The organism is Chryseobacterium sp. DZ-32 (genome assembly GCF_059587025.1).
The window spans coordinates 57672-115342 of the sequence record NZ_JCAIOM010000016.1 but is presented as its reverse complement, the minus strand read 5'-3'; the positions used below and the strand labels follow the sequence as shown (position 1 = coordinate 115342).

The window sequence follows — 57671 nt, the reverse complement described above, 5'->3', positions numbered from 1 at the left end:
TTTTAGCAATAGCATTTATCGGAATGGGAAGTTTTGCAATGGCACAACAAACAACCCCTCAGGACAAACAGGCAAGAGCTGCTGAAATGAAGCAGAGAATGGAGCAAAAACAACAGGAACATTTAGACCAGATGCAAAAAGACCTTAATCTTAATGCTTCTCAGGTAGCTCAGATAAAGGTACTCCAGGATAAAAGAAAAGCGGAAATGAAGGCAGAGTTTGACAAACATAAGGCAGACAGACAAGCTAAGATGCAGGAAATGCACGCCAAAAGAGCACAAATGGATGCTGATATGAAAAAAATCCTTACTCCTGATCAATATGATAAATGGCAGGCTGACAGAAAAGCTAAAGCAGAGAAAATGAAGATGGCTATGAAAGAAAGAAGAATGATGAAAAAGCCGATGAATACAGGAACTGCTGAAGTAAAATAACAGTTTGTAATTTTAGTTTTTTAATGTTTTAAGGGTGGATGTTTTTCCATCCTTTTTGTATTAATTTTCTTTAAAACTTTTGATTTCGGGCTTTTATTCCCTATTTTTGACTATAAATTTAATACGTATGGTTAGCGAAAAAATTGCAAAATTAATTAACGAACAAATTGCCCACGAACAATACGCCGCTCAATATTATCTTTCAATGTCTGCATGGTTTTCAGGAAAAGATCTTGATGGAATTGCCAACTATTTCAGAGTACAGAGCAAAGAAGAATTGATGCATGCAGATAAAATGTTTGATTATCTGAATGATGTAGGAGGAGAAATTATCATTGGAGAAATTCCAAAACCTCCACATGAGTTCGAAAACGCAACGGATATTTTTGAGAAAGCATTAGCGCATGAGAAAGTCGTAACTAAAAGTATTTTCAATATTGTAAAAAATGCAAACGACGAGGGAGATTTCGCAACAACTTCATTCCTGCAGTGGTTTATCAACGAACAGGTAGAAGAAGAAGCGAGTGCTTCTCAATACGTAACAAAAATCAAAATGGTATGCGATAATCCATCTGCATTATACCTTTTTGATCAGGAATTGGCACAGAGAGTATTTACTCCTGATACAACTGCTTAAGATTGAAAATTTTTCAAAATATAAAACCGTTATCCTTAAGAATAGCGGTTTTTTTGTTATGATAAAAGAATTATTTCCTATACGGCCGCCTTTGAATTCTGACAGCAGAAATAAAAACCACCGCTCCCAATACAAAACTTAGAAATAAAGAGTTGGCAATATTTTCAGCGGGCCCAAAATGGTGGTCATCCGGGGTAACGGGCGGGTCTAAGCAATCAACGATATTGTAAGTGACCACTGTCGTAAATAACATGATAATCAGGCTTATAAAAAAGGAGTTCAAGTATATTCTCATGGTTGGTTAGTTGTAAAACAAAATATAATCAAAGACTGTATGATTGTACTCGTCTTAGAATAAAAATACTAAAACCTTTTTATATTTGAAAAATTTTTGTGAAAAATTGTTACAGTAATGTTTTGTAAATCTTTAGATTACAGATAAATGATCTGAATTTTGAGTACTTTTTTGCCCAGACGTTCAAGAATATTTTTATATCCTTCTACCTGCGCTTCATCTTTCGCTTTGGGTTCACCGGTTTTGAAATCTACAATTATATAACCTTCTTCACCCTTTAAAATACGGTCTGGCCTGAAAATATGGCTTTCTCCTCTTTCAGAGATCATGATATCTTTTTCGTTGATTACTTCCCATTTTTCATCAAAAAATTCTGCATACGTTCTGACAATTTCCTGTAATGTAATCTGAATTTCATTTTTTTCCTCCAGTGTAATCTGTCCTTCCAAAGCATAACCATCCAATACCTTCGCTATATCCTTTTCCGTATTGATCTTCGATAAAAGTTCATGCACAAAAAGCCCGATTCTTACCTTTTCATTTCGTACCTGATAATTTTTAGACGGCGTAGCTATTTTGATGGATGTACTTTTTTCATTAACATTCTTCAGGTTCTGGATATTCTGGGTTTTAAAAGAAGAGCTTTTATCTTTAGAATATTTCTTCAGCATTTCAGGATTCACCGGGTAAACATCAAACTCGTCAGCCTGTTCAGGATTTTTTGTCTGAAGGAATTCCAGAAGCTCAAGATTATTAGAGGTCTTATTTGCCTTTTGCAGATAGAAAAACAGCTGTTCAACAGGTCTGGTGGTAGCCACGTATTGCAGACATAATCTGTCGATCAGGTTTTTATAAGAATTCTTTGTGTTGAAAAACAGAATTTCATCATCATAAGCTTCCAGGTTTTTACTAAACTGATTGATGTTGACCGATTTTAAAGCTTCATTCTCGTTTGTGTCAAACCAGTTGGTAAATTCACTGTCCCGGTTTTTGTTTATCATTGGGATAAAAACAATCGGGAACTCCAGTCCTTTAGACTTGTGGATTGTCATAATCTGGACAGCGTCGATATTTTCCGAAGCCTGAATAGTGTATGAAGAAGCTTCTTCATCCCAGTATTTCAGAAACTCTTTGGTACTGGCACCTGCGTTCTGCGTAAAGTTGAAAAGCATTTCCAGGAAGTTCAGTAAAAAGTCTGTTTCTTTATTTTCAACAGAAAATTCGTTGATATAATATTCGATAAAATTATAAAGATTGAATCTCGGAAAGTTATCCTGTTTAAGCTGCAGCGAATATTTTTGCTGGATAAACTGCAGAATTTCTTCATGCCCTTCAATATCCAGAATTTCTTTCATTCCTAAAGTGAAATCCGGCATATCAATTTTTCCGAGTGTATTCAGATGGTACATCATCATAATCAGACAATGTTTATTCTTAGGATTGAGTTCCCAGCGAAGAAATTCAATAACAGCCTTTAACGTATTGGAAAGTTCCAATGTAAGGCCTTTATCAGAAATTGTTTTAATATTGGTTTCTTCTCCTTTGTAGCTAACTTTTAAAGCTCCCAGTTTCTGAGAATAACTGAAAATATCAAAATTTCCACGGCAAAGAATGGTGATGTCAGAAAACTTGAAACCATTATCCAGACACTCCTGGATATCTTTCCGCATCCTTTCTGAGGTATCATTGTAAAATTCTTCATTCGTAAGATTTTCGATCAGATTTACCTTTACGCGCCCATCCATTTTGGATTTTGGATTTTGCTCAGCATCTGCCCCGAAAATATTCTGATGTTCTTCCAGCAATCCTTCAGAATGAAAACGGTACAGTTCATTGTTGAATTGTACAATGTTTCTGGCACTTCTCCAGTTATCCTTTAATACCAGAAGATCAGCTTCTTTAGGTGAAAATTCTTTTTTGTTGATGATATCCAGCATTAGTTTGCTTTCCCCACCACGAAACCTGTAAATACTTTGCTTGGGATCGCCCACCAATGTAAATGACGTGTATTCTGTAGAAACACTGTGATCTCTCAGCGGAACAAAATTCTGCCACTGTAGTTCTGACGTATCCTGAAACTCATCAAAGAAATAATGCTGAAACTGTGAACCTACTTTTTCATAAATAAAAGCAGAAGGTTCATTTCTAAGATTTTCATTGATCAGAATATTAAATTTAGAAAGAAGAACAAGATCATTTTCTTCTTCAATTTTCTGAAGCTCATCCTGAATATCTTTGTTTACCTTTAAAGGAAGAAGAGCAGACAAAACTTTCTCTTTCTTTTGAGTTTCAATATACAGAATGATAAGTTTCATTCGGTTGTCGAGAAGCTGATCCAGGATTTCGAAAATTTCAGATTCTTTATGTTTCGATTTTGAAGACGCTCCCTTTCTATAATTATTGATAACAGATTCTTCCTGCGTAGTAGGGAAAGGAAAACCAGTTCTTTTCTGTTGATAAAAATCAATAACCTTTGTAAAGAATCCTCCGATTCCATTTTTACCCTGAGCAAAATCTTCAATATCAATATTTCTTGATCTGAATAATTCAATAGAGCTCGCAGCCAGCGCTGCGGACTGTTTTTTATTGAGAACAATCTCTTTACGAAGCGTATTCTTGATATTCTCATAACTGGCATCGTCAAAGCTTTTATTGCTTTTCAGATGCTCGTAGTGAATATCCTTTACAAATTCCTTAGCCGAATCATAAAGATTTTTATTAAGATTGATCCTTTCATTGTTTTCAAGGCTGTAGTCTACATAATCCATGAAAGAATTGGAAATAGTCTCATTCTCACCAATCTGATCCAGCATCTTATCAACGGCTTCTATCAGAAACGGTTCAGCTTCAATTTCAAGGTTAAAATTTTTAGCCAGTCCCAATTCATAGGAAAAACTTCTTACCAGCCTTGAGTTAAAACGGTCAATCGTTCCGATATTCAGTGTGGAATAATTGTGGAGAACATAGTCCAGCATTTTTTTTGAACGCTGATGAAGGTCATCAATGGTAATTTGCAGACCCTGTTCTTCAAATGCTTTCTGGATGTTTTTCAGATCCGTATTCTCTGCATAATCTTTAGCTGAAAAATTTCCCAGCCACGATAAAATTCTTTCCTTCATCTCATTCGCTGCTTTATTGGTGAAAGTAAGCGCGAGAATATTCCTGATCGACTGCTGTTGATTAGGATAACGGAGACAGATCATCAGAAGCCTTTGTACCAGGGCATAGGTTTTCCCGGATCCGGCAGAAGCATTGATGACTGTGTAAGAATTTTGCATTGTTAAAAGAGAATTGAGACTGCAAGTTAGCTAAAATTTAAAAGAAACTTTAACAATTTAATTACGCTATTTAACAGTTTACAAGGCAAAAATCAAAAAGAAATATTAAAACGCGTTAACTGTGGTTAAACTTATGGGATACATTAAAAATAATTTTAGCTTTGCTTTATAAAAAATAGCCCGTGAAACTTAAACTATTCTTTTTCTTATCCTTTATTTTTTTTATCCATACCCATGCCCAAAGTTATATATTTGGTAAAATTATTTCCGAAAACGGTACTGAAATGCAGGATGTGAATGTTGTCAATATCAGAACTGATGAGATTGTAGTTTCCAACAGGGATGGTCATTTTATGATTTCGGGGAGGCAGGGAGATGAGCTTCGTTTTATAAAGGCTGGTTATGAACGTATCACCAAAATAGTTTCCCAGGAAAACACACAATCTCCGATGAATATAAGTATGGTTCGCCAGACTATTCAGATTCCTGAAGTGGAAGTGAAACAGGGGCTAACCGGAAACCTTAAAATTGATTCAAAACTTTATAATAAACCTCAAAAGGTTGAAAAACTGCTCAAAGATATGGATCGGTATATGGCTCAGAAATCAGATCCCAGAATACTGGCTGCAAAACCCGGGGAATTTGTACAGCCGAAAGGGCAAGGGTTTTCTATTGGGAAAGTGAAGGACAAATGGGATGATGTAGATTTAATGAAATACATCAGAGCAAGCCTTGGTGACGATTATTTTACCAATCTTAAAATTGAGAAACCTCTGATAGAACATTTTATTTATTATGTTTTTGCAGGCGGTTTTGAAAGGAAAAAAATCCTGAAATACGGATTCTGCAGTGATGCAGACCTGAACAGGTTTCAGCGTTTTGTCCTGACAAGAATTTCATCTTATCGTGCTCCGCAAACTCAAAGATAATATGGAAATAAAATATATCAGAAGAGTTTTATTATTAGTGCTTTTTTGTACCGCTTCAGGATTGTGGGGACAGCAAAAAATATCAGGAAAGGTAATAACAGGCGATGACCTTGATTTAGCTCCTGTACTCGTTGTTAATATTTCAGGGAACAGAAGCGTATTGAGTGATATGTCCGGAAAATTTGAAATCGAAGCTAAAGAAAATGATGAGATCAGATTTGTAAAAGAAGGATATTACCGTGTTGATAAAAAATTGACCAAAGAAGAGATCAATACTCCTTTCAATATTATTCTGAAGAAGATGGAAATTCAGATTCCTGAGGTCAGGATTAAGTACCGGCCTACCGGAAATCTGGCAAAAGATAATCAGCATTATAATGAATCCAGAAAGCTTCAGGCCTTAAAATCAGATATGGATGATTATATGAGAAGTCCGCTGAATGAGCCTTTACCTGATAATGCCACATCAAAAACTTTTACCGGTCATGATTTCAATGCAGGGCAGGTCAATCTGTTTGGCGTATTTAATGCTGTAAAGAAACTGGCACAGCCTAAGGTTACCAAAGCCAATTACAATGAAACTCAGGATTTCCTCAGGAGGGTTAAGAATGAAGTAAATCTGAGGTTCCTTAAAAAGTACGGAATGGATGAAGAACAGATTGATGCATTTCTTCTGTATGCCGATAAAACCCGTTCATTGGCGAAAAGATACCGTAAAGATTTTAGTATCACTGTCATTGAATATGAACTTAAAATTGCTTTCGGGGAATACAGTAAGACAAACAAATTAGAAGGAGTTAAAGAATAATATATAAAAATCAGAAGTTGGGTTATTTTACTGAAAATATTGAAACATCCGGACAGAGAAAGTTTTTTCTTTTCCTGATGCTTCTGTGCAGTACTTTTATTTTTTCTCAGCAGAAAGTGACAGGGCGAATCGTAGATGACAATGGAGAGAATTTAAGTAAAGTAATTGTTATCAATATGTCTACTGATAAAAAAGTATATTCTGATTCTGAAGGTATATTTTCTATTGATGCCAATCCTAATGATGAATTAAGATTTGTAAAAGAAGATTTCAGAAGAGTTTCCAGAAAAGTTCTTACCAATGATATCAATTTGCCACTCTTTATTACTCTTTATCAGATTCCGAAGGATGTAGGAGAGGTCAAAATTGTGAAAAAACTCACCGGAGATCTGGAAACAGATTCCCGGATTGTTGCTAAAGTAGATAAAGGAGAGCAGGTGAGAGATGCCGTCGGTCTTCCGCAGCCGGTCGGAAAAATGAGAGAAAAACCGGCAGAAGTAAAAAGTGTACTTTTACCTATACTTTTGGGAAACCTGAATGTTCAGGGCGTATATGATCTGATAAGCGGGAAAGCCAGAAGACAGAAAAGACAATACAGATATGACGATCTTCAGGAACATATCGTCTGGGTTCGGGATAGAATAGAGGATGAATATTTTATCAAAGCCGGAATTCCTGGTGACAGAATTTCAGAATTTATTCAATTTTCATTTTTAGCAAAACCTCAGGTACGAACCTATGTAAAAGCAAGAAATCTTTCGGGGGTTATGCTGAGACTGGAAGAGACAGTTCCTCTTTTTCTGGAGAGAGTAAATCAGGATCAAAAGTAATTTAAATGTTAATAAATTCTTAAAATATTGGAATAGAAATTGATACCATTTTGGTAACACAAATTCACACATTTTATGAATAAAAACATTTTTGCAGTAGCTATTGCAGCATTAGGTTTTGTAGTGGGTCTCAGTTTTTTGGGAAATGCTATTAAAAACAGGAATAAATCTGAAAATACCATTTCCGTGACAGGATTAGGAACCAAACAGTTTACATCAGATCTGATCACCTGGTCCGGAAGCTTTTCCAAAAATAATGTGGATCTCAAATCTGCCTACGATGAACTGGCAACAGACAGAAAAGTAATTAATGACTATTTGCTTTCAAAAGGGATACAACAGAAAGAGATCGTATTTTCTTCCGTAGATATTCAGAAACAGTTCAGAAGCTATAATGATTCAAACGGAAACTATGTACAAGGGGAATTCTCCGGTTATAATCTCACCCAAAAAGTTTCTATTGAAAGTAAAGAAGTGGGAAAAATAGAAAACCTCTCCAGAAATATTACCGAAATTATCAACCGTGGCATTGAATTCACTTCTTCTTCACCAGCGTATTTCTACACCAAGCTGGCTACAGTAAAACAGGAAATGATTGCCAGTGCTACAAAAGATGCTAAAGAACGTGCTGAAAAAATTGCAGAAAATTCTGGAAGCAGTCTTGGAAATCTGAAGAAAGCAACAATGGGAGTGATTCAGATTACGGCACCCAACTCCAATGAAGATTATTCTTATGGCGGAACTTTCAATACTTCATCCAAAGAAAAAGAAGCCAGTATTACCATCAAGCTCGAATACGAAGTAAATTAATATAGAAAAACGCCGGAAGACTATTCCGGCGTTTTATATTTTAAGCATAAATAATGTTATGAATTTCTTTTTTGGCTTCCTCTACATTTTCGGGAGTATAATTGGCAAGCAGCCATAAGTTTAAAGATTTTTTTCCTTCGCCATAGCTCGGCTGAACATGAGTAGTGTCAATCAGACTGAAATTATTTCTCTGATAAAAAGAATACCGTCTTGAAGCATCTTCGCTCAATTCTGCAGGTTCAATTTCCAGAACAATACTTGGATAATTTTCTGATAAATGATTCATTATATGAGATCCCAGTTTTTTACTTCTGAATGCTTCAAACACTTCAAAATGCTCTACAAAAACAAAAGAACTCAACTTCCACAGGATGAGGTAGCCAATAGCTTCCGATTCGTGGATAACAGACATGAATTCCACATAAGGATTTGAAAATAAACTTTCAAACTGATCTTTATCTCTTTGTTCATCTACAGGAAAAGTGGTAGTATAAGAAGTATAGATTTCCTGAACTCTAGGATCTTCTGCGGAAGTAATCGGTAAAAATTCCATAATTTATAAATCAAAGACACTTGGTCTTCTGGTGATGAAAATATCTTTAATCCAAAGGGTGAATGCCAGTCCCAGATAGATCAGAAAGAAAAATCCAGCTGTAGCGAAAGTAGAATAGATGAAGAAAACTCTCAATTTAGAAACAGGAATTCCCAGCTTGGCTCCCATTCTGGTCAGTACACCAAACCATTCTCTTTCCATTTTATGACGAATATTACTCAGCATTTCCAGATTGTTATTTAAAAGTTTGAATCTATTACTCAAAGTTAAGGAATTTTTTTGACAAAGATTTTGATCGACAAAACTGCCCGGATAAGGTTATTCTTTTAAAAGTTTATAGCCGATGGTGCAGGCTAAACAGTTTTTCGGTTCACAATAGGTTTTATAATGATAAATAAGGCTTTGACTTTCCAACGCATTGGTGACCTTTAATCCATGTTTTTTCCAGCTCGTAATGATGGTGTTTTTCTCTCCGGAAACTGTCTTGTAAAGCGCAATAATTTCATCTGCAATGTCTTCCTTATGATATCTGTGATAAGCATATTGTAAAGGAAGTATGGAATTCAGAATGAGAAGATCAACAAAATCTTGGCTCAGTGTTTTAGGCTGTACTTTGGAAATACTCCCGAAATTAAAATGAAAATCCCAATATTCAGAAGCTTTTACGGAGCTGAAAATAGTGTACAGCTGTTCTGCACTTCTTGCTTCCATGATTTTTGAAAATAAATTCTGCTGCCTGTACAGGCCAGCCAATTGTGACAACCGGATTGTTGGAAAATTAGGTGGTCTCAGTCTTAAAAACTTAGGATGAAATTTTAAATCAGAAATGGAAAATTTTGCCTTAATAAAATCGAATTCTTTTTTCCATATTTTCATCTGCCCGTCCTGTGGTTTGTCAAGCCATCCTGAAATTCCGAATAATAAGGCTTCAAGCTGAAGAGGATTCTGACGTATTTTATTGATAATACTGTAATCTATACTTTCCGCAATCTGCCGGAAAATAGAAGCATTTACTTTTAAACCGAATGAGTAGGCAAAACTGTGAAATAAAACGGCTTCAAAATTATTTTTATATTGATGTAAGCTCTGTTCAAGCTCTGAAGATTTCTCATCCAGTTTTTTCAGGATGCTTTCTTCATGAAAATTGACGGGTAATTTTTTCGGATCAAAAATTTTTTCACAGGCAATAAATTCCTCTCCATCAACCAGTTTTTCATATTTCGAGATGATATTTTCATCAATGTAACTATGCAATTCCAATGTTGGAACTTGCTTTACTGTAAGTTCACGAATTTCTATGTCGTGCTGGAATACCACATGAAGAATAATATTCCGGTAATTGGGATCCTGGGAATGATTGTGGAAAATCCAGTCTGAAGAGCGTACATGCAGTTCTATATTTCCTGCGAGAAGTAAGCCGTTGATTTTGATTTTAGCATCAATAAAATCAGGGCCAGCATTTTTATTCCATTTTCCAAAATGGATGATCTCAACGGAATTTCCTTCAATATCCTTGAAGTCAAAATTTTTGAAAACCTTATAGTTCCAAAGATATTGAAGTAGTTTTTCCGTCATAAGTGTGACGTAAATATAATAGAAATATTATACTTTCGTCAGCTCCTTATTAAAATTTTCTATGGTTGTTCTATACATTTTCTCATAGATAGGAAGAATGTTTTTCAAATCGAATTTTATTGCCTGATCTTTCGCATTTTGCTTCATTTTGGCTAAAAGTTCATCATTGCTCAACAATTTGATGGTATAGTTGCTCATAGCTTCTACATTTCCGATTTCAGCCAGATATCCGGTTTCCCCCTGAATATTCACCTCAGGAATTCCTCCTGCATTGGAACTGATAACCGGAGTATACGCAGCCATAGCTTCCAAAGCTGCAAGACCGAAACTTTCCTGCTCGGAAGGCAGGAGAAATACATCTGAAAGTTGTAAGATTTTATACAAATCATTTACCTTTCCTAAAAGGCGGATTTTGGAAATAAGCTCAGGATTTTCTTCAAGGAACTGATTTACTTTTTCCATATCAGGGCCTTCACCAATGATAATCAGCTTGGATTTCACTTTTCTTTCCACATTCTTAAAGATCTGCAGTACTTCGTCTACACGTTTTACAGGACGAAGGTTAGACACGTGGATCAGGATTTTTTCATCCGGATTGGCAAACTGGGTTCTCTGGCACTCAGAACAGTCATCAAATTCGGAATTATCAATAAAATTGGTAATCACCTGAATTTCTTTTTTGATATTGAAAAACTGAAGGGTATCTTTTTTCAGACTTTCAGAAACTGAAGTAATAGCATCAGACTGATTGATCGAAAATTCTACTGCGTGTTTATAACTTGGGTGCTGCCCTACAAGGGTAATATCTGTACCGTGTAATGTAGTGACCAACGGAATATCATTATTGTCTTCCTTGAGCATTTGTTTTGCCGTAAAAGCGGCATATGCGTAAGGAATGGCATAATGTGCGTGAAGAAGATCCAGTTTGTAAAGATTAACAACCCTATAAATCATAGAGCTTAACGCAATATCATAAGGCTGATACTGGAAAAGCGGATACGTCTGAACATTGACCCTGTGAAAGAAAATATTCGGGTTGGTGATATCTAATCTTGCAGGAAGTGCAGAACTGATGAAATGTACTTCATAGCCTTTGTTGGCCAAAGACATTCCTAATTCTGTTGCTACAATTCCGCTTCCTCCATAGGTGGGATAGCAAAGTATGCCTATTTTCATTAGATTATTATTGTTTTAATTTTGTATTATTTGGTTTTTGTTGAGGTTGCCATAGGAAGTTCTATACCCATTCCCGGTTTTAACTTGTCGTTAACCAGTACAGGAAGTTTTCCCCAGATTTTTGTTTTTCCGGTTAAAGCATCAGCTGCAGCATTCATCGAATCATCATTGTTTTCATAAGAAACAAGAACGGTTGAAACTTTTGAAATATCAATATCCTTTAAGGCATAAGCACTTCCGAAAACATTCAATATAACATTTTGATTTTTGGTAAGATCAGAAAGTACTTTTTTAGAGTCTGCTGAGATTTTATATGGCTTATAAGCTGTTGAATTATCCTTATGGAAACCTACGATAACTGTAGAACCAGCTGGAATTGTATTAATTTCTCCTGCTTTTTTAATGATAACATTGTTACCCAATCTGTTGGCAAAAGTCTGGTAAGGAGCTTCTTCAAGAGGAACATAATAAATCTGTTTCCCTGTAAGTGGCAGTAATTTCTTTTCGTCTTTTAATAAAGTCAGGGCATTGGAATAAAGATTCTGTACCAATTGGGTGTGAGAATCATTATTTAAATCCTTATTGATGTTTTCAGGGTTTTTAGGATTGTATTGGGTAAGACCAAGAAAATATTTTGTCAGCAAGATCTTCTTAACACTTTCTTCCACTCTGGATTGTGGAATTTCTCCTTTATCAATAGCTTTCTGGATTAGTTTTTTACCTTCAGAAACACCTTGAGAGAAAAGCATAATGTCATTTCCCGCTTTAAAGGCCATGGCATCCAGTTCGCCCGGCTGGTATTTATTCGCTACAGCGCCCATATTTAATGCATCTGTAATGATTAAACCTTTATAGCCCAGTTTATCTTTCAGTACTCCTGTAATAATGTTTTTAGAAACAGAGGCCGGAATTCCTTTTTCTGATTCTAAGCTTGGAACATATAAATGAGCAACCATTACACCGCCAATTCCTTTATTCATCAGTGCCTTGAAAGGAGCAAGTTCCACAGCGTCAAGTCTTTCAATACCATGAGGAACTACCGGAAGATCAAGGTGAGAGTCTGTACTGGTATCTCCGTGTCCCGGGAAGTGTTTTATAGCCGCTAAAATATTATTATCCTGAAGACCGTTGGAGTAGGATAGGGCTGATGTGATGACATTATTCACATCAGATCCGAAACTTCTGTTTCCTATAATCGGATTATCAGGATTGGTGTTGACATCTACTACAGGCGCGAAATCCCAGTTGATCCCCATTCTTTTGCAATCCTCTGCAATTTTTGCGGCCATCTGATACACAAGATTTTTATCCTGGATAGCGCCTAATGTCATGGCCCATGGAAATTTGTGGGCAGTAGCAATTCGCTGATAGAGCCCCCATTCTGCATCCATCCCGATCATCAAAGGAACTTTAGACTTTTGCTGAAATTCATTCACCAGGTTAATTTCTCTTGCTGCATCATCCTGCATTAAAATCAGACCGCCTATTTTATCATTCGTAACGATATTTCTTACCTGGCTGATATAATCTTCCCCTCTGTTGGTATACAATGCCACAATAAAAAGCTGTCCCAGTTTTTCATCCTGAGAAAGATTTTTATAAGTAATATCAACCCATTGCTGAGCTTTTTTCAGATCCTCCTTAGAAGCATTTTTTGGCTGATACTGGGCTTTCACCTTAGGGCTTATCAAGGCAGCAATAAAGAGTGAAGTATATAATAATTTCTTCATGACTTTTTGAATAAGAACAAAAATACAATTAAAAAAGTGAGGAAAACAAAGTTTTTGAAATTTTTGGTATATGATTTGAATACGCAATATAAATAATAACTAAACTTTAATAAAAATGAAAAAAATACTTCTCTTTTTATTCCTTGGGGCTGTAGGTTTTACTGCTTATAGCTGTGATAATGATGATACTGTAGTACAAGGAACAGATTATGATACCATAAACCAATCATTTGATATATCTCCTACTTTTACAAAAGTTACTGATAATCTTTACAGATGGAGTGATGACTTTAACAAGCCATTAGTACAATCCGACATGGTGCTTATTTATATGCAGATTGGTACTGACGGAGATTCTCCTGTATGGAAACTTCTTCCTTATACTTATTATGTAGGTAATGGAAATAACGATGCTGTAGATTATATTTATGAATTCAGTAAGTATGCTGCTACCATTAATATTAACTCTACCAATACATTCAGCTTAACAGCTAACCCATCATACTATCAGAATAAAAAATTCAGAGTTCTTATTCTTCCTGCAAATGGAACAGGAACTGGTGGTGCAAAAATGGCAAAAGGTGCTGCCGTAGATTACAACGATTATAAAAGTGTAATCAAATATTACAATATTGACGAGTCTAAAATTGTAACTAAATACTAAGAAATATCTTTTCAGTTTTTTATAATTAAAAAAGTCCCGGGAGAAATTCTCTCGGGGCTTTTGATTTATAATAGAAAATGATACAAAGTGTCTACTTGGTATCTGTTTATACAAAGCCTGTATTTTTAGCAGTATATTAAAAATTAAAAGGCCTCAGAGTATTTATTCTGAGGCTTTATTTTTATTAGTTATCATTGTCATCAAGAAGATGTCCAAAGAAATCTTTTTTTGTTTGCAGGTATCCTTTGCTTATTTCATTCGCAGGAATCTGTAATGGGACTCTTGAATTAAGGTGAATATTGCTGTCTACCACATATTTTACCTTTTCAGGATTATTGGTGAGTAGATTGATATCTTTTACATCCAATAGATTAAGAATTTCAATGGCTACGCCAAAGTTTCTGTCATCTGCAGGAAGTCCCAGCTCCAGATTGGCCTGTACGGTGTCCAATCCTTTTTCCTGTAGTGAGTAAGCCTTAAGCTTGTTGATGATCCCGATGTTTCTTCCTTCCTGGCGAAGGTAGATGATAATTCCACCGTTTTCATGGATATATTTCATTGCAGCATCCAATTGTTGGCCGCATTCACATTTTTTTGAATGGAAAACTTCTCCAGTAATACATTCTGAATGGAAACGAACATTGACCGGTTTTGAAAAATCTGTATTTTCAGCAACGATGGCCATATGCGGCATCCAGTCGTTTTCGTTTTCGGAGAAAGCGATCATTCGGAAAGTGCCGTGCTCTGTGGGAACATTGGCTTCCGCCTGAATTTTAATCATTGATAGTTCAATTAGTTTTTAACTTCCTGGCAAAGTATCTTCAATAACAGAAATATTGGTTTTTAAACGTACCAGATATCTGTTAAGAACTTCATCGTCGTCTCTGTCAAGATTCTGCCTTAGCTTTTGAATTTTTTTGTATGATTTTTCGAAGCTTTTAAGGGCTCTGCTTTTTCCGGCAGAATTGCTGGCATCAATAGCATATAAATAATTCTGCAGACTGTATTTCAAACTGGTAATCTCATCATTTAATCCGTTGTTTTTAAACTTAGGAAAAGTGGAGATCATATTTGAAATTTCAGAAGCATTGACATTCTGTTTGATATTGATATTAAAATTCTTCTTAGAGCTTCTGTCTGAATCAGACCCTTTAGCATCACTGTAAAAATTATTTGACAACGGAGAAAGATTAAGCTTCTCCGATGCGCAGGAAGATGTTAATATGATAAGTACTCCAAAGAAAAATAGTCGTTTCATTTTTGTTGCCCTTTTTGATAAAGGATTGGGTTAAGACTTTCATCGTTGTACATTTTCATTTGTTTGTACACTTTCATCTTAACGTTACCGTTCTCAATATCAGCAAGCAACTGATCTATAGAAGTTGATAGGTCTTCTTTCTGAGTAAGCAGAACGTCCAGTTTAGCCTGGCAGTTATTTCTGTGTTCCTCAGAAGCGGATTCTCTATTAGCTTCTAACGACATATGATAAACCTTTAATGCAAGAATTGATAGCCTGTCTACTGCCCAAGCGGGAGTTTCTGTATTTATTTTTGCTTCAGGTTTAGGAGTTATATTTTCAAACTTATTAAGAAACCAGCCATCAATATACTCTACCAAATCAGTTCTTTTTTGATTGGAAGCGTCTATTGTTCTCTTCAGTTGAAGAGCTTCAGCCGGATCAATATTTTCATCTCTAATTATATCTTCCAAATGCCATTGAACGGTATCAATCCAGTTCTTTGCATACAAAATCCGTTCCAAACTATCTTTTTCGAACGGGTTATTAATTAGAGTGTTAACGTCATCAGACACGTGATAGTCTTCAATAGCTTGATTGAAGACTTTCCATGCAGTCTCAGTAAATTTCATTAATTCTAAGGAATTTTAGTTGCTGGAAGAATTGTTATTATTGGAAGCCGATTTGTTTTCAGAACCTGGTTTGTCTTCTTCTTTTACTGCATCTTTAAATTCCTTGATTCCTGAACCAACTCCTCTCATTAATTCAGGGATTTTCTTTCCTCCGAAAAGTAATACCAAAAGTATTGCTACGATAAGGATGTGCTGCCAAGATAAGGCAAGTATTGTTAGTGTATTCATCTCTTAAAATTTTTGCAAAGTTACACTTTTTTTAATATGAAATCCAACCTAATGGATCAACTGGTGTACTTCCGTTCCATACTTGGAAATCAAGCGTATAAGCACCATCAAAATCCTGAGCTATCGTACCTACCGGAGTTCCTGATGAAACCTGTTGCCCTTTGGAAACACTTACATTTCCTAAGTTGGAATAAATGGTAAAATAACTTCCGTGTTTGATGATAACGGTCTTGGTTCCGTCATTATTAGCCAGTACCGAAGATACTGATCCCGGGAACACAGATTTTGCACGTGCACCTGAAGGAACAGAAATTTTGATCCCGTTGTTTTCTTCAGTAATATTTTTGAAAACCGGGTGCGGCTGTCTTCCGAAACGGTGAGTGATTTGTCCGGCTCTGTCTGCAGGATAGCCTAATCTACCTCTGTTATCTGCAAAACTGCTTCCTGTAGCGGTGGAAACTCCGTAGCTTGTCATGGCTTTGGTCTCTGCTGCCCTTTTCTCTTCTTCTTTTCTTTTTGTAAGCGCTGCTTCTGCTGCTCTTGCGGCAGCTAATTTATCTGCAGCTTCTTTAGCTCTTGCATTGGCTTCGTCTGAAGCTTTTTTAGCAGCTACTCTTCTGGCTTCATCTCTTGCATTAGCTTCGGCTCTCGCGGCATCTTCATTACGCTTCCTTTCTTCTTCAGCTCTTTTTGCAGCAAGTTCTGCAGCTCTCTTGGCTTCTGCTTCTGCAAGTCTTCTTTCTCTTTCAAGGGCTTCTGCTCTTGCCTTAGCTTCCGCTTCGATTCTTGCTTTTTCTCTTTCAGCAGCCAGTTTTGCCAAACGTATTTTTTCTGCTTCTGCCTTTCTTCTGGCTTCTTCTTCTGCTTTTGCAATTCTGATCTCTTCTGCAATAATAGCTCTGATCTGTCCTTCCAATGCTTTAGACTGAACTTGTTTTTGCTTAAGTTCAGCAGTCAGCTTGGATTCGTTTTTCTTGAATTCAGCTACCAACTGTTCTTTTTGAGCTCTTTCAGCATTGATGGTTGCCAGGTCTTTCTGCTGGTTAATCAAAAGGGATTCTTTCGCTTTTACAGAATTTTGCTTTTGGGCAATGGTCTTTTTGATGAGATTGGCAGCATCTGTGATTTCAGCTGCTTTTTTATCCTGATAGTCTGAGTATTGTTTCAGATACTGAACTCTTCGTATGGCTTCTCCTAAATTTTTAGCAGAAAGAATAAAAGTTACTTTGTTCTGTACTCCTTTGTTTTTATAAGCATTCACCAAAACTTCAGCATAGTTTTTTCTTAAAACTGCCAGTTCTTTATTCTGACGGTTGATTTCCAGCTGACGTAAATAAATATCATCCTCAATGAATCTTTTTTCTTTCTGCGTATTATTGTAAACCTTTTCTCTTAACACCAGTTTTTGGTTGACACTGGAAAGGTAGGCTACGGAAAGTTTAGATTCACTTCTGGTTTTGGCTAAATCGGTATTTATTTGTGCAATTTGTTTTTTAAGTTCGGCATTCTGCTTCTGCAGCTGTTCTTTGGTCTGCTGTCCCTGGTGCAGTCCGAACATCAAAACACCTATTAAAAAGCTAAATTTTCTAATCATTTAATCTCAATTTTCTTATAACTGGATGGTACAGAATAAGGTGTTTCCATCCTCGAAAAGTCAAATTTCGTGTTTTCCAGTAAAATCTGACTAGATTTTGAGCCTTTTATAATTATTTTAACATTTTTCGGAAGGCGTATTCCTTCGTATTCATTCCAGTCACTATAAGAAACATCGAGTTCGTCTGATGAAAGAATATCTTTTAAATTCACGGCTAACAAATCGTAATTGGTGTCGTATTGGAGAGCCACCTTATACTCCCTGTTTTTTTCATCCGTTACGATTTTCTGATTGGTATTGGAAACCATTTTAAAACCCTGAGCATTTTGAGTGAGATCAAACTGTCTGTCGTTGATTTTTACAAAAGTTCTCCCCAGTAAGATCTTTTCCAATGATTTATAATCAATAAAATTAACGTTCAGAAGATTGTTAAGGTAGTCAAAATCGGAATCTATATAAGTTTTATTGATCTTATCCTGGCCTTTTATTCCTTCCGGAGTGGCAATACCGCGGGCAGCATTGATGAACAAAGCTCTCAGATTCATCCACACCTTTTTATCATTTTCAATATAGATGGTTGCGTCCAGTGTAGGAACATAGCTTCCTGTTTCTACTCTTACTTTGCTGTCTATTTTGATTTGTTCAAATTTGGGTGGGATCAATACATGTTCATAAAACGTGAGTTTGTCTCTCACCGGTTCATTAACATCTTTTGGATTTCCATTATCTATATTTTTTGTACCATTAATGCTATCCCGTGTATGATCAGTATCACTTTGGGCAGTATTACGGGTCTTACAGGATGATAAGGCAAGAAGCAATAAAAGAAATGGGATCCAGTTTTTCATGTATTTATCTTTTAATTAAAAAATACGTTGCAATATTAACGCCAAACCACACAAAACATTTTGTGTGGCCTGATGATATGATGTTTAAGTTAAATATTTCCTATCCTTATTTAGATAAAAAATCTAACACGGAATAATCACCTAAAGATATTTCTCTGGCAACCCCAAAATACTGTGCGGAATTACCGATCATAGAATTTGAAAGGTTCCCGTGATTAATTCTTGTGTTTTCCTGAATCAGGGAGTTTTCAATGTTAGAATTCACAACAGTTGTGTTGTTTCCTAAAGAAACGCCAGGTCCTACTTTTGAATTGGAGATTTTTACATTTTCTCCAATAAAGCAAGGCTGAATAATCAAAGAATTTTCAATCACAGCGGAAGCAGGATAGTGAGTCATTGCTTCTCTTTCATATTCAAGGATTTTGCTGTTGGTCTCTACTGTAGCATTTTTGTTACCGCAATCCATCCAGTCGTTTACTTTTCCAAGGGTAAACTTGGCACCTTTAGCTCTGAGGTTTTCAAGAGCGGTTGTTAATTGGTATTCGCCGCCGTTTTTAATATCATTATCCATGATATAATTGATTTCTTCCATCAGCTTTTCAGCACTGTTGAAATAATAGATTCCAATGATAGCAAGATCTGAAACGTAAGTCGTTGGTTTTTCAACAAAGTCGGTAATGAAACCGTAATTATCCAGTTTTACGACTCCGAACGCTGATGGATCTTCAACACTTTTCACCCAGATTACACCGTCAGAATTTTTGTCCAACTGGAAATCTGCACGGAAAAGAGTATCTGCAAAGGCAATAACGATATCTCCCTGCATAGATTGTTCCGCACATTTGATGGCGTGAGCAGTTCCAAGAGGATCGTTCTGATAATATATACTTCCTTTTGCTCCCAGCTTTTCAGCAATCTGAATAAGGGATCTTTCGATCTCAGGGCCAAAATCTCCGATGATAAAAGCTACCTCTTCAATGTTTTCTCCTGCAACTTTAGCAATATCTTCCACTAATCTCTGTACGATAGGTTTTCCTGCAATAGGAATAAGAGGTTTTGGAACTGTCAGTGTATGTGGACGTAATCTGGAACCACGTCCAGCCATAGGGACAATAATTTTCATAAATTATATGTATAAAAGATGTTTTATTAGTTGTTTTTGATATTTAGGTTAAAGATAATAATTAAAGCCTTTAAGAGATTATGATTTATATCTTTTTAAATAATTGTTTAAATTAACAACAGGTTTGTTTACAAGCAAAATAAAGACCAAAGTTTAAGATCTTTTTATGATTTTGGATACTATTGCTTTTTCTTTGAATACTATCAAAGCCAGGAATAAGATAAGGAATAGATTACCTACCAGATAATTAGTTCTGAAATAATAGAAAGAAACCAATGAACAAACAATGGTAAATCCCAGATAAATCATTATTTTACCTATATTATAATGAATAGGATACTGCCTTTGTCCCCATACATAGGAAATGATCATCATAGACATGAATGTAATCAGTGCTGCTATGGCACTTGCCCAATATCCATATTGAGGAATGAACAGGAAGTTGATAAGAATGGTGATGCAAGCTCCTATAACAGAAATATATAAGCCAACCCTTGTCTGGTCTGATAACTTATACCATATAGAAAGATTAAGGTAGATTCCCAGAAACAGAGCTCCAAGCATGATAAATGGAATGATTTCAATTCCCTCATAGTAGAGGGGGTTTCTTAAATATTTTTCAGAAATCCATTGAAGATTTACCATAAGTCCCATATAAATGATGCAGCTGCATACCACAAAAATATCCATCAGTACGGCATAGGTCTTGTGAGAATCCTTGTTCTTGAAACTTGAAAAAAAGTAAGGTTCAATACCCAATTGATAGGCTTGTCTGAACACAGTAATAAAGGTAGCAATCTTGTAAACTGCTCCATATACTCCAATCTGATGACGGGCTTCTTCTTCAGGAAGGAGGTATTTTAAGAATTGTCGGTCTAATGTCTGATTTACAATACCAGCCAGTCCTGCAATCATTACCGGCCAGGAATAGTTCATAATTCTTTTCCACAGTCCGAAATCGAATTTGGATATACTGAAGCTGAAAAATTCTTTTCCTACAATCAAAAGAGTGATAATACTTTGGATGAGATTGGCAACGAAAACATATCCGACTCCGAAGTCAGGATTATATTTTAACCCAAGTACTCCCTCAGGATGTTTAGGAAGCCATCTGATGAAGAATAAAACCAGTAAAAAGTAAACCAGGGAGCCGGCTACCTTGGAAAGCATATATTTGAAGGGTTTTCCTTGTAACCTCAATATAGCAGATGGGATGGTGGAAAATGCATCCAATGAGAGAATAAATAAGAATATGATTAGAAAATTGACCTGATCAGGAGTTTCAAAAGCTTCAGCAAGCTGAAATCTGAATACATATCCCAGAATAAGGTAAATTAACCCCATACTGATGATACTCATTGAGCAGGTTGAAATCAATGTTTTTTTGTCAATGTTATCCTCTTGTGCAAATCGGAAGAAAGAAGTTTCCATCCCATGTGTAAGCAATACCGTAATTACACCTGCAATGGAATACCAGTCTACAAACGGTGACGAAGCAGCTGGTCCGAAAGCCTTTGTAACGATGGGTGCAATGATAAATGGAAAAATACGGACTAGTACGGAGCTAAGTCCATATACCGCTGTCTGTCCTAATAGTTTCTTATACAAAGTCGAATTTTTTTTTTGCAAATGTAAAACTTTAAGCATTCGTTTTGCGATTTTGGGGTGAATTAAAACTTAAAATCTTAATTTTACGGCGAAATAAATTGAAATGAAAGTTCTTATAAAAAATGTAAATATCGTCAACGAAGGAAAAGTCTTTGAAAGCGATATCCTGATAGAAAATGATTTAATCTCTAAAATAGCTGCCGGCATTTCTGAAGACGCGGATCAGATTATTGATGGTTCAGGTAAATATCTTCTTCCCGGGGTAATAGATGATCAGGTGCATTTCCGTGAGCCTGGACTTACTCATAAAGGCGATATTGAGAGCGAGTCAAGAGCAGCCATTGCCGGAGGGATCACCAGTTTTATTGATCAGCCGAATACTGTTCCAAACGCTGTTACCCAGGAGCTATTGGCAGACAAGTATGAGATTGCTTCCCAAAAAGCATATGCCAACTATGGTTTTATGATGGGAGGAACGAATGATAATCTGGAGGAAGTTTTGAAAACGAACCCTAGGAATGTTCCGGGAATCAAGTTATTTTTAGGATCATCTACAGGAAATATGCTGGTTGATAATCCTGAAACTCTGGAAAACATTTTCAGTAATACCAAAATGCTGATTGCTGTGCACTGTGAAGATGAAGCTACCATCAGAGCCAATACTCAGAAATATATGGATGAATATGGAGATGATATTCCTGTAAAATTCCACCACCTGATCAGAAGTGAAGAGGCATGTTATAAATCTTCATCCAAGGCGATAGAGCTTGCGAAAAAAACAGGGGCGAGACTTCACGTTTTCCACCTTTCAACAGCAAAGGAAATGGAACTTTTCCGAAATGATATTCCTCTAAAAGACAAAAAAATCACTGCTGAGGTATGTGTTCATCATCTTACATTTACCAATGAGGATTATGAAACAAGAGGAGGCCTCATCAAATGGAATCCTGCTGTAAAAACCCAAAAAGATAAAGATGCCCTTTGGGAAGCATTACTGGACGACAGAATAGATGTGATTGCTACAGACCACGCTCCGCATACGGCAGAAGAGAAGAATAATGTATATACAAAATGTCCGTCTGGTGCACCTTTGGTACAGCATTCATTGATTGTAATGCTTGAAAACTATAAAAACGGTAAAATATCCCTTGAGAAAATCGTTGAAAAGATGGCTCATAATCCTGCGATTCTTTTCAAAGTTGAAAAAAGAGGTTTTGTAAGAGAAGGATATAAAGCAGATCTTGTTTTGGTAGATTTAAATCAGGATTGGACGGTTTCCAAAGACAATCTACTCTACAAGTGTGGCTGGAGCCCACTGGAAGGGATGAATTTTCACTCTAAGGTTACCCATACTTTTGTCAATGGTCATTTGGTGTATAACAATGGTACAATTGCAGAAGAGAAATTTGGAGAGAGACTACTTTTTGAACCTAGAGATTAATCTGAGATTATTATAATTCAATAGGAGCGGGCTTTAGCCCGCTCACTTTATATTTAACCTTCCATTGGCTTCAGCCAAAACTAAGCTGGAAGATTATTAAAGATTGGCGAATGATTAGCTAGACACTCTTTTAAGTTTCAAGATATTTTAAATTTATGTAGCTTCGCGCAAAAAATAATTAATACCTATGTACAAACTCTTTTTATTGTTATTTCTATCAATTTCTTTGCAATTTAGTTCACAAATAAATACAGGGTTACTTTCAAATTCGTCATGGACAAGTGTAAAATCCAGCATGTTAGATGGAAGCAGGGATTTATTTCAAAAACCATCCAGTTTTTTACTATGGAAAATTAATGGGAATAACCTTTGTGAATATATTGATCCTTGGTATTCGGAGAGGAAAAGTTGTGTGAATGTTAAGATCGAAAAAAATGTAATAAGGATAGCTGATAAGCCAATTTATGAAATTGAAAAGTTGACATCCGATTCATTAATTGTTATAGAAAAACCAGAAGGTGTTACTTTTCCTGATAAAATAAGAAAGAGATGGTTTGTAAAAACCTCTGAGGTTTTGAAAGATTTTACGGATAAAGCAACTGGCGATTCGATTGTAATTACTTCCCGAAACGCAATGCCATCATTAAAAAGAGGAATAAATTTTGAACTTCTTGAAAGTTATTCTAAAAAGAAATATACTCTGAATTTTGAGACAGTAGGAGAAATCAGAATTTTTCCTAAAAAACAAAAAGTTGAAGTAACAGTGGACTCTAAAAAGCAGACTAAAGATAATCAGACAGCTATTGAATTTTTCAAAACAGCGCTGGAAAAAGATTATAAAGTATGGGATCTGACAGGTTTTGAGAGCTTTGAAAAAATTATTATTCCGTACTACCTCAACGTTAAATTAGAAGATGGTGATGCCGGTAGTATTGCTTTTTTTGGCAAAGTTTCTTTTGAAAAAGATGAAAAAACTGTAGTGAGAATAAAAGATAAGTTTGTGTCTGTAGAAAATTTTAATAAGGGTTTAAAAGCCATTAACAGTCAAAAATTTGATAACGCAGTTTACTTCTTCAATAAGGCTCATGAAGACGATAATACAAATACAGAAGCATTGTACAACATTGCTTCAATTGCAACAGCACAAAACAAAACAGATGTTGCTTGCACAGCATTAAAAAGATTGAAGGATCTGGAGCAAACAGAAGGAACTAAATTATACAACGAAAAATGTTCAGGAAAATAATCAATAGGAGCGGGCTTTAGCCCGCTCACTTTATATTTAACCTTCCATTGGCTTTAGAGCCAAAACTTATTTAATTAAAAGACTGTGAATGTTCAAATTCCAGCTCATTCGCCTTTTTACTTTTTCGCCTTATTTCCCATATAAAATGTCAACTTCCCACTGTTCATGATCTCAGAATGCTTCAATGTAAAGTTTTTGATCTCTTTTCCATTCAAAAGAACTTTCTGAACATACACATTTTCCGGACTTTGGTTGATTGCTTCAATTTCAAAAGTTTTTCCGTTTTCCAGATTCAGTACAGCGTGATCAATCGCCGGGCTTCCGATAGAATAGTTCTCTGATCCAGGAGCTACAGGATAGAAACCTAATGAACTCAGAATATACCATGCACTCATTTGTCCGGTATCATCATTTCCGCCCAATCCGTCCGGTGTTGCTTTATACTGCATTTCCAGAATACGGCGGATCTGTGCCTGTGCTTTCCACGGCTGTCCTGCCCAGTTATAAAAATACGCAACATGGTGAGCCGGTTCATTTCCGTGAACATATCCACCAATAATTCCTTCACGGGTAATATCTTCAGTGTCTGCAAAGAATTCATCAGGTAAATGCATGGTGAACAGCTCATCCAGTTTGGATGCAAATTTTTTCTTTCCGCCCATCATCGTGATCAGTTCATCGGGATTTTGCGGGACAAAGAAACTGTAGTTCCATGAATTCCCTTCAATAAAGCCCTGTCCATGGGTACTTAATACATCAAAATCTTTCTTAAAACTTCCATCTGCCAGACGTGGGCGCATAAAACCGATAGTTTTGTCAAAATTATTTTTCCAGTTTTCAGACCGTCTAATAAACTGATTGTAAATATCTGTTTTGTTTAAATGCTTTGCCAGCTGGGCAATCGCCCAGTCATCATAGGCATATTCCAAGGTATTGGAAACTGAAGTTCCGTTTTTCTCAGCCGGAATATATCCAAGATCAATATATTGTCCTATGCCTTCGTAATCTCTTTTATTTGCTGTTTCTATACATGCTTTCAAAGCTTCTTCAGGATCACCCGTATAATTTCCTTTAATAATAGCATCAGCAACAACACTTACACTGTGGTATCCGCTCATACACCAGTTGTCATTAGCATAATGTGACCAGATGGGCAGCATTTTCATTGAAAACTGACTATAATGAGCCATCATAGATTTTACCATGTCACCATTCCGTTTAGGCTGAATGATATTAAAGAAAGGATGAAGCGTGCGGTAAGTATCCCACAGAGAGAAGGTTGTATAATGGGTAAAGCCATCTGCTTTATGAACATTCTGATCCAGTCCTTTATATTCTCCATTGACGTCCATATAAGTGGTGGGATTGATAAAGGTGTGGTACATTGCTGTATAGAAGTTAGTCTTTTCCGTATCAGAACCTTTGATGACAATTTTATTTAATTCCTTGTTCCAGTTGTCTTGGGCTATAGCTTTAACCTGATCAAAAGTCATATTCCCGGCTTCTTTTTCCAGATTTTCCAGAGCATTGGTCTGGCTTACCGGAGAAATGGCCAATTTTACTTCAATCGCTTCATTTTCATTGGTATCAAAATCAAAATACATTTTCAGGTTCTTTCCTGCAATCTCCGGGAAGTTTTTATTTTGGTCGAATTTTCTCCAGAATCCTTTGTAAACCTGCTTTTCATCATAGTTTTGCTGACCGTAAGATTTAAAAGGTTTTGAAAACTTCATGGCGAAATAAACCGTTCTGGTTCTTGCCCAGCCGTTGGTCTGCCGATAACCTGTGATGGTATTTCCGTTTTCTACACGAACGTATGTCCATACATTTTTTCCGTCATAATTGTAAATGCCAGCCATCAGATCCAGAATAATGTGAGCCTGGTCAGATTTTGGGAAAGTATAACGGTGAATTCCCACTCTTGGAGTTGCTGTCAGCTCTGCCAGAATATTGTGGTCATCCAGTTTTACGTTATAATATCCGGCTTCTGCTGTTTCGTTCTGGTGTGAAAATCTGCTTCTGTAGCCTTTTTCAGGGTTAGCTGCTGTTCCGGGATTCAACTGAAGTTTTCCAACAGTAGGCATTACCAGAAAATCTCCCAGATCAGAATGTCCTGTACCGCTGAAATGGGTAGAGCTGAATCCCACTATGGTTTTATCTTCATAACGGTAGCCGGCGCAGTATTTATAAACCTCACCATTGTATTTTCCATTGAGTTCATAGGAAATGGTGTCTGTTTCAGGGCTTAGCTGTACGGCACCAAAAGGAACGGTGGCTCCCGGATAAGTATGTCCCATCTTTTCAGTTCCGATCAGAGGATTGACATATTGTATTAATTTTTCAAATTTTTGGGCATGAAAGTTTGCACTTAAAAATGCTAGAGAAAGAAAAACAATAGACTTGCGATTTTTCATTAATGACAATTTTTCAAAGTTTAAAATTAATTAAAATCATCATTTTCTGTTGTGTTTTAAATTAGTTGAGGGCTATTTACTCTTTTTCAGAAAAACGGAAACCTATTCCGTGCAGGTTTTCTATTACTATGTTCTGTTCTTCAGCCAGTACCTTCCTCAGCCGGGAAATGAAAACATCGAGGCTCCGTCCCATGAAATAATCATCATCACCCCAGATGGCCTTTAGAATGTCCTGCCTTTTAACCACCAGATTTTTATGGCGGATAAAATATAAAAGAAGATCAGATTCTCTTTGGGTAAGGGTAATATTGTTTTCCGCACCTTTCAGGGTGTAATTTTTTGGATCAAAATCATATTTGCCCACTTTATATTGTAGAGGGGAAGTATCCGATTTCTTAGTGCGTTTCAGAAAAACTTCAATTTTCAACATCAGTTCTTCAATACTGAACGGTTTTACCAGATAATCATCAGCTCCAATTTTAAGCCCTTTAATTCTATCTTCTTTTAAAGCTTTTGCAGAGATAAAAATAATCGGAACCTCAGCATTTTTACTGCGGATTCGCTGTGCCACCTCAAATCCGTTCATGCCAGGCATCATAATATCCAGAAGGCAGATATCAAAATCCTGGCTGTTAAATGCTTCCAACGCAGATTCTCCATCAGAATAACAGCTGATATCATAATAACTTTCCAGACTGTCTTCCACCAGAAAAGCTATTGTTTTATCATCTTCGGCATATAAAATTTTAGATTTCTCCATACTTACACATGATTAATTTGAAAACGGAAAGAAGAGCGTTGTAGTAATTCCTTTGTCTTCATTATTCTCTACAGAAATTTTCCAATGATGCTGCTGAACTACTTTTTTTACATAAAATAATCCCAGTCCGAAACCATTTACTTCTTCACTTCTTTTGGTATGTACCCGATAAAATTTTTCAAAAATATGAGGAATATTTTTAGCAGGAATTCCCATTCCGTTGTCTTTAAACTTTAAATATAAGCCTTTTGAATCTTTATAAGCTGAAATTTTAATCACAGGCTTTGTTTCACAATACTTGATGGAATTATCCAGCAGGTTGTAAATGATATTCGTAAAGTGAAATTCATCTGCCATTACCGAAGTACTGTTTTCAATATCAATCTCAATGCTGAGGTCCTTGTTTTTATGCTGTACATTGTCTGCAATCTCCTGAATAAAAGGGAGTAGCAGAATCTTTTGAGGCTTTAATGACAGTACTGTCGCATCATTTTTAGCAATATTCAATATTTTCTCAATGTGGCTATTGAGCTTGTGGCTTTGATTGATGATAATAGAGGTATAGGTCTGCAGTTTAGAATTTTCCTGTACCATTTCCTGTTTATTAAGCGCTTCTGATGCTAACAGGATGGAGGATAAAGGTGTTTTAAACTCATGAGTCATATTATTGATAAAATCACGCTGCAGCTCCGAGAACTTCTTCTGCTGAATGATCGTGTAGATAGAATATACATACACCAGAAGGATGATGATAAGGGCAAATGTAAGGAGATACCAGAACCGTAATGAACTGATCAGGTAAGTAGTTTTGTCCGGGAAGCGTATGGAAAAGTAATAGATCAGATTTTTATGCTTCGGAAAATTGATTACCTTGCTGCCGGGACTTTCCTGATGAGAGGTCATGTATTTTCCATAGATCATTTTATCGCTGTGGCAATTGTATAATGCATACACATAATCTGTGTTGATCTGGAAGCGGGTAAACTCTGTTTTCAGATAATATTCAAGCACAACAGGGTGAAATTCATTGTTGATATTCACCACATAATAATCATTGGCAATATTCTGTACCGGATTTTCGGTATAGGATGTCTTTCCTCCTGAGAGTTTTTCTGCGACTTCCATTAAGGCAATATTGACCTTTTGGTTAAACTTTTTATCTTCAAGATTATAAGCCTGTATCGTCCACATCAATTGTGCTATTAAAATTCCGATAATAGCGACGAATCCCAGCGTGATAATAATATTGAGTCTTTTTATTTTCATTTCCTGAAACAATATTATCCAAAAATATCTATTTATCTTTTACTATTAACAACTCATTAACAAATGTTAGACAGCGGTTAACAAGCCATAATCATTGTCTGCTTTACATTTGTCATATAGAAGAACATAGTCAGTTTCAAATATTAAAATATATACTCATGAAAAAATTAAAAATTACAGCTCTTTTAGCCGTGTTGGCGTTCTCTCCGTTTTATGCGAATGTATTGACAACAGATGCTCCATCTATCGTAAAAATGGTTGCTGATGCTATTAAATGGAAATCAGAATCTATCGATGTAGGAAATATTCCTCAGGGTAAACCAAAATTGATCAGATTTGAATTTACAAACACAAGTTCAAAACCAATCATTATTCAGAATGTAGCTCCTTCATGCGGATGTACAACTGCTGATTACACAAAAACTCCTATCCAGCCAGGAAAAAAAGGATTTGTGGAAGCCAGCTATAACGCAGCAACAGTAGGGCCTTTTATGAAGACAGTAAATGTTACTACCAGCGACAGCAAAACTCCTAAAACACTTTCTTTCAAAGGAGTGGTAGCTTCTTAATATATCGTTTTAACAAATAGAAATAGCCTGGTAATTGTTATCAGGCTATTTTCTTTTTCGAATAGTTTATTTATAAAGACGCCTAATCTTTATGAAACCGCAAAAGGCACAAAAGCTTTCATTTTGTCCGCTTAGGTAAGTTTAAAATAATGCCGGAGAAAAGTTCAAATAAGATGAAAATCTTTGATGTACTTATTTACATAGAGCTTGGCTCTAAAAACTTAAGGATTTAAAACTTTTATGTCTTTTGGGGTTAAAAATCATGAATGTAAAAGTTGAGAGAGCTTCTATGTGAAGAATAATTATTTGTAGCATTATTTATCAACCTATTTTACAGGATTGCATTTCAATATTTATTATTTTTAAGAAAAAATATTTTATGAGTCTATATACACAACCTATGCTGCGCGAAGGTGCACTAAAAGATAAAGTAGCGATTGTTACAGGAGGCGGAAGCGGCCTTGGAAAAGCAATGACCAAATACTTTCTTGAACTGGGTGCCAAAGTAGTGATCACTTCCAGAAATCTGGAAAAATTACAGGGAACAGCTAAGGATCTGGAAGAGGAAACAGGAGGCAAGGTGCTTTGTGTAGCTTGTGATGTAAGAAACTGGGATGAGGTGGAAGCCATGAAAGAAGCAACTCTGAAAGAATTCGGAAAGATTGATATTTTGTTGAATAATGCAGCCGGAAACTTCATTTCTCCCACAGAAAAACTGACTCACTCTGCTTTTGACTCCATTCTCGATATTGTTTTAAAAGGAACGAAAAACTGTACCCTTTCCGTAGGAAAACACTGGATAGATTCTAAAACTCCCGGAACAGTACTGAATATCGTAACCACTTACGCATGGACAGGTTCAGCCTATGTTGTACCGTCTGCCTGTGCAAAAGCAGGAGTGCTGGCGATGACCAGATCATTAGCGGTTGAATGGGCAAAATACGGAATCCGTTTCAATGCTATTGCACCAGGACCTTTCCCTACGAAAGGAGCTTGGGACAGACTTCTTCCCGGGGATCTGCAGGAGAAATTTGATATGAAGAAAAAAGTTCCGTTGAGAAGAGTGGGAGAACATCAGGAGCTTGCCAACCTTGCGGCTTATCTGGTTTCCGATTATTCAGCGTATATGAATGGGGAAGTGGTAACTATTGATGGTGGAGAATGGCTTCAGGGAGCCGGAGAATTCAATATGCTTGAAGCAATTCCTAAAGAAATGTGGGATGCTTTGGAAGCAATGATTAAAGCCAAAAAATCGAATTAAATTAAACTTATATTAAAAAAACTCCCGGATGTGTAACAAATCCGGGAGTTTTTTTTACCTATACACTAAATAATACTTTTTCAAATGAATTTTAAACTTCCAACCCTTGTTTCGACGCTTGCAGTTGTCCTCTTTTCAGGATCTGCATATGCACAGCAAACTCCGAAATACGATTATGTAGAAGCATTTAAGCCGTTCTTTTATCCGCAGACAGGTACAGCTACCCGTTCTGCAAGCGGACAGCCGGGACATGCTTACTGGCAGAATTCAGCAGATTATCATTTGAACGTCAGCCTGAATGAAGATAAAAAAGAAATTACCGGTACAGCGCAGATTACCTATACCAACAACAGTCCTGATAAATTAGGCTTTCTCTGGCTGCAGCTGGATCAGAATTTGTTTGCAAAAGATTCCAGAGGAAATGGGGTAGTGCCGCTATCCGGGAGCAGAAACGGAGCTCATGGTGAAGAATTTAACGGTGGATATACCATTAAATCAGTCAAACTGGATGGTAAGAAAGATGTAAAATACACCATTACCGATACAAGAATGCAGATTGATCTTCCCAAAGAGCTGAAAGCCAATGGAGGTGTGGCAAAGATAGAAATAGAATATTCTTTTATTTCTCCTGAGTATGGTTCAGACAGAATGGGAGTTCAGGATACTAAAAACGGTAAAATATTTACCATCGCACAGTGGTATCCGAGAATGTGCGTATATGATGATGTGATGGGCTGGAATACACTTCCTTACCTTGGAGCTTCAGAGTTTTATTTAGAATATGGAAATATTACAGCCAATATTACTGTTCCTGCCAGTCATTATGTCGTAGCATCCGGAGAACTTCTGAATGAGAAAGAAGTGTACAGCAAAGAAGAAATCAACAGATGGAATGAGGCGAGAAACAGTGATAAAACAGTAATGATCCGCCCTGAGTCTGAAATCGGTAAAAATAAAACTTCAGGAACAAAAACCTGGAAATTTAAAATTAATCAGACAAGAGATTTTGCATGGGCATCATCTGCCGGATTTATTTTAGATGCTGCAAAAATAAATTTACCCAGTGGAAAGAAATCTTTGGCTATTTCAGCTTATCCTGCGGAGAGTGCTAGTGATAAAGCGTGGGGAAGATCTACAGAGTATACTAAAGCAGCTATAGAACATTATTCAAAAAAATGGTATGAATATACGTATCCGGCTGCCACCAATGTAGCTGGAAATGAAGGTGGAATGGAATATCCGGGAATTGTTTTCTGCCATATGGATTCCAAAGGAGAAGATCTTTGGGGGGTTACAGACCATGAGTTCGGACACAACTGGTTTCCTATGATCGTTGGATCTAATGAAAGACTGTTTGCATGGATGGATGAAGGGTTCAATACATTCATTAACGGGCTTTCAACGGAAGCTTTCAATAAAGGAGAATATTACCGTAAACCGAATCTAGCAAGATCAGGAACGTATCTGCTAACCGACAGCCTGGAGCCTGTAATGGTAGGTCCGGATAATATGAAAGAAAGAAGTATCGGAGCATTGGCTTACTATAAGCCGGGAACAGGATTGGAAGTTTTAAGAGAAACAATTTTGGGTCCTGAAAAATTTGACAAAGCATTCAGAACCTATATTGACCGTTGGGCATTCAAACATCCGACGCCATGGGATTTCTTCCATACGATGGAAAACGTTTCCGGAGAAGAACTGAACTGGTTCTGGAGAGGATGGTTCTTTAATAAATGGAAAATTGATCAGGCGGTTAAGAACGTACAATATGTAAACGGAAACTTTAAAAACGGCGTTCAGATTACGGTTGAAAATATTGGCCAGCTGCCAATGCCTACAACCGTACAAATCAAATTCAAAGACGGAACAACACAGACGGTAAAAATTCCTGTTGAAGTTTGGAAAAGAAATACTGAATGGACATTCAAGGTAGAATCCAGCAAGGAAATTGATGAGGTGAAACTGGATCCGGATTCTGTTGTTCCGGATGTCAATCTGGAAAATAACAGCAAAAAACCGGCATAGAAAGGTTGAATCTATTTAAATTGGCGACTATATACAATTTTACGCCATTGTCATTCTGACGAAGTAAGAATCTCATGTAAAACCTGGATTCTTCATTTCACTGCGTACATTCAGAATGACAGAGTCATAATAATAAGTAAGATAGCAGATTAATGTAAAATTGTATATGATTGCTTTTAAAATTAACGCAAAGGTTTACTGTCTCATGTTGATTCTTAAGGGAGCAAAGATGGAATCAATGGAATTGATTCTTTCTAAGCGTAAGCATATCCATGCAGCTTCATCAGCAACTTTGTTGCTTTCTCAGTTTCCTTAAAAATAATAATAGTTAATATGATCTTTGCGTCTATAAAATAAATATTTGCTACATATATTACAAAAGCCTGAACTTATACCGTAAGTTCAGGCTTTTTATTTTTTTAGGGTGTTTTTCCTGAACAAGTAGAGGTGTTCTCCTGAAATGTTTTGAAGCCCGGTGATCTAATTTTGTCCCACAATATTAATCAAAAACAAAAAACATGGAAACATTAAAATCAGTGCTTGAAGCAAGTCACGCCAAAAAAACAAAAAATGAGTTAATCGACCTTTTATCGGGAGTAGAAAAAGTACTGACTCCGGCAGTCTATGAAAAAGTGTCAGGAATTGAAACCTCAGAACTGAGTTCATTGACGAATAAGGAATTATTAGCAATTGTAGACGAGTTCAAAAAGAATTATGATGAAAAGTGGGAAAAATCTTTTTCCGGTGCCTCTTCTGAGATCATGAAACTGATTGCCGGTAGAATGTCTGCCGATGAAGAGATCTTCAGAACTTCAGATGCTGCCAATGCAGATTTTGCAGCAGAATTGGGAAGCATCGACTTTGCAACGATTATTGGCGGACCTTTGGATGCTTGTGTAAAAGCACAGTCCAATGCCTCAATTGCCACCGTTAATTTCATCAACGAAGTCGGGTTCGAACTTACAGATCCGGCCAATGCTGCCAGTCCTAAAAAACTGAGAATGGCAGAATTCAAATACAAAAAAAATATTCCGAACCCGGATTTTAAAGAAGATGAGCCGGTAAGTGCCACCAACCCTAAAATGATTCCGAACGACGTGGAAATTTCAGTGCCTTTTATTGCTTTGCTGAATGTTCCGAGCTTCAGAATTGAGACCTGTGAAGTAGACTTTAATGTGAAACTTAATTCTACATACACAAAAGACGTAAGTGATGAATTCGGGATCAATGCCGGAGTATCCGGTGGATGGGGACCTGTGAAATTCAAAGTGGATGTATCCTATAAGAGAACTTCCAGTACAGGAATCAAAGTGGAAAAAGAATATTCTCTTGGGGTAAAAGTGCGTGCAACCAATGACGAAATGCCTGCAGGGCTTGAAAAAGTGCTTGGACTTCTTTCACAATAAAAGATTTTACGAAAGATGATAAAACTATCAGATTACCTGGATTATCTCAACAACGAGATAATTCAGGCTCGTAAAAAAGCAGATGAGAATGCGGTTCTTATTGCCAAAGAATATGCCCGCCATGAATATCTTAAGTATTTCAAGGTTCCGCGCTATGCTCTGCCTAGTGTAAAGATGGACATTCCGATTAAAATTACGGATATCGATTCAGATCCCAAATATAATTTTAAACTGAATGAAGATCAGTTTGTGACAGAAATAAATGAAAGAATCCGTCTGGTGAATAGGGAGAAGAAATTTAATATTCCCGAAATCAGCAAAAGACAGCTTCAGACTGAAGAATTCAGAACCCTGTTCAGCAAGCTGGAAAAGAATGATCAGAAATTCGGGAAACTTCCTGCCAATGAAGTGCTCAAGCTGGATCTCAGAAATAAAATGCAGCTTTTAAATTCAGGGATCTTCAGACCGCAGGAAGGAACAGAAGAAGAAACCGATGAACTGAAAGAAATTTTTTCAAAAGTTCTGCTGAATAAATATACGCTGGTGAATGCAAAGTTGAACAGCATTTATATTGATCCCAATACAAGCGCAGCAGAAGATAAAGATAAACTATTCATCAATCTTCATGTGGAAATGGAGGAGGAAGGAATCAGGATTGTGTCTTACAAAGATAAAGACGGCAACGAAATAGAACAGATAACTTTTGAGTAATGCAGGAACTTATTCACTTTACGGTACAGAAAATCAAAGAACTGCTGGAACAGTTCAATGAAGTTCAGGCCTTATACCTGTCAAAATCATTTGACTTTGATGCCCGGTTCGATGCGTTTCTCAACGAGGTTCTGGAGTATTTCCGTACCAAAGGAAACACCAGTCATGAATCTGAAGTGCTGAAGGTAATGAATATGATTTCTACCGTTAAAAGAGGCTTTAATCCTATTAAAATGGAAAAAATAATGACGGGAAGAAGAGAAATGCTTGCAGGATTCTCATTTAACGGAATGGAAAGTATTTATGATATTCTGATGGAAATATATGCCAGGGAAAATAAAAAACTTGATGAGGCGGAAGAACTTATTTCAGGAATCATTGTCTCATTATATCAAAATGGTATTCTGGATGATGAAAAGCTGAAGGACATGAATTCCGTGCCTAAAATTGAACGTTTCTGGACTTCACTGGCTGAACAGAATACAGCGATATCAGGAATTAATAAAAAGCTCAGACTGACCATTATTCCGGAGGATATTTTTCTTATTCTCGAAAAGATATTTCTGAAGTTAATTTAAAAAAGATCATTATGGAAACCGGAAGATATATTGTTCTGCTGCAGAACCAGCAGAAAAATGCACTCAAAAAAATTGAGAAAGAGCTGGAAGTGAGTATCACCTCTTCAGAATTTCTATCGAAAGAAAATCGTTCCTATGAAATCATTGATCAGGACAATGGTGTACTTTACAAAAATCTTGGTGTTCTGGTGGTGGAAAATATGGATGAAGACCAATTGAAAAGTGCTGTGAAAGATGAATCCAATTCTATTGTATACTACGAAAAAGAAAGGGAATTTTTTCCTGCAGATGAATTGCAATTGATTAATGAGCTTAAAAAGCAGTCGGCCGGGCTTGCAGAAAAAATCTCAGAACTTGAAAAATATATTACCAGCAAACCTTTACCTCAAAAATCATTCATTGAAATGGAATGGGGATTAAAAGCGATCGGACTGGAAAATGCCAGCTATACAGGAAAAGGTATTGATGTATGCATTCTTGATACCGGACTTGAAATTTCCCATCCGGATTTTTCCGCCGAAGTGATTGAAGGGAAATCTTTCATAGATGGTGAGGACTGGAACAGAGATCCAAACGGACATGGTACCCACTGTGCAGGAGTGGCTGCAGGAAATACAAGAAGTGATAACGGAAGACGTTACGGAATAGCTAAGGATTGCAACCTGAAAATAGCAAAAGTACTCGCAGATAATGGAAGAGGAACTACCAGCAGTGTCATTGATGCGATAGACTGGGCCATTTCGAAGAAATTCAGAATATTGTCTCTTTCACTAGCTTCTCCTGTGAAGTTTGATGATCAGCCGTCTGTTCTTTTTGAAACCATTGGAGAAAGAGCACTGGAAAATAACTGCCTTATTATCGCAGCAGCAGGAAATGATAGCAACAGACCACAGATTCCACAACCTGTTTCAATGCCGGCCAATTCAAAATCGATCATGGCTGTTGGAGCTATTGACGGACAAATGAAGATCGCCAGATTTTCAAACGCAGGTCTTAATCCATCTACAGGCGGAAACATCAATGTCTGTGCTCCCGGAGTAGATATTATCAGTTCCTATCCTAAAAATGCGAAGAACAAAAATAACCTGTACTATACAATGAGTGGTACCAGTATGGCCGCACCGCATGTTTCAGGGCTTGCAGCGTTGTATATGGAACAGTTTCCCGATAAATCGGCAAAAGAGATCTGGGAACTGATTGAAAACAAAGCAAGACCTGTTGAAGGGATAAAATACAGAGATATTGGAAATGGTTTAATACAGGTATACCTATGATCACTTATCTCGCAGTTTTAAAGAAAGATATAAATTTTAAAAGGCTTGAAGCTCTTCTCAAAAGTAAAGGCATAAAACTGGCCTCTCACTATAAAACCTTGGGAATTGTAAAACTTGAAAGTCAGCTGCCGGTTTTGGAGTCCGAATTTCAGGAATATTTTATATCTGTAGAAGAAGAAAAAGATAATTTAACAATATAATCACATCAATAAAGCTTTTCTGTCGCAGAGAAGTTTTATTTTTGTCTCTTAATGATAAAATAACATATGAATTTCAGATTTTCAATGGTGTTTCTGATGTTTTTTGCATTGGGATTTTCACAGGACCTTACCGTAATGAGTTTTAATATCAGACTGAATGTAGAGTCAGATAAAGACAATGCCTGGCCAAAAAGAAAGCAGGATGTTGCCGATTTACTGACGTATTATCATCCTGATTATTTCGGGGTACAGGAAGCGCTTCCGGAACAGATGAAAGATATTAAATCAGGATTAAAAAACTATGATTATATAGGAGTAGGAAGAGATGACGGCAAAGAGAAAGGAGAGTTTTCTGCCATCTTTTATGACACAAACAGACTTGAAGCAGTAAAATCAGGAACATTCTGGTTATCTGAAACTCCGGAAAAACCGTCAAAAGGCTGGGATGCGGCACTGAACAGGATCTGTACTTACGCCATATTTAAAGATAAAAAATCGAAGAAAAAATTCCTGGCAATGAATCTTCATTTTGATCATGTAGGAAATGTGGCAAGAGTAAAATCTTCGGAACTGATTCTGAAAAAAATCAAAGAACTGAATCCAAAAAACCTTCCGGTAACGCTGAGCGGAGATTTTAACCTGACAGATGATTCAGAACCGATTAAAATTCTTTCCCAGAATATGAAAGATACTTTCTATCATTCAGAGACGAAGCATTACGGCCCTGTAGGAACTTTCACCGCTTTTGATGTCAATACAGTCCCGAAAGACCGAATCGATTATATTTTTACACAAGGCTTTAAGATCAGATCTCACAGACATATCAATGACAGAAGAGAAAATCTTTTGTATCCGTCAGACCATTTTCCGGTGATCGTGAATCTTTCCCTATAAAAATCAATTGGTTGGAAAATCAATTTCAAATCCAATTCCTCTCAGGGATTGGATTTTTATTTGGGGATCATGGATGAAATATTTACGAAGCCTGCTGATAAACACATCAAGACTTCTTCCGGTAAAATAATCATTGGTTTCCCAGAGATTATCAAGAATATTATCTCTGGTGATGATCGTCCGGTTGTGTTTCAGAAGGTACAGCAGTAATTCCTGTTCCCGTATGGTCAATCGGGTATTCCCGTCAGGATGTGACAACAGAAGTTTGGTAGTATCCAGTGAAAACTCTCCTATTTTTATTTGGCTTTCCGTAACGGCGGGAAGTGTTCTTTTCAGAATATTTTTAATTCGTAAAACAAGTTCTTCAGGGTCGCAAGGCTTGGAAATATAATCGTCGGCACCTATTTTCAATCCGGTCAATCGGTCTATTTTTTGATTTTTAGCCGTTAAAAATAATAAAGGGAAATTACTTCTTTCCTTAATGATCATTTTCGCCAGAGAAAAGCCATCAATATTGGGCATCATCACATCCAGAATTCCTATCTGAAAGGGAAAATCAGCCTGAAACAATGGTACGATATCTTCCGGATTCTGAAACCAGCTGACTTCAAAATCTTCCAGTTCAAGATATTGTTTAAGAATCATTCCGAAATCCGGATCGTCTTCTGCCAGAAGGATTTTAGTTTTCATAAGGAATTGATATTTTAAAAGTACTGCCTGTATGAAGCTGGCTGGAAACCTCTGTTTTACCACCATAACTGGTAATAATTTTTTTCACGAAATAAAGTCCCAGTCCCAGTCCTTTGCTATTGTGAATATTGTTATTCTGTATTCTGTAGAATTTTTCAAAAATAGTATTCAGTTCTTTAGCCTCCATGCCCTGGCCGTTGTCAGCAACTTCAATTTCCAATTGTTGAGAATTGTCGCGGATATGTATTGTAATAGCCGATGCTCCATATTTCACACTGTTTTCACAAAGGTTTTTAATGACTGTTTCCATCAGGTTTTTATCAAAAGGAAGTTTTTGTGAAACGGTGTTTTCGAGGTTAAAATCACAATTTGGGTAAGTAACGGAAAGATCATGAATAAAAAAGTTCCAGTTCTCAGGTTGTATAGCAGTCATTTCATCCGGAATTTCATCCTTATGAAGTTGAAGCATCAGACTTTCGAGCCTGGAAATCTGTCTGTCTATAAGAGGCAGCGTATCGGGATTCCATTCCTTTTTTAATGCTTTGGAAGCTATTTTTAAAGTGGCAATAGGCGTTTTAAATTCATGCGAAATGTTATCCACAATGCTGTGGAGAACTTCCACCTGCTTCTGCTGCTGAATAAGATTTCTGATCGTGAAAATATAAAGCAGAAGAACTCCCGAAAGAAGAATAATACAGCATATAATCAATAAAGTAAGCTCCTTGAAAACGATACTTTTTATATTTCTGATCTCAAAATCGGTCTGGGTTTTAACAAGAAAAGTATTCTTTTTTTCAATATGCCCCTTATCCGAATCATTTCTTTTGGTACTGGAGGTTTCCCAGCTTCCGATACTCGCAATACGCGGCTTTTTGATCTTGTCTTTTGTCTCAAAAATAACAATAGGTTCGGTAATTACTTTTGAACTGTCCGGAAGATGTACAATAGAAAGATATCTTATTCTAGCCGAAATTTCGTAACCGTCTTTCTGATAACGGCTGTCAATATAATGAATCAGTCTTTCTCTGGCAGATTTCCTGTTTTCTATGAAATAGCGGAGAAAATCTTTTTTGCTGATCTCCTTATTATGATACTGTATGATGATTTCCTGAAGAGAGTCATCATTCCTTTCTTTTACTTCCTGTATATCTTCAAGATCGTCTGTGTAATTGGTAAGCCCGTCATTCACGGATCTGTAGATGTCTCTCTCTTTTACCTGATAGGTTTTATACATAAAATAAACCTGAATTCCCAGTAAAAGCAGGAACAGAGCGGCAAAAACCGAAATCAGAATTTTACTTTTGGCTATCATTAAAACAAAGATAAAACTTTAGCCATGTTCCGGGAATGATTATTTTATTATTAACCTTCCGTTAACCATAGTTTTGAATCTTCAAAAACAGTTTCATTTCTTTATCAGAAGCTGGTAATTTTATGACAGAAAAGATATTAACCCATCATTAACCTTCTATTAACCGTTTTTTTTCCAGTCAATATAGAATTTTGTACCCATAGAACAGAACAATTGTTTTTGTTTGAACGGATAAAAAAATAACCATGTATAAAATTCTTTTTCTTCTGTGTTTTCCAGCTTTGATTCTTGCCCAGCAACAAAAAACTGAAGGTACAGTGATGAACACCGAAAATGAAAAACTTTCTTTCGTAAAGGTAGAAGTATATAACGCTCAGAATGCATTGATCAAAGAATTAAAAACGGATGAACACGGGAAGTTTGTACTCCAGGGTATAGAAAAACAGGATGTAAAGCTGATAGTTAAAAATCAGGGATATTCTTTATTTGAGAAAAAATTGGATTTAAAAGAGCCTGAACCTCTGAATATCGTTCTTAAAAAAGAATCTCAGGAAATAGAAGGAATAGTCATGACGAAACGTAAGCCTTTGGTGAAAAGAAAGGTAGACCGTCTGGAATTTAATGTGGAAAACAGTAATATTTCTTCGCTCAATGCCTGGGAAATCCTGAAAAATACACCAGGTGTTACTATCAGCAACAGTGTATTGAGTGTAAAGGGAAGTACCGGAATTCTGGTGACGATTAATGATAAAAAAGTAATGCTGACAGGGGATGAGCTTAAAAACCTTCTGGAGAATACACAGGGAGATGAAGTGAAATCTGTGGAAGTGATTACCAATCCACCTGCAAAATATGAAGCCTCAGGAAGCGCAGTACTGAATATCGTTCTGAAAAAGAATAAAATTGAAGGTTACCGTGGCATTCTCTCATCCAAATATGTACAGACACAATATGCGAAAGGCGTTTTCGGTCTTTCCCAATATTATAAAAAAGATAAACTTTCCATTATGGGGAGCTATTATAAAGGGCTGGGAACGTACTACCGGGAAGGAACAGATTATGTAAACTATCCGGAAAGCCAAACCCGATGGGTAAGTACAATGAACAGGAAGGATAAAAACAATAACCAGAATACCCTGAATTTTAATGTGGAATATGAACTGGACAGCCTGACCAATCTTAGCCTCAACTACTCAGGGTATTTTTCTCCAAAATCCTTCGGAACCTACAATGTTCCTACGCTGATCTTTAACCAGCAGGATAGGGTAGAATCTGATTATACTACCATCAATGATCATCGCTCACGTTCCATCAATAACTCTGTAAGTTTTCAGATAGACAGGAAAATCAATAAGAAAAGCAGCCTTTCCTGGATCAATTATTTTACCGGAAATAATGCCGATAAATATCAGAATGTAATCACCTATCTGAATTTTGCAGGGCAACCTCCCAAAGAAGATAATTTCCTTACCCGGAATAAAGCAGATGTTCAGCTATATTCTACCCAATTCGATTACCAATGGAAAGGGGATAAACTGGAACTAGAATCGGGGATTAAGTATAGTTTTGTAAAAACCAGCAGTCAACTTGATTTCTCTGATAACGAGAACGGAACAATACAATACAGACCGGAAAAAAGCAGTATTTTTGATTATAAAGAACACAATTTTGCCTTGTATTCTTCATTAACCTACAATATCGGGAAGTGGAATTTCAAGGGAGGTCTTCGTGCGGAAATGACAGATCTTGAAGGTGTGGTTTCAGAACCTTATGAACTGAATAAAAGTAATTATTGGAAATTCTTTCCCACTTTTTATGCACAGTACACGACAGAAAATAAACAGGAATTCGGGTTCTCCTATGGGAAAAGAATCAGCAGACCATCCTATTCATGGCTGAATCCTGCAAAATCTTACTACAATCTGTTTTCCTATTATCAGGGGGATCCCAAATTAAAAGCAACGATTACCCACAATCTCAATCTTACTTATTCATGGAAAGACTGGAATCTGGATTTGTACTATAGAAAAGAAATTTATCCGTCCATGGAAATTTCCTATCAGGAACCAAGTACTAACAGTTTGATCTATTATTTTACCAATATTGAAAAAGGAGAGGCTTTCGGATTAAGCTTTTATAAAAATTTCCTGGTAAAACCATGGTGGAATATCATCCTTTCTGAAAACCTTGAACACAATGAAAATTATTTCACAGGAGTTGATGGAATGCTGTATAAAAATAAAGTCTGGAACTGGGTTTCAAACATTTCAACAAGCTTTACGCTCGATAAAAACAGCGACTGGAAAATGGAAATGGGACACCGCTACTATTCTCCCGGAATACAGGGAACATTCAGGATATCTTCTCTATGGTCGGCTTATTTTGTAATGAACAGGAAATTCTTTAGTAAAAAACTGGAAGCCAGCCTTATTTTTAGCGATATTTTCAGATCTACAGAGCAGAAAGTCAGTACAAAATATGCAAATCAGGATAATTATTTTCTTGATTATACCGATACTCAGGGAGTAACATTTTCATTGAAACTCAACTTTGGAAATCAATCAGTTAAAAATGCCAAAACAATTAAAAAAACGGCCGAACAAGATAGATTGTAGAATATTTTAATATAAAAGTTAATCACGGTGAAATATTATTGTGAAAGAATGGTCGTCTGATGGTACATTTTCGCTATTTTTGGTGCCTATCTTTAAAGAGATCGCTATGAAGAAAATTTTTTCCGGAATGCTGATCGCAGTTTGTTTACTGCAATTGTCAGCTCAGGAATTGTATATGCCGAGGAATATCAAAAAAGCGTACGAGAGAGGAACACGTGATATCTCCGGAGCGCCAGGAAAAAACTACTGGCAGAATAAAGGAGTGTATAATGTAGAGGTGAAAGTAGATGCTGCTACAAAAATAGTTTCCGGAAAAGAAACTATTGTTTATACCAACAACAGCCCGGATAATCTGAATGAACTGGCTATACGATTTGTGAATAACCTTCACAAACCACAGTCGCCAAGATCAGGATTTGTATCCAAAGATTTCCTTTCATCCGGACTGAAAATTAAATCCTTTACGGTAAACAACATAAAATATGAGATCAACAGTGATGACTGGAGTACTGTTGAAAAAGTAAAATTAAAATCTGCTTTAAAATCTAAATCAAAAGCTGAGGTTAAAATAGAATGGGAATATCCATTGTCGGTTCAGAGTGGAAGAGAAGGGCAGATTGATCCTGAAACATTCTATGTGGCATATTCTTTTCCAAGGATTTCCGTGTATGATGATTACAACGGATGGGATATGCTCCAGCATTCAGACAGACAGGAGTTTTATAATGATTTCAATGATTACAGTTTTGCCATCACAGCACCGAAAAATTATGTAGTCTGGGCAACCGGAGATTTTCTGAATCCGGAAGCTGTGCTTCAGCCTCAATATTTAAAAAGATATAAAGCTTCCCTGAAAAGTGATAAGCTGATGCATATTGCCACAGAACAGGAAATGAAGTCCGGTAAAGTAACCAAACAGAATAAATGGAATGTCTGGAAATTTAAAGCCAGCCATATTACAGATTTCTGTTTTGCCATGAGTAACCATTATGTATGGGATGCCGCCAGCGTTCAGTTAAAAACAAAAAGAGCCAGCGTTCAGGCAGGATATAAAAACGGAGCTAAAGATTTTGAACATTATGTAGACTGGATGCGTTACAACCTGGATTGGTTCTCGAAAAACTGGCCAGGCGTAGAATATCCTTATAACGTAATGACGGCTATCCAGGGATACGCAGATATGGAATATCCTATGATGATTAATGATACCAGTATTCCTGATGATCTTAATGATGCAAGGCTTACGGCAGATCATGAAATTGCCCATACCTACTTCCCTTTTTATATGGGAATCAATGAGACCAGATATGCATTTATGGATGAAGGCTGGGCAACCACGCTGGAATATCTTATAGGGATTGATGAAAACGGAGAAGCTGCTGCCAGGGAATTTTATAAAAACTTCCGCGTTAAAAAATGGATCAATGATCCTTCTGCAGAGCAGGATCAACCGATAATTACCATGAGTACGCAGGTAAGCGGTGCCGGATATGGAAACAACTCCTATGTAAAATCTTCATTGTCTTATCTGGCGCTGAAAGATTATCTGGGAGATGAACTCTTCAAAAAAGCATTACACCATTATATGGACAACTGGAACGGGAAGCATCCTGTGCCATGGGATTATTTCAATTCTATGAATACGGGATCAGGAAAAAATCTGAACTGGTTCTTCCATAATTGGTTTTATACCAATAATTATATAGATTTAAAAGTAACAGGAGCATCCCAAATGAATGACATGCTTACCATCAACGTAGCGAATGTAGGAGGTTTTGCCATTCCGTTTGATGCCATCCTGTCTTATGATGATGGAACGACAGAAAAAATCCATTTTTCACCTTCAGTATGGGAAAAAGACCAGAAACTGACCGATCTAGTCATTCCTATTAAGAAGAAGATAAAATCGGTACAGCTGGACGGAGATATCTTTATGGATTATACTCCGGATGACAACCGTAAAAACTTATAAAAGTAAAGCCTTCAGATTCTGGAGGCTTTCTTGCTTTAAAAATAGGCTGTCAATCGTAAACCTAGCGTGATATAATTGATTTTTTCTTTAGCAATCAGGTTGTTCAGTTCCTGATCCAGTTCAGCACTTTCCTTAATTTCATCGCTGAAGTAATAACGAATGGTGGAGTTGATCTGATTGTAATCCGTATAGAAAGTAAGACCTAATCCCGGATTAAACTTATAAGTCATAGAAGCACCTGTATTCCATCGGAAAGCTGGTTTTGGTTTATATCTGGCTATTTGGAGCTCATGGTTGGGAGCATCGATGTCCTCTCCCTTTACAAATACTTTTCCAGTGGCAGTAGCGGCATATCCTCCGGTAATTTTTAAAGTAAGCTGCCATTTATCTGATATTTCATGGGAAAAATAAGGCCCAATACCTGCAGAAAGGAATCCCATAGATTGTGTTTTGATTTCATGATCACCAAAATCCTGCCCGTCATCTAATGTTATTCTTTGAGATTTAATAGGGAAGCTGCTGAAAGATACATCGGCACCCACACCCCATTTTTTTGAAAAGAAATAAGCGCCTTCCAGTCCGCCCTCAAAACCGATTTGTTTTTTATCATCCAGTTCAGATTCCCTCAGGAAGTTAGTGGTACCAAACGCGGTTCCCATTTTTAAAGAAAGAAAGGATGGATAGTCGTTACCCTGTATTCTGGATAAGATGCTTAAATTATCACCCTTGTTTTTATAAATTTTGTCAATAAAAAAATACCCCAGTTCTGTTGATATAATTCCGATACCTGCACCGGCGAGAATATCCGGAACCCAGTGTCTGTTATTTAAATTTCGTCCAAGTCCCGTAAGGGTAGCAGAACCATATCCGGCAATACTGTAGGCCGGATTCACCAAACCATATTCTTTGTGTAGAAATGTGGCATTGGTAAAAGCCATTGCGGCATGCCCTGATGGGAAAGAGTTGTTTTTGGATCCATCGGGACGTTCCACTTTTGCTGTATATTTAATAGAGTTGACTAAAATAGCCATGATGGCTAAGCTGGTGCCATAGGATAAGGTAGCCCGTCCTATATTGTTACGCCCTTTTACACCTGCCAGTTTTAATCCATAGACTGCAGCAGCAGGAGCGTATTGCAGATAATCATCATATTTTACTTTGAAGTTGGGAAGGTACCGGTTTCTTACCTCGCGAATATTCTCTTTTTCTCCCCATGTTGCTGCGGCTGCCGTAAAAAGTAGAGCTGGAGCCACCGATTTTTTTACCCATTCTTTTTGGAAAAAAGGAGTTTTCTCCTGAATTGTATACCCTGAATTGATGAGAGCCAGATCTTCCTTGAGATTTCGGGATGGGATAGTATCCTGTGCTTTAATACAGGATAATTGCAATAGTATTCCTGATGCTAATGCTATTTTTTTCATCGTAGTGGTGTTGAATTTAAATTGCGTAAAAGTATTAAAAAAATCTATCCCAAAAATTGAGATAGACTATTTTAATATTTTTATAATATTTTAAGTAATCCGGATGATTATCTTAATCCTGCTCTTGGTCCCGATGCTGATACTACAGCCTGCATTCTGGTTTTTTGGTTGGCAGAGAACATAAACATAGATTTGTCATCTACATAATCCATATAATTCATAAACATCTGAGAACGGCTTACACCTCCACAAATTCTGTTTAGAGGATAGGTGGGATTTCCATAATTAGGGCCGGGAGATGTAGGAGTATCATTAGAGTAATCTGTCTGGCAGCCTGTGTCTGATGATCCCCAAAGGTGTGGAAGGTTCAGGTAATGTCCTACTTCATGGGTTACTGTTCTTCCTAAATTAAACGGAGCTGAAGCACCTGTTTTTCCTATATACTGATAGCCTATTACAAGACCGTCATACCATTGTCCTGCATGTTCAGGATAATAAGCGTAGCCCAGTGTTCCAGGTTGATTGTTTTCGTCAAGAATTGAATTTACAACCCAGATATTCAGGTTTTTATTGACATCAGTTGCATCAATTCCTCCGGTGCTGGCTTTTTTCATTTGTTCAAGATCAGATCTCCAGCCTGTTTTTGAACTCTGTTTACGGTTGGTTGCAACTAATTTGAAACGGATTTTTACATCACCTGCTGCTGCAGGCTGAAATGCAGAAGGAATTTTCGTAACATCAGAATTGGTGCCTCCGTAATCGGCATTAAGAACAGCAATTTGTTCTGCAATTCTTGTGTCAGAAACATTTTGAGTAGAAGTGTTATAGATGACATTAAAAACTACCGGGATCTCAACAGTTCCGTCTGCAAGAACTTTTCCCACTTTAAGGTTTTCTGCAAATTTTTCAGTACCGGATTCAATATCCGCTATTTTCTTTTGTAGCGCTGGATTTTTCAAAAGCATTGCTTGTCTGATTTCTTCTGAAGGGCAGCTTCTTTTAAGAGCACTTGGAACAGAATTTTCCTGATCCGCAGGTGTTTCATTTTGAGTGGTTAAACTGTCGGTGTTACATGCCGACATAAAGCCCAGGACCAGGGCTCCAATTAAGAATTTTTTCATATCGTTATAATATAATTTGGTTGAGGGTGTGAAATTATATTATTTGTGATTAATATGCAAATTATTCATTGAAAAAGGTAGAGGAATTTTAAATTGTATAGCATTTGCTTGAATTAAATGCAAATAAAATGATATTTAATTGAATTTTAGTTAAAATTAATTGTTTTATTTATATTTAATAATCAATCGGATTTTATGTGTGAATAATTTCATGTTTTTATTGTTTTTTATAGGATATTTTATACAAACGGAGTGTTGCTGAAACTGAAAAGGGATTTAATTTCAGGAGATAGATAGAATAAAAAAATCTATCTCAATTTGAGATAGATCTTAAGTTTGTCAATATTTAAATTTTAATATACTCTCAATCCGGATCTTGCACCAGAAGAAGCTACTACAGACTGCATTCTTGTTTTTTGTCCTGCAGAGAACATAAACATTGCTGCATCATCTACATAATCCATGTAATTCATAAACATTACAGATCTCTGTACACCGCTGCAAGTATTATATAGCGGGTATGAAGGTTTTCCGTAATTTGCTGTAGTTTGTGTAGGAGTGTCACTTACCTGGTCATTTCCACAATTAGCATCTCCCCAGATGTGTCTTAAGTTTAAGTAGTGGCCTACTTCATGTGTTGCTGTTCTTCCCAGGTTGAAAGGTGAAGAAGCTCCTGTCTTTCCAAAATATGGAGCAGCAATTACAACACCGTCATTCCATAGACCTGCAGATTCAGGGAATGTTGCATACCCAAGAATGGTACGTCCCTGGCTGGTCATTTTACCTACAACCCATAAATTTAAATAATTGGTAGGATTAGTAGCATCAATTCCTCCTTTAGATGCTTTTTTCATATCATCATTGGTAGCCCATCCGGTTTTTGTGGTAGATTTTCTAACAGTATTTACCAGTCTGAATTTTACTTTTGTGTCACCGGAACTTACAGCCTGGAATTCAGTCGGAATTTTGCTGGCATCAGTGTTAGTACCGGAATAGTCAGCATTTAATACTGCAATTTGTTCAGCAATTCTTGCATCAGAAACGTTTTCAGCTGTAGTTCTGTATAGAACATTCACTACAACCGGGATTTCTACAGTACCATCAGCTAAAACTTTTCCAAATTTTACATCATTGGCGAACTTTTCTGTGTTGGTTTCTAATGCTGCAAATCTTTGTTGGAGTTCAGGACTTCTTTTCAATGCTTCCTGTCTGATTTCCTCAGACGCACAGCCCCTTTGAGCAAAACCTGCAGTTGTTACTGCTTCGTCAGTTGTGTTTTCATTTTGATTAGTAACGCTGTCAGTGTTACATGCAGACATTACAGTGAGCATAAAAGCTCCAAATAATAGTTTTTTCATATCAAAATCATTTAGGTTGAGGATGTGAAATTATATTATTTAAAATTAATATGCAAATAATTTGTAATTTAATTGATATATTGTTAATGATTAGTCTTTTTATTTAATTAAATTCTATCGTTATATCGAATGTATTGAATTTTAATCAATTTAGATAAAACTACTGGTTCGTTTTTAGTTTTTGATTATTTTGTGTGTATACTTTTCGTTTATATTTATTTTTTAAAAGAATTTTTTCACTATAAAGACTTAATTAGCAAAACCATTTTTAATGGCAAAAACGGCTAGACCTACGCGGGTTTTAAGATCCAGTTTTTCACATAGCTGATCACGGTAGCTTTCTACTGTTCTCGGACTGCAGCACATTCTGTCGGCAATTTCCTTATAACTGAGTTCGGTTACAGTGTATTTCAGAAACTCTTTTTCTCTGTCTGAAATTTTTATCGCCATTTCAGATTCAGTCTCTTTGTTCAGGTTGGAGAATATAATTTTGGAAGCCCAGTCCGGATAAAAGAAGCCATCACTATTAAGTCGGGTAAGTGCGGTTTCCAGATCTCTTGGATGGGTGTTTTTCAGCAGATAACCTTTTGCTCCGCTTTTGATCATCTTAATTACGCTGTTGTCATCTCCCTGCATACTGAGAGCCATAATTTTAACATCGGGATGGTTTTTTGTAAGCCAGACTGCCGTTTCAAAACCGTCCATAATAGGCATACTGATATCTAAAAGAATAATATCAGGAATGGTATTGCCTTCTTCAAATTTTTGGATAAGATCTTTCCCGTTCTCGCTTACATAGATGACTTCAAATTCACTGAAGTTACCTATAATTCCTTCCAGGGCTTTTGCAATAAGTATATGGTCGTCAACAATTACGATAGATTTTTTCATGATTGCTTTTTTAAGATAATATTGATTTGGGTTCCTGCATTTTCCCGGCTTTCCATACGAAAACTAGCTCCTATGATTTCCGCTCTGTTTTTCATATTGGTAAGGCCTATTCCGTTGGATTTGATCTGTGAAGTATCGAACCCGATTCCATCATCACGAATATCAAGTTCCCAAAGGATGTCTTCAGACGTATTCAGGCTGATAAAAATATTTTTACAGCGGGAATGTTTTATACTGTTCTGAATAAACTCTTGGGTAATCCTAAGAAGAACATTTTTATGAACAAAGCCCAAGTCCAGTTGTTTAAAATTATGCTCAAAATTTACATGGCACTTTTTAAAGGAATTGGTATTGTCTACTTCTTCCTGTATCAAAGTTACAATTTCCTTCTGGTTGATATTGTCGTCTGTAAGTGTTTTTGACAAGCTTCTGAGATCCTGCAAAGATTGGTTGATGATTTGTGAAACCTGATCAATTCTTTCACTTGCTTCGGATACTTTATTTTCATAAAGCATCTGTTGTACATAGAGGCTTACCAGGGTAAGTTTCTGACCAATATTATCATGCAGTTCTCTTCCGATCTGCTGCATGGTGGCCTGCTGAATTTCCAGTTGGGTAGAAAGGAGCTCTCTCTGATGAAGTTCATTTTTTCTTTCAATTTCATTCAGATGTTCCTTCTTGCGTTGTTTGTAACTTCTGATGTAGATCAAAACTGCCGTTACAAACATAACAAAAAGTATATTAAATAGAATGATAACTATTAAGAGCTCTGTTTTCCCCATATAAATGAACTTGCAAATAAGATATACATCACTGAAACTGATACCAGAAAATAACTAAAATATATATCCCAAATTTCCTTGTATTTTACCAGAAGTGATAAAAATGACATGAAAGGTAATGTTCCTATATATGATAGCGTAATCCCAAGGTTAATATAAAACATTTTGTTTTTATTGAAATTGAGAATTTCCTGTGAAGTAATTTGTTTATAGTACTCCATTATTACCAAAAGCATCAAAATAAGACAGCCAAACGTATAGTTGAAGGCAAATACAATTTTACTTTTGGAAAAATATAATTCGTTGGGAATAAATGAAAGCAGATATAAAATGGAAAATATCCAAAACAATTTGGGTTTTCCTAAAGATTTTGCAGCATATAACCAGTAAAAAAATACGAACTGGATTGGCATTAAAAGGTAGTTATAATACTGGGCTTTGGTAAAATGAACAAAACTTCCCCACTTGCCATAAGCTTCCCCAAGAAAAATAAATACCAGATAAAACACAAAAAAATTCCAATATTGTTCTTTTAAACGGTTATAATGAAAGAGTGCTATGACTGCGGCAAGTCCTTCAGCCCAAAGCAGACTTTGTTGTGCAAATTCCTGGAATTCTGTCATACAGTTTTGATATAATATACTACAATTAAAAAGACTCTCCTAAAGGAGCTTTTGGTGGAACAAGTATTCCGTTATTTTCTCCAAGACCGGTGTCATCATCTTCTTCCGTACCTTTGTTTGCTAATACTAAAGATTTTCCTTCAGCACTCTGAAAAGGATTGAAATCATAATCAATAAGCTCTCCGGTTTCATTGGCTTTTTTTAATGTTGGGACCATCACCAGCGTGTGTCTTCCTGCATATTCTGTCGGAACAGGATGTGAATCCATGATAGACCAGTTTTCCTGTTTCGGATAAGTAGCATAATAAAATCTGATCCCTAAGTCTTCTGAAGATGCAGCTGGGTTCACTTTGGCAGCTTCTTCTTCGATCTTTGCAATAAAACTTTTTAGTTTAGGAAGATCAAACCAGATGGAATGAGCATCTTGTATTCCTAAGGCGGTATTAATAGCAGTGAGATGATTTTGACGGTAATTGTCAATCAGAGCCTGGATAAGACTGTTTGACATAATTCCAGGTTCCAGTGGATTGTTTGATTCTGTATTCATAGCTTAGTGGTTTGCGGATAAAACTTAATTAATATGCAAATTTCGGAAAAATAATGGTAGAAAATGTATCTGTTAATAGGGAATTACACTGTTATTTTTACCGTGATTTTACGGATTGTATATTTTATAAAGAATAAGTTGGAATTTGGAGAAAATCTTTCAATCTGAATTCTTTGAAAGGCATACGGGGGGCAAAACACAAAAGGTCGCCTTTCACAAGCGACCTTTTATATTGTTTTTTTAATTTTTTACAGAACTCTTAATCCTGCGCGAGGGCCGGATGCTGAAATGGTAGCCTGCATTCTGCTGTTTTGTTGTTGTGTAAACATAAACAATGTTGTTTCGTCAGAATAATCCATGTAATTCATAAACATTACAGAGCGTGAAACTCCTCCGCAGGTTTCGTATCTCGGATAAGTTGGTACACCGGAGTGTTTTGTAATCTGTTGAGGTGTATCATCTACGAAATCGTTACCACAGTTGGCGTCTCCCCAGATATGTCTTAGATTTAAGTAATGTCCAACCTCGTGTACTGTTACTCTTCCCTGATTATGAGTGGCATCAGGACCACCTTCACCCACATAATCGTCCATCATAACAACACCGTCGTTCCAAAGTCCTGCATCTTCCGGGAAAGTAGCATATCCTAAGACATATCCGGACTGATACGGCATATAATCAACTACCCAGATATTCAGATACTGGTTAGGATCCGTAGAGTCCATTCCTCCTGTAGATGCTTTTTTCATTTTATCATCCGGTGCCCATCTGGAAGTCTTTGTCGACTTTCTGTTAATGCCCGCCAATCTGAATTTAATTTTGGTATCTCCTGCATTTACCGGTTGAAATTCTGCGGGAATCTTGGAAATATCAGAATGTGTAGATGCGAAGGCTTTATTAAGTACATCTATTTGGGAATTTATCCTGGCATCTGATACGTTATTTGATGCTTTTGTGTAAAGGACATTGAAGATGACCGGTATTTCTACGCTTCCGTCAGGCAAAACTTTACCCATTTTTTTCTGCTCGATATAGTTTGCGGTCTGGCTTTCTATCTGAAGCATTCGCTGCATAGCTGCAGGATCTTCAGCAAGGTGTTTTTTTCTGAGAATATCAGAGCCGCAGAAGGCCTCTTTGCCGGCTGTGATATTGGTTTCTTCCACGTTTGTGTTCCCTGGAGTAATGTTTTCTGTTTCATTATTATTACATGAAACCAGGAGTGTGATTAAGACTCCGAAAATTGTTTTTTTCATAAAATCTCGTTTTTTAGTAAAACGAATATAGGTGAAATTTTAATATGATATATTTAATTAATCAGTTATTATTTTATGTTAAATTTAATTTATTTTTATTTTGTATGAAATATTTACATTATTAATATTTTTTTTTAATAAATATGCTACAGATTAGATTTTTTAATAGGGATATTTTTTCTAAAAATTTGAAATTAAATGTAAATTATTATTTATTGAAAATAAATTGCTTAAAAAGATGTTGGTATAAAAAATAAGTGCTGCAGATTATTCTACAGCACTTACTTACAAAAATAATGTATATGAAAAAAACTATTTTATTATTCAGTAGGTCGGAAAACCAAACCTGTTTCTACAAAGTAATCCAGCGTAATTCTATCTCCATCATTTACATTTCCTGCAAGAATCTCTTTAGAAAGTTTGTTTAAAACTTCCTGCTGAATTACTCTCTTCAGTGGTCTTGCTCCGAAGGCAGGATCATATCCTTTGTCCATCAGATAATCTACTGCGTCCTGAGTGAAAGTCATAATAATGTTTCGTTTAGATAACATTTCATTAAACCCTCTCAGCTGATACTGAACAATTTTTCCGATTTCTTTTTTTCTTAAAGGCTGGAAGAGTACAATTTCATCAATTCTGTTCAGGAATTCCGGACGGAGCGTTTGTTTCAGCAGATCGAATACTTCGTCTTTTGTTTTATCCACAATTTCATCCTGATTTTCCTCCGTAAGATTCTCAAAATTCTCCTGAATCAGATGTGATCCTAAATTCGAGGTCATGATGATGATGGAATTCTTGAAATTCACTACACGGCCTTTATTATCCGTCAGACGTCCGTCATCCAAAACCTGAAGTAATGTATTGAAGACATCAGGATGTGCTTTTTCAATCTCGTCTAAAAGCACTACGGAGTAAGGTCTTCTTCTAACCGCTTCAGTCAATTGTCCGCCTTCATCATATCCCACATATCCAGGAGGCGCTCCTACTAATCTGGAAACACTGTGACGTTCCTGATATTCACTCATATCAATTCTGGTCATATTGTTCTCATCATCAAATAAGAACTCCGCCAGTGCTTTTGCCAGCTCCGTTTTACCTACTCCGGTAGTTCCCAGGAATAAGAAGGATCCGATAGGCTTTTTATCATCACTCAATCCGGCTCTGTTTCTTCTGATCGCATCTGCAACCGCCTGAATCGCTTCATCCTGTCCCACAACTCTATGATGCAGTTCGGCCTCAAGATTCAATAACTTATCTCTTTCTGATTGCAGCAATTTAGTTACAGGAATACCTGTCCATTTAGCAATCACTTCAGAGATGTTTTCAGCAGTCACTTCTTCTTTGATCAGTTCATTCTGATGATTCTGCATTTCGAGTTCAACCTTGGCAAGCTCTTCTTCCTTTTCACGAAGTTTTCCGTATTGGATCTCCGCTACTTTTGCATAATCTCCGGCTCTGGAAGCTCTTTCTGCTTCGTGTTTCAGAGATTCTATATCTTTTTTGATCTGGGTAAGATCTTCACTTTTCTGTTTTTCTTTCAGCCATTTGGCATTGATCTCATTTCTCTGTTCGGATATTTTTGCAATATCTTCCTTAAGGTGATCAATCTTGGTCTGGTTGCCTTCTCTTGAAATAGCAGCAAGCTCAATTTCCATCTGCATGAGTTTTCTGTCCAGAACGTCCAGTTCTTCCGGTTTGGAATTGATTTCCATTCTCAGCTTTGCAGAAGCTTCGTCAATAAGGTCAATGGCTTTATCCGGTAAAAAACGGTCTGAAATATATCTTTGAGACATTTCCACAGCGGCAATAATTGCCTCATCTTTGATTCTTACTTTGTGGTGAGCTTCGTATTTATCTTTAATACCACGAAGGATAGAAATTGCAGATTCAGTATCCGGTTCTTCCACCATTACCTTCTGGAAACGTCTTTCCAACGCTTTATCTTTTTCAAAATACTTTTGGTATTCATTCAATGTAGTGGCACCAATCGCTCTTAATTCTCCTCTTGCCAGAGCAGGTTTCAGAATGTTGGCAGCATCCATTGCTCCTTCACCACCTCCGGCTCCTACCAAAGTGTGGATCTCATCAATGAAAAGAATAATCTGTCCATCAGACTTGATTACCTCATTCACCACAGATTTCAGTCGCTCTTCAAATTCACCTTTGTATTTTGCCCCGGCGATCAAAGCTCCCATGTCTAATGAATAGAGAGTTTTATCCATCAGGTTTTCAGGGACGTCGCCACTGATAATTCTGTGGGCAATTCCTTCAGCAATTGCGGTTTTACCTACTCCCGGTTCCCCGATAAGGATAGGGTTGTTTTTTGTTCTTCTGGAAAGAATTTGCAAAACTCTTCTGATTTCTTCATCACGTCCGATGACAGGGTCCAGCTTACCTTCTGCTGCTAATTCATTAAAGTTTTTAGCATATTTATTTAAAGACTGATACGTTTCTTCTGAACTTGCAGAAGTAGCTTTACTTCCTTTTCTTAATTCTTTAATTGCGCCTTCCAGCAGATTTTTGGTTACACCCATATCTTTCAGCATTTTGGAAACTTCAGAAGAGGTGTCCAAAAGAGATAGCCATAAGTGTTCAATCGTTACATATTCGTCACCCATCTTCTTAGCGATATTTGGTGCGTCCAGCAATACTTTGTTGGCAGATTGTGAAAGATAAATATTTCCTCCCTGAACTTTAGGAAGCTTTTCTAAATTTTCACGGTTGCGCTCTCTTACTAATGCTGCATCTGCTTCAGATTTTTTTAATAAGAAAGGCGAAATATTTTCATCTACCTGAAAAATTCCTTCAAGAAGATGTTGAGGTTCAATGCTTTGGTTGCCAAACTCCATCGCAACCTGTTGTGCTGCCTGGATGGCTTCCTGTGATTTTACAGTATATTGGTTTAAGTTCATATTTTATATATTTTTGGTAATGATTCGTTTAAAGTTTAGTTTTTAAAAAACATCAAGAAACCAAATTCTAAGGCTTAGTTTCTTAATGCCATCAATTATTTAATCATTTATTCGATGACTGTATCGCAAAAACTGTTCAATTATTAAATTTACAAAAAAACTGGACAAATTTTCCGGATATTATATTTTTAACGGAAATTTAACTTGACAAAATTTCCGGTTTCGTCATTATCTCTTTATAATTGATGAACAAATCGTCATAGCAGATAAATAACTCAACGATTAAACTGAAGATGAAGACTTTTTTCTTTTTATGATCAAAAAAACGACAGTTTAAATCAGAATAATTACTTTTGCATTTTACCAGATGGAACTCAAAGAAAAACAGAGAAAAATACTCAACGTAGCAGTAGAACTTTTCAAAGAGAAAGGGTATATGGGAAGCTCAGTACGAGACCTGGCTACAAAACTTAATATCAAAGCTGCATCACTGTATGCACATATCCGTTCAAAGGAAGAAATTCTGGAATGGATTTGCTTTGGCATTGCTCAGGAGTTTTTCGATGAACTTCAGGAAGTAAAAAATACCAATATCGCTCCCAGAGAAAAACTGAATCTCTTATTAGATAAACACTTATCTGTTGTTCTTAAAAATCGTGATGTTACCCATATCTATTCCAATGAATGGAAACATCTTGAGGAAAGGCTTCCCGAATTTGTAGAATTAAGGAAAAACTACCAGCAGGAAGTAGAACAACTGATTTTTGAGATCTACAAAGCAGAAAACTGGGAACTGAAATCACCATCATTTACCACCAGATTTATCCTTCATACTTTAAATAATTCCTATTTCTGGTTCAAAAGAAGCAGCGATTCTACGGATGAAATTACAGAAGAAATCAGAGAGAAAATTCTTTTCGGCCTGCTTGGAAACCAGAAGAAATAAGCACGCCGTTTGTCATTGACTACATCAAATCTTCGATTTCTGACGAAGGAAGAATCTCATAGTTATGTTATTTAATCATGTATTTAATAAGAGATTCTTCGCTACACTTCGTTCCGCTCAGAATGACATTGGACATAATTTTAAGCACTTTTCTTATTTAGAATCATTCAAAATATGACAAAAGTCATAAAAATTTTGCCAGCTTCCGAAATCTTTTTAAATTTACACCTAACAAATGTTAGTTAGTTTTATGGATTTTTCAGTTGAATATCTGGAGCTGGGTCAGTTGAGACAGCTTCAATCCGACCGGTTGATTAGCCTGATCAGCTATTTGGGAGAGAAGTCGGAATTTTATAAAAAGAAATTTGATGAACTTCAAATATCCCCTCAGGATATAAGGTCGATTGAGGATATCACTAAACTTCCTATTACTTACAAGCAGGATTTAAGAGATAACTATCCGTTCGGATTATTTACGGTTCCTAAAAATGAGCTTCAGCGGATTCACTGCTCAAGCGGAACGACAGGAAAACCGACTGTGGTAGGATATACAAAAGAAGATGTAGAGCTTTTCAGTGAAGTGGTGGCAAGATCACTGAATGCTGCTGGTGCTAAACCGGGAATGCAGTTACATAATGCTTATGGTTATGGGATTTTTACAGGAGGATTAGGTCTTCATTACGGAGCCGAAATGCTGGGAATGAGTGTTCTTCCCATTTCAGGGGGAATGACGGCAAGACAGGTAGATCTTATTGTAGATTTTAAACCGGAAGTGATCTGCTGTTCTCCTTCATATGCTTTAACGATTGCAGATGAATTTGCAAAAAGAGGAATATCAGCAGATGAAATCAGTCTTAAATACGCTGTGCTGGGTTCAGAGCCATGGACGGAGATTATCAGAGGACACATTGAAGAAAGATTAGGCGTTCATGCAACCAATATCTATGGATTAAGCGAAATTATCGGTCCCGGAGTTTCCATGGAGGATTTCGAAGAGAAGGGAGGAGCTTATATCTGGGAAGATCATTTTTATCCCGAGATTTTGGATCCTGTTACCAAACAGCCGGTTCCTTTTGGAGAAGAAGGGGTTTTAGTGATTACTACTTTAACTAAAAAAGCAATGCCGCTTTTACGTTACTGGACGAATGACATTACAAGTCTTTACTACGATGAAAATGCCAAAAGAACAATGGTGAAAATGAAACCTATCGTAGGAAGAGCAGATGATATGCTGATCGTAAGAGGAGTAAACGTATACCCAAGCCAGATTGAAGATGCTTTTTCTTATGTAAAAGGAGTGGTTCCCAATTACTATTTAACACCTGTAGAGAAAGAACACATGTGTATTGCTTTGGATATTGATGTTGAAATAGATGACGAATTGGTAAAATCTCAGAAAATGGAAGCCAATACCGATGATTATTTTAATTTTGTCGGCAACTTTGGGAAAAACATAGAAAACGAAATAAAAAAGAGAGTAGGAATCACTACGAAAGTAAAAGTTCATGCTCAGGACAGCCTGCCAAAGTGCGAAGGTGGAAAAATTAATAGAATACTAAAAAAATAATGAATTCATTTTATAAACTTAAAACAGTTAAAGTTCAGAAAGATACTTCCGAAGCAGTGAATGTGGCGGTAGAAATTCCTGAAGAACTGAAAGATAAGTTCAGGTTCAAGCAGGGACAATATCTGAATTTCCGAATGATGATCAACGGAAATGAAGAAAGACGTTCTTACTCTATCTGTAATGCTCCAAGTGAAAAAGGCAATACACTGGAGGTATTGGTGAAATTATTGGAGGGTGGAAAGGTATCTGGCTATTTCAATGAGCATCTTCATATGGATGAAGTGCTGGAAGTAATGCCTCCGATGGGTGGTTTTAATACCTCTTATCATCCAAGCAATGTAAAAACTTATGTCGGACTGGCTGCAGGTAGCGGAATTACGCCTGTATTATCCAATATTAAAGAAAGTCTTTATCAGGAACCTAACAGTAATGCTTATCTGTTTTACAGCAACAGAAGCATGAATCATGTTTTAAGAAAAGCAGAGATTGATAAACTGGTTGAACACTTCAATGGCAGGCTTAAAGTGGTTTATTTAGTAAGCCGTGAGAAACATGAAGATCCGGTTTTTGAAGGAAGGATTTCATCAGAAAAATTAGAACAGCTGTTTGAAAGATATACAGATATTG

General features: G+C 36.6%; 51 protein-coding genes (2 of these 51 cut by a window edge). 23 read left to right on the top strand and 28 right to left on the bottom strand.

Annotation, left to right across the window (positions count from 1 at the left end):
- Both AC59HC_RS17560 and AC59HC_RS17555 read left to right on the top strand, forming a co-directional pair.
- Nucleotides 1–434, top strand: partial view of a DUF4890 domain-containing protein gene (locus AC59HC_RS17560; RefSeq protein ID WP_496559065.1) — the 3' portion only. Its footprint begins 13 nt before the window's first position; only the last 434 of its 447 coding nucleotides appear in the window; the start codon falls outside the window, past its left edge; the stop codon is at nt 432–434.
- A gap of 127 nt (nt 435–561) precedes the next feature.
- Entirely contained in the window at nt 562–1071 is a 510-nt protein-coding gene (locus tag AC59HC_RS17555) for a ferritin (protein WP_343643762.1), read from the top strand.
- Nucleotides 1072–1503: 432 nt separating this feature from the next.
- Here AC59HC_RS17555 and AC59HC_RS17550 read toward each other — a convergent pair whose 3' ends face one another.
- Nucleotides 1504–4644 (bottom strand): UvrD-helicase domain-containing protein, encoded by a 3141-nt coding sequence (locus AC59HC_RS17550; protein ID WP_496559064.1) that lies wholly within the window; start codon nt 4642–4644, stop codon nt 1504–1506.
- 182 nt (nt 4645–4826) lie between these two features.
- Here AC59HC_RS17550 and AC59HC_RS17545 point away from each other — a divergent pair, with 182 nt between their 5' ends.
- The 4 genes from AC59HC_RS17545 (at nt 4827) to AC59HC_RS17530 (ending at nt 8021) form a co-directional block, all read left to right on the top strand.
- A complete protein-coding gene (locus AC59HC_RS17545; protein WP_202840415.1) occupies nt 4827–5573 on the top strand; it encodes a hypothetical protein in 747 nt (248 codons plus the stop codon).
- Between the two features lies 1 nt (nt 5574).
- Entirely contained in the window at nt 5575–6381 is an 807-nt protein-coding gene (locus AC59HC_RS17540) for a hypothetical protein (RefSeq protein WP_496559063.1), read from the top strand.
- 17 nt (nt 6382–6398) lie between these two features.
- Nucleotides 6399–7211, top strand: coding sequence for a carboxypeptidase-like regulatory domain-containing protein (locus AC59HC_RS17535; RefSeq protein WP_228406530.1), 813 nt, complete (start codon nt 6399–6401; stop codon nt 7209–7211).
- A gap of 75 nt (nt 7212–7286) precedes the next feature.
- Nucleotides 7287–8021: an SIMPL domain-containing protein gene (locus AC59HC_RS17530; RefSeq protein ID WP_202840419.1), complete on the top strand. Its 735-nt coding sequence runs from the start codon at nt 7287–7289 to the stop codon at nt 8019–8021.
- Nucleotides 8022–8061: 40 nt separating this feature from the next.
- On the opposite strand, the gene AC59HC_RS17525 is transcribed toward AC59HC_RS17530, so the two are convergent.
- The 5 genes from AC59HC_RS17525 to AC59HC_RS17505 all read right to left on the bottom strand — a co-directional run bounded on the left by AC59HC_RS17525 (nt 8062) and on the right by AC59HC_RS17505 (nt 13055).
- Nucleotides 8062–8574: a GNAT family N-acetyltransferase gene (locus AC59HC_RS17525; RefSeq protein WP_496559062.1), complete on the bottom strand. Its 513-nt coding sequence runs from the start codon at nt 8572–8574 to the stop codon at nt 8062–8064.
- 3 nt (nt 8575–8577) lie between these two features.
- Nucleotides 8578–8799: a PspC family transcriptional regulator gene (locus tag AC59HC_RS17520; protein WP_002981826.1), complete on the bottom strand. Its 222-nt coding sequence runs from the start codon at nt 8797–8799 to the stop codon at nt 8578–8580.
- A gap of 93 nt (nt 8800–8892) precedes the next feature.
- The gene (locus AC59HC_RS17515; RefSeq protein WP_496559061.1) at nt 8893–10149 is read right to left on the bottom strand and encodes a DUF2851 family protein; all 1257 of its coding nucleotides are present in this window, start codon (nt 10147–10149) and stop codon (nt 8893–8895) included.
- A 27-nt stretch (nt 10150–10176) separates the two neighbouring features.
- Complete coding sequence (gene bshA, locus AC59HC_RS17510; protein WP_079240311.1) at nt 10177–11325, bottom strand: N-acetyl-alpha-D-glucosaminyl L-malate synthase BshA; 1149 nt, start codon at nt 11323–11325, stop codon at nt 10177–10179.
- Between the two features lie 26 nt (nt 11326–11351).
- On the bottom strand, nt 11352–13055 hold the full coding sequence (locus AC59HC_RS17505; protein ID WP_202840425.1) for a glycoside hydrolase family 3 protein: 1704 nt from the start codon (nt 13053–13055) through the stop codon (nt 11352–11354).
- A gap of 115 nt (nt 13056–13170) precedes the next feature.
- Here AC59HC_RS17505 and AC59HC_RS17500 point away from each other — a divergent pair, with 115 nt between their 5' ends.
- On the top strand, nt 13171–13719 hold the full coding sequence (locus AC59HC_RS17500; RefSeq protein ID WP_202840427.1) for a hypothetical protein: 549 nt from the start codon (nt 13171–13173) through the stop codon (nt 13717–13719).
- Between the two features lie 184 nt (nt 13720–13903).
- Here the strand turns inward: AC59HC_RS17500 and ribA are convergent, their stop codons facing one another.
- The 8 genes from ribA to AC59HC_RS17460 form a co-directional block, all read right to left on the bottom strand.
- A complete protein-coding gene (gene ribA / locus AC59HC_RS17495; RefSeq protein ID WP_034695719.1) occupies nt 13904–14500 on the bottom strand; it encodes a GTP cyclohydrolase II in 597 nt (198 codons plus the stop codon).
- Between the two features lie 18 nt (nt 14501–14518).
- Complete coding sequence (locus AC59HC_RS17490) at nt 14519–14977, bottom strand: hypothetical protein (protein ID WP_062672271.1); 459 nt, start codon at nt 14975–14977, stop codon at nt 14519–14521.
- A complete protein-coding gene (locus tag AC59HC_RS17485; protein ID WP_002981819.1) occupies nt 14974–15588 on the bottom strand; it encodes a DUF4254 domain-containing protein in 615 nt (204 codons plus the stop codon). The genes AC59HC_RS17490 and AC59HC_RS17485 overlap by 4 nt, the downstream gene beginning before the upstream one ends.
- A 15-nt stretch (nt 15589–15603) precedes the next feature.
- Nucleotides 15604–15816 (bottom strand): twin-arginine translocase TatA/TatE family subunit, encoded by a 213-nt coding sequence (locus AC59HC_RS17480; protein WP_076596910.1) that lies wholly within the window; start codon nt 15814–15816, stop codon nt 15604–15606.
- Between the two features lie 31 nt (nt 15817–15847).
- Nucleotides 15848–17410, bottom strand: a complete 1563-nt coding sequence (locus tag AC59HC_RS17475; protein ID WP_343641098.1) for a peptidoglycan DD-metalloendopeptidase family protein — start codon at nt 17408–17410, stop codon at nt 15848–15850.
- Complete coding sequence (lolB1, locus tag AC59HC_RS17470) at nt 17407–18258, bottom strand: lipoprotein insertase outer membrane protein LolB1 (protein WP_343641100.1); 852 nt, start codon at nt 18256–18258, stop codon at nt 17407–17409. Before lolB1 ends, AC59HC_RS17475 begins: the two co-directional genes overlap by 4 nt.
- A gap of 106 nt (nt 18259–18364) precedes the next feature.
- On the bottom strand, nt 18365–19381 hold the full coding sequence (locus tag AC59HC_RS17465) for a sugar phosphate nucleotidyltransferase (protein ID WP_110010644.1): 1017 nt from the start codon (nt 19379–19381) through the stop codon (nt 18365–18367).
- Between the two features lie 153 nt (nt 19382–19534).
- A complete protein-coding gene (locus tag AC59HC_RS17460; RefSeq protein WP_202840435.1) occupies nt 19535–20989 on the bottom strand; it encodes a lipopolysaccharide biosynthesis protein in 1455 nt (484 codons plus the stop codon).
- A 103-nt stretch (nt 20990–21092) separates the two neighbouring features.
- Between AC59HC_RS17460 and AC59HC_RS17455 the strand changes: the two genes are divergently transcribed.
- Nucleotides 21093–22430: a dihydroorotase gene (locus tag AC59HC_RS17455; RefSeq protein ID WP_343641105.1), complete on the top strand. Its 1338-nt coding sequence runs from the start codon at nt 21093–21095 to the stop codon at nt 22428–22430.
- A gap of 187 nt (nt 22431–22617) precedes the next feature.
- On the top strand, nt 22618–23676 hold the full coding sequence (locus AC59HC_RS17450; RefSeq protein ID WP_202840437.1) for a hypothetical protein: 1059 nt from the start codon (nt 22618–22620) through the stop codon (nt 23674–23676).
- Nucleotides 23677–23792: 116 nt separating this feature from the next.
- Here AC59HC_RS17450 and AC59HC_RS17445 read toward each other — a convergent pair whose 3' ends face one another.
- From AC59HC_RS17445 to AC59HC_RS17435, 3 genes are all read right to left on the bottom strand, one after another.
- Nucleotides 23793–26090 carry a GH92 family glycosyl hydrolase gene (locus tag AC59HC_RS17445; RefSeq protein ID WP_496559060.1) on the bottom strand — a complete coding sequence of 766 codons (2298 nt, stop codon included), beginning with the start codon at nt 26088–26090 and terminating at the stop codon, nt 23793–23795.
- A 76-nt stretch (nt 26091–26166) separates the two neighbouring features.
- The gene (locus AC59HC_RS17440; protein ID WP_202840439.1) at nt 26167–26850 is read right to left on the bottom strand and encodes a response regulator transcription factor; all 684 of its coding nucleotides are present in this window, start codon (nt 26848–26850) and stop codon (nt 26167–26169) included.
- 12 nt (nt 26851–26862) lie between these two features.
- The gene (locus tag AC59HC_RS17435; protein ID WP_496559059.1) at nt 26863–28116 is read right to left on the bottom strand and encodes a sensor histidine kinase; all 1254 of its coding nucleotides are present in this window, start codon (nt 28114–28116) and stop codon (nt 26863–26865) included.
- A gap of 158 nt (nt 28117–28274) precedes the next feature.
- Between AC59HC_RS17435 and AC59HC_RS17430 the strand changes: the two genes are divergently transcribed.
- The 9 genes from AC59HC_RS17430 to AC59HC_RS17390 all read left to right on the top strand — a co-directional run bounded on the left by AC59HC_RS17430 (nt 28275) and on the right by AC59HC_RS17390 (nt 37034).
- Complete coding sequence (locus tag AC59HC_RS17430; protein WP_202840441.1) at nt 28275–28685, top strand: DUF1573 domain-containing protein; 411 nt, start codon at nt 28275–28277, stop codon at nt 28683–28685.
- Nucleotides 28686–29064: 379 nt separating this feature from the next.
- Nucleotides 29065–29946 carry an SDR family oxidoreductase gene (locus tag AC59HC_RS17425; protein WP_343641114.1) on the top strand — a complete coding sequence of 294 codons (882 nt, stop codon included), beginning with the start codon at nt 29065–29067 and terminating at the stop codon, nt 29944–29946.
- Between the two features lie 84 nt (nt 29947–30030).
- Entirely contained in the window at nt 30031–31971 is a 1941-nt protein-coding gene (locus AC59HC_RS17420) for a M1 family metallopeptidase (protein ID WP_496559058.1), read from the top strand.
- A gap of 518 nt (nt 31972–32489) precedes the next feature.
- Nucleotides 32490–33377: a DUF2589 domain-containing protein gene (locus AC59HC_RS17415; RefSeq protein ID WP_496559057.1), complete on the top strand. Its 888-nt coding sequence runs from the start codon at nt 32490–32492 to the stop codon at nt 33375–33377.
- Between the two features lie 15 nt (nt 33378–33392).
- Nucleotides 33393–34088, top strand: coding sequence for a hypothetical protein (locus tag AC59HC_RS17410; RefSeq protein ID WP_202840446.1), 696 nt, complete (start codon nt 33393–33395; stop codon nt 34086–34088).
- Entirely contained in the window at nt 34088–34666 is a 579-nt protein-coding gene (locus AC59HC_RS17405; protein WP_202840447.1) for a hypothetical protein, read from the top strand. Before AC59HC_RS17410 ends, AC59HC_RS17405 begins: the two co-directional genes overlap by 1 nt.
- Nucleotides 34667–34677: 11 nt before the next feature.
- A complete protein-coding gene (locus tag AC59HC_RS17400; protein WP_202840448.1) occupies nt 34678–35940 on the top strand; it encodes a S8 family peptidase in 1263 nt (420 codons plus the stop codon).
- A complete protein-coding gene (locus AC59HC_RS17395; protein ID WP_202840449.1) occupies nt 35937–36140 on the top strand; it encodes a hypothetical protein in 204 nt (67 codons plus the stop codon). The genes AC59HC_RS17400 and AC59HC_RS17395 overlap by 4 nt, the downstream gene beginning before the upstream one ends.
- A gap of 66 nt (nt 36141–36206) precedes the next feature.
- Nucleotides 36207–37034, top strand: a complete 828-nt coding sequence (locus AC59HC_RS17390; RefSeq protein WP_202840451.1) for an endonuclease/exonuclease/phosphatase family protein — start codon at nt 36207–36209, stop codon at nt 37032–37034.
- A 3-nt stretch (nt 37035–37037) separates the two neighbouring features.
- Here AC59HC_RS17390 and AC59HC_RS17385 read toward each other — a convergent pair whose 3' ends face one another.
- Both AC59HC_RS17385 and AC59HC_RS17380 read right to left on the bottom strand, forming a co-directional pair.
- Complete coding sequence (locus AC59HC_RS17385) at nt 37038–37724, bottom strand: response regulator transcription factor (RefSeq protein WP_202840453.1); 687 nt, start codon at nt 37722–37724, stop codon at nt 37038–37040.
- Nucleotides 37714–39036: a sensor histidine kinase gene (locus tag AC59HC_RS17380; protein ID WP_343641127.1), complete on the bottom strand. Its 1323-nt coding sequence runs from the start codon at nt 39034–39036 to the stop codon at nt 37714–37716. The genes AC59HC_RS17385 and AC59HC_RS17380 overlap by 11 nt, the downstream gene beginning before the upstream one ends.
- 245 nt (nt 39037–39281) lie before the next feature.
- Here AC59HC_RS17380 and AC59HC_RS17375 point away from each other — a divergent pair, with 245 nt between their 5' ends.
- The gene (locus tag AC59HC_RS17375) at nt 39282–41651 is read left to right on the top strand and encodes an outer membrane beta-barrel protein (protein WP_496559056.1); all 2370 of its coding nucleotides are present in this window, start codon (nt 39282–39284) and stop codon (nt 41649–41651) included.
- Nucleotides 41652–41757: 106 nt separating this feature from the next.
- Nucleotides 41758–43623, top strand: a complete 1866-nt coding sequence (locus AC59HC_RS17370; protein ID WP_496559055.1) for a M1 family metallopeptidase — start codon at nt 41758–41760, stop codon at nt 43621–43623.
- A 35-nt stretch (nt 43624–43658) separates the two neighbouring features.
- Here AC59HC_RS17370 and AC59HC_RS17365 read toward each other — a convergent pair whose 3' ends face one another.
- The 9 genes from AC59HC_RS17365 to clpB all read right to left on the bottom strand — a co-directional run bounded on the left by AC59HC_RS17365 (nt 43659) and on the right by clpB (nt 54531).
- Nucleotides 43659–45044 carry a phosphatase PAP2 family protein gene (locus tag AC59HC_RS17365; RefSeq protein ID WP_482400202.1) on the bottom strand — a complete coding sequence of 462 codons (1386 nt, stop codon included), beginning with the start codon at nt 45042–45044 and terminating at the stop codon, nt 43659–43661.
- A 107-nt stretch (nt 45045–45151) separates the two neighbouring features.
- Nucleotides 45152–46165 (bottom strand): zinc metalloprotease, encoded by a 1014-nt coding sequence (locus AC59HC_RS17360; RefSeq protein WP_496559054.1) that lies wholly within the window; start codon nt 46163–46165, stop codon nt 45152–45154.
- 353 nt (nt 46166–46518) lie between these two features.
- The gene (locus tag AC59HC_RS17355; protein ID WP_202840466.1) at nt 46519–47523 is read right to left on the bottom strand and encodes a zinc metalloprotease; all 1005 of its coding nucleotides are present in this window, start codon (nt 47521–47523) and stop codon (nt 46519–46521) included.
- A gap of 249 nt (nt 47524–47772) precedes the next feature.
- Entirely contained in the window at nt 47773–48414 is a 642-nt protein-coding gene (locus AC59HC_RS17350) for a response regulator transcription factor (protein ID WP_343641133.1), read from the bottom strand.
- Nucleotides 48411–49142, bottom strand: coding sequence for a sensor histidine kinase (locus AC59HC_RS17345; protein WP_343641135.1), 732 nt, complete (start codon nt 49140–49142; stop codon nt 48411–48413). The genes AC59HC_RS17350 and AC59HC_RS17345 overlap by 4 nt, the downstream gene beginning before the upstream one ends.
- A gap of 32 nt (nt 49143–49174) precedes the next feature.
- The gene (locus AC59HC_RS17340; protein ID WP_110010665.1) at nt 49175–49819 is read right to left on the bottom strand and encodes a hypothetical protein; all 645 of its coding nucleotides are present in this window, start codon (nt 49817–49819) and stop codon (nt 49175–49177) included.
- Nucleotides 49820–49844: 25 nt separating this feature from the next.
- Nucleotides 49845–50366 (bottom strand): hypothetical protein, encoded by a 522-nt coding sequence (locus AC59HC_RS17335; protein WP_110010666.1) that lies wholly within the window; start codon nt 50364–50366, stop codon nt 49845–49847.
- Between the two features lie 248 nt (nt 50367–50614).
- Complete coding sequence (locus AC59HC_RS17330) at nt 50615–51619, bottom strand: zinc metalloprotease (RefSeq protein WP_343641138.1); 1005 nt, start codon at nt 51617–51619, stop codon at nt 50615–50617.
- A 320-nt stretch (nt 51620–51939) separates the two neighbouring features.
- Entirely contained in the window at nt 51940–54531 is a 2592-nt protein-coding gene (clpB, locus tag AC59HC_RS17325; protein WP_202840478.1) for an ATP-dependent chaperone ClpB, read from the bottom strand.
- A gap of 367 nt (nt 54532–54898) precedes the next feature.
- Here clpB and AC59HC_RS17320 point away from each other — a divergent pair, with 367 nt between their 5' ends.
- From AC59HC_RS17320 to AC59HC_RS17310, 3 genes are all read left to right on the top strand, one after another.
- Nucleotides 54899–55477, top strand: coding sequence for a TetR/AcrR family transcriptional regulator (locus AC59HC_RS17320; protein WP_202840481.1), 579 nt, complete (start codon nt 54899–54901; stop codon nt 55475–55477).
- 250 nt (nt 55478–55727) lie between these two features.
- Nucleotides 55728–57044, top strand: coding sequence for a phenylacetate--CoA ligase family protein (locus tag AC59HC_RS17315; protein ID WP_343641142.1), 1317 nt, complete (start codon nt 55728–55730; stop codon nt 57042–57044).
- On the top strand, nt 57044–57671 hold the 5' portion of the coding sequence (locus AC59HC_RS17310; RefSeq protein ID WP_330745192.1) for a 2Fe-2S iron-sulfur cluster-binding protein. It continues 458 nt past the right edge of the window; only the first 628 of its 1086 coding nucleotides appear in the window; the start codon lies at nt 57044–57046; the stop codon falls past the right edge of the window. Before AC59HC_RS17315 ends, AC59HC_RS17310 begins: the two co-directional genes overlap by 1 nt.

What these genes read in the sequence shown, in the direction of transcription:
- AC59HC_RS17530 (WP_202840419.1), top strand. Translation starts at nt 7,287, where the DNA reads ATGAATAAAAACATTTTTGCAGTAGCTATTGCAGCATTAGGTTTTGTA.
- AC59HC_RS17490 (WP_062672271.1), bottom strand. Translation starts at nt 14,977, where the DNA reads ATGAAACGACTATTTTTCTTTGGAGTACTTATCATATTAACATCTTCC.
- AC59HC_RS17345 (WP_343641135.1), bottom strand. Translation starts at nt 49,142, where the DNA reads ATGTTTGTAACGGCAGTTTTGATCTACATCAGAAGTTACAAACAACGC.
- AC59HC_RS17380 (WP_343641127.1), bottom strand. Translation starts at nt 39,036, where the DNA reads ATGATAGCCAAAAGTAAAATTCTGATTTCGGTTTTTGCCGCTCTGTTC.
- AC59HC_RS17405 (WP_202840447.1), top strand. Translation starts at nt 34,088, where the DNA reads ATGCAGGAACTTATTCACTTTACGGTACAGAAAATCAAAGAACTGCTG.
- AC59HC_RS17540 (WP_496559063.1), top strand. Translation starts at nt 5,575, where the DNA reads ATGGAAATAAAATATATCAGAAGAGTTTTATTATTAGTGCTTTTTTGT.
- lolB1 (WP_343641100.1), bottom strand. Translation starts at nt 18,258, where the DNA reads ATGAAAAACTGGATCCCATTTCTTTTATTGCTTCTTGCCTTATCATCC.
- clpB (WP_202840478.1), bottom strand. Translation starts at nt 54,531, where the DNA reads ATGAACTTAAACCAATATACTGTAAAATCACAGGAAGCCATCCAGGCA.
- AC59HC_RS17335 (WP_110010666.1), bottom strand. Translation starts at nt 50,366, where the DNA reads ATGAATACAGAATCAAACAATCCACTGGAACCTGGAATTATGTCAAAC.
- AC59HC_RS17555 (WP_343643762.1), top strand. Translation starts at nt 562, where the DNA reads ATGGTTAGCGAAAAAATTGCAAAATTAATTAACGAACAAATTGCCCAC.
- AC59HC_RS17330 (WP_343641138.1), bottom strand. Translation starts at nt 51,619, where the DNA reads ATGAAAAAAACAATTTTCGGAGTCTTAATCACACTCCTGGTTTCATGT.
- AC59HC_RS17440 (WP_202840439.1), bottom strand. Translation starts at nt 26,850, where the DNA reads ATGGAGAAATCTAAAATTTTATATGCCGAAGATGATAAAACAATAGCT.
- AC59HC_RS17515 (WP_496559061.1), bottom strand. Translation starts at nt 10,149, where the DNA reads ATGACGGAAAAACTACTTCAATATCTTTGGAACTATAAGGTTTTCAAA.
- AC59HC_RS17400 (WP_202840448.1), top strand. Translation starts at nt 34,678, where the DNA reads ATGGAAACCGGAAGATATATTGTTCTGCTGCAGAACCAGCAGAAAAAT.
- AC59HC_RS17370 (WP_496559055.1), top strand. Translation starts at nt 41,758, where the DNA reads ATGAAGAAAATTTTTTCCGGAATGCTGATCGCAGTTTGTTTACTGCAA.
- AC59HC_RS17365 (WP_482400202.1), bottom strand. Translation starts at nt 45,044, where the DNA reads ATGAAAAAAATAGCATTAGCATCAGGAATACTATTGCAATTATCCTGT.
- AC59HC_RS17360 (WP_496559054.1), bottom strand. Translation starts at nt 46,165, where the DNA reads ATGAAAAAATTCTTAATTGGAGCCCTGGTCCTGGGCTTTATGTCGGCA.
- AC59HC_RS17445 (WP_496559060.1), bottom strand. Translation starts at nt 26,090, where the DNA reads ATGAAAAATCGCAAGTCTATTGTTTTTCTTTCTCTAGCATTTTTAAGT.
- AC59HC_RS17455 (WP_343641105.1), top strand. Translation starts at nt 21,093, where the DNA reads ATGAAAGTTCTTATAAAAAATGTAAATATCGTCAACGAAGGAAAAGTC.
- AC59HC_RS17435 (WP_496559059.1), bottom strand. Translation starts at nt 28,116, where the DNA reads ATGAAAATAAAAAGACTCAATATTATTATCACGCTGGGATTCGTCGCT.
- AC59HC_RS17420 (WP_496559058.1), top strand. Translation starts at nt 30,031, where the DNA reads ATGAATTTTAAACTTCCAACCCTTGTTTCGACGCTTGCAGTTGTCCTC.
- AC59HC_RS17315 (WP_343641142.1), top strand. Translation starts at nt 55,728, where the DNA reads ATGGATTTTTCAGTTGAATATCTGGAGCTGGGTCAGTTGAGACAGCTT.
- AC59HC_RS17520 (WP_002981826.1), bottom strand. Translation starts at nt 8,799, where the DNA reads ATGCTGAGTAATATTCGTCATAAAATGGAAAGAGAATGGTTTGGTGTA.
- AC59HC_RS17375 (WP_496559056.1), top strand. Translation starts at nt 39,282, where the DNA reads ATGTATAAAATTCTTTTTCTTCTGTGTTTTCCAGCTTTGATTCTTGCC.
- AC59HC_RS17425 (WP_343641114.1), top strand. Translation starts at nt 29,065, where the DNA reads ATGAGTCTATATACACAACCTATGCTGCGCGAAGGTGCACTAAAAGAT.
- AC59HC_RS17395 (WP_202840449.1), top strand. Translation starts at nt 35,937, where the DNA reads ATGATCACTTATCTCGCAGTTTTAAAGAAAGATATAAATTTTAAAAGG.
- AC59HC_RS17390 (WP_202840451.1), top strand. Translation starts at nt 36,207, where the DNA reads ATGAATTTCAGATTTTCAATGGTGTTTCTGATGTTTTTTGCATTGGGA.
- AC59HC_RS17485 (WP_002981819.1), bottom strand. Translation starts at nt 15,588, where the DNA reads ATGAAATTTACTGAGACTGCATGGAAAGTCTTCAATCAAGCTATTGAA.
- ribA (WP_034695719.1), bottom strand. Translation starts at nt 14,500, where the DNA reads ATGATTAAAATTCAGGCGGAAGCCAATGTTCCCACAGAGCACGGCACT.
- AC59HC_RS17550 (WP_496559064.1), bottom strand. Translation starts at nt 4,644, where the DNA reads ATGCAAAATTCTTACACAGTCATCAATGCTTCTGCCGGATCCGGGAAA.
- AC59HC_RS17410 (WP_202840446.1), top strand. Translation starts at nt 33,393, where the DNA reads ATGATAAAACTATCAGATTACCTGGATTATCTCAACAACGAGATAATT.
- AC59HC_RS17525 (WP_496559062.1), bottom strand. Translation starts at nt 8,574, where the DNA reads ATGGAATTTTTACCGATTACTTCCGCAGAAGATCCTAGAGTTCAGGAA.
- bshA (WP_079240311.1), bottom strand. Translation starts at nt 11,325, where the DNA reads ATGAAAATAGGCATACTTTGCTATCCCACCTATGGAGGAAGCGGAATT.
- AC59HC_RS17415 (WP_496559057.1), top strand. Translation starts at nt 32,490, where the DNA reads ATGGAAACATTAAAATCAGTGCTTGAAGCAAGTCACGCCAAAAAAACA.
- AC59HC_RS17500 (WP_202840427.1), top strand. Translation starts at nt 13,171, where the DNA reads ATGAAAAAAATACTTCTCTTTTTATTCCTTGGGGCTGTAGGTTTTACT.
- AC59HC_RS17450 (WP_202840437.1), top strand. Translation starts at nt 22,618, where the DNA reads ATGTACAAACTCTTTTTATTGTTATTTCTATCAATTTCTTTGCAATTT.
- AC59HC_RS17480 (WP_076596910.1), bottom strand. Translation starts at nt 15,816, where the DNA reads ATGAATACACTAACAATACTTGCCTTATCTTGGCAGCACATCCTTATC.
- AC59HC_RS17465 (WP_110010644.1), bottom strand. Translation starts at nt 19,381, where the DNA reads ATGAAAATTATTGTCCCTATGGCTGGACGTGGTTCCAGATTACGTCCA.
- AC59HC_RS17350 (WP_343641133.1), bottom strand. Translation starts at nt 48,414, where the DNA reads ATGAAAAAATCTATCGTAATTGTTGACGACCATATACTTATTGCAAAA.
- AC59HC_RS17385 (WP_202840453.1), bottom strand. Translation starts at nt 37,724, where the DNA reads ATGAAAACTAAAATCCTTCTGGCAGAAGACGATCCGGATTTCGGAATG.
- AC59HC_RS17320 (WP_202840481.1), top strand. Translation starts at nt 54,899, where the DNA reads ATGGAACTCAAAGAAAAACAGAGAAAAATACTCAACGTAGCAGTAGAA.
- AC59HC_RS17355 (WP_202840466.1), bottom strand. Translation starts at nt 47,523, where the DNA reads ATGAAAAAACTATTATTTGGAGCTTTTATGCTCACTGTAATGTCTGCA.
- AC59HC_RS17475 (WP_343641098.1), bottom strand. Translation starts at nt 17,410, where the DNA reads ATGATTAGAAAATTTAGCTTTTTAATAGGTGTTTTGATGTTCGGACTG.
- AC59HC_RS17430 (WP_202840441.1), top strand. Translation starts at nt 28,275, where the DNA reads ATGAAAAAATTAAAAATTACAGCTCTTTTAGCCGTGTTGGCGTTCTCT.
- AC59HC_RS17340 (WP_110010665.1), bottom strand. Translation starts at nt 49,819, where the DNA reads ATGACAGAATTCCAGGAATTTGCACAACAAAGTCTGCTTTGGGCTGAA.
- AC59HC_RS17505 (WP_202840425.1), bottom strand. Translation starts at nt 13,055, where the DNA reads ATGAAGAAATTATTATATACTTCACTCTTTATTGCTGCCTTGATAAGC.